Source organism: Rhodococcus sp. FW305-130, from assembly GCF_058788335.1.
On record NZ_JBYTAP010000007.1, the window covers coordinates 1 to 57,671 of the forward strand.

At 62.1% G+C, this 57,671-nt stretch carries 52 protein-coding genes (1 of these 52 running past the window's edge); 26 read left to right on the forward strand and 26 right to left on the reverse strand.

Going from position 1 to position 57,671, the window contains the following annotated elements:
• Positions 1–80 precede the first annotated feature (80 nt).
• Positions 81–1,331 (reverse strand): Tat pathway signal protein, encoded by a 1,251-nt coding sequence (locus AC3WQS_RS21410; protein WP_223257904.1) that lies wholly within the window; start codon positions 1,329–1,331, stop codon positions 81–83.
• Between the two features lie 2 nt (positions 1,332–1,333).
• Positions 1,334–2,662, reverse strand: a complete 1,329-nt coding sequence (locus AC3WQS_RS21415; RefSeq protein WP_021331733.1) for a lipase family protein — start codon at positions 2,660–2,662, stop codon at positions 1,334–1,336.
• Positions 2,663–2,818: 156 nt separating this feature from the next.
• On the opposite strand from AC3WQS_RS21415, the gene AC3WQS_RS21420 reads away from it, so the two are divergent.
• The 3 genes from AC3WQS_RS21420 to AC3WQS_RS21430 are packed head-to-tail and all read left to right on the forward strand — an operon-like array spanning position 2,819 to position 6,267.
• Entirely contained in the window at positions 2,819–3,568 is a 750-nt protein-coding gene (locus AC3WQS_RS21420; protein ID WP_031333845.1) for a succinate dehydrogenase cytochrome b subunit, read from the forward strand.
• Positions 3,569–5,521 (forward strand): fumarate reductase/succinate dehydrogenase flavoprotein subunit, encoded by a 1,953-nt coding sequence (locus tag AC3WQS_RS21425; RefSeq protein ID WP_492712581.1) that lies wholly within the window; start codon positions 3,569–3,571, stop codon positions 5,519–5,521. It abuts the gene before it with no gap.
• Positions 5,518–6,267, forward strand: coding sequence for a succinate dehydrogenase/fumarate reductase iron-sulfur subunit (locus AC3WQS_RS21430; protein WP_020909463.1), 750 nt, complete (start codon positions 5,518–5,520; stop codon positions 6,265–6,267). Before AC3WQS_RS21425 ends, AC3WQS_RS21430 begins: the two co-directional genes overlap by 4 nt.
• 3 nt (positions 6,268–6,270) lie before the next feature.
• Here the strand turns inward: AC3WQS_RS21430 and AC3WQS_RS21435 are convergent, their stop codons facing one another.
• Complete coding sequence (locus AC3WQS_RS21435; RefSeq protein ID WP_492712580.1) at positions 6,271–7,767, reverse strand: anion permease; 1,497 nt, start codon at positions 7,765–7,767, stop codon at positions 6,271–6,273.
• A 593-nt stretch (positions 7,768–8,360) separates the two neighbouring features.
• Here AC3WQS_RS21435 and AC3WQS_RS21440 point away from each other — a divergent pair.
• From AC3WQS_RS21440 to AC3WQS_RS21490, 11 genes are all read left to right on the forward strand, one after another.
• Positions 8,361–8,912 (forward strand): LysM peptidoglycan-binding domain-containing protein, encoded by a 552-nt coding sequence (locus AC3WQS_RS21440; RefSeq protein WP_492712579.1) that lies wholly within the window; start codon positions 8,361–8,363, stop codon positions 8,910–8,912.
• Between the two features lie 85 nt (positions 8,913–8,997).
• A complete protein-coding gene (lepB, locus tag AC3WQS_RS21445; RefSeq protein ID WP_020909466.1) occupies positions 8,998–9,732 on the forward strand; it encodes a signal peptidase I in 735 nt (244 codons plus the stop codon).
• 106 nt (positions 9,733–9,838) lie between these two features.
• Positions 9,839–10,192: a VOC family protein gene (locus AC3WQS_RS21450; RefSeq protein WP_020971115.1), complete on the forward strand. Its 354-nt coding sequence runs from the start codon at positions 9,839–9,841 to the stop codon at positions 10,190–10,192.
• Positions 10,193–10,246: 54 nt separating this feature from the next.
• Positions 10,247–11,296, forward strand: coding sequence for a saccharopine dehydrogenase family protein (locus tag AC3WQS_RS21455; RefSeq protein ID WP_492712578.1), 1,050 nt, complete (start codon positions 10,247–10,249; stop codon positions 11,294–11,296).
• Positions 11,293–11,892 (forward strand): TetR/AcrR family transcriptional regulator, encoded by a 600-nt coding sequence (locus AC3WQS_RS21460; RefSeq protein ID WP_492712577.1) that lies wholly within the window; start codon positions 11,293–11,295, stop codon positions 11,890–11,892. Before AC3WQS_RS21455 ends, AC3WQS_RS21460 begins: the two co-directional genes overlap by 4 nt.
• Positions 11,893–11,897: 5 nt before the next feature.
• On the forward strand, positions 11,898–12,524 hold the full coding sequence (locus tag AC3WQS_RS21465; RefSeq protein ID WP_492712576.1) for an SMI1/KNR4 family protein: 627 nt from the start codon (positions 11,898–11,900) through the stop codon (positions 12,522–12,524).
• The gene (gene galT, locus AC3WQS_RS21470) at positions 12,521–13,621 is read left to right on the forward strand and encodes a galactose-1-phosphate uridylyltransferase (protein WP_492712575.1); all 1,101 of its coding nucleotides are present in this window, start codon (positions 12,521–12,523) and stop codon (positions 13,619–13,621) included. Before AC3WQS_RS21465 ends, galT begins: the two co-directional genes overlap by 4 nt.
• Entirely contained in the window at positions 13,621–14,751 is a 1,131-nt protein-coding gene (gene galK, locus AC3WQS_RS21475) for a galactokinase (protein WP_492712574.1), read from the forward strand. The genes galT and galK overlap by 1 nt, the downstream gene beginning before the upstream one ends.
• A gap of 119 nt (positions 14,752–14,870) precedes the next feature.
• Positions 14,871–15,320, forward strand: a complete 450-nt coding sequence (locus tag AC3WQS_RS21480; RefSeq protein WP_003943059.1) for an RrF2 family transcriptional regulator — start codon at positions 14,871–14,873, stop codon at positions 15,318–15,320.
• A gap of 31 nt (positions 15,321–15,351) precedes the next feature.
• Positions 15,352–16,545 carry a globin domain-containing protein gene (locus AC3WQS_RS21485; protein ID WP_020971120.1) on the forward strand — a complete coding sequence of 398 codons (1,194 nt, stop codon included), beginning with the start codon at positions 15,352–15,354 and terminating at the stop codon, positions 16,543–16,545.
• A 92-nt stretch (positions 16,546–16,637) separates the two neighbouring features.
• Positions 16,638–17,261 carry a LysE family translocator gene (locus AC3WQS_RS21490; protein WP_019745753.1) on the forward strand — a complete coding sequence of 208 codons (624 nt, stop codon included), beginning with the start codon at positions 16,638–16,640 and terminating at the stop codon, positions 17,259–17,261.
• 2 nt (positions 17,262–17,263) lie between these two features.
• Here AC3WQS_RS21490 and paaK read toward each other — a convergent pair whose 3' ends face one another.
• From paaK to AC3WQS_RS21535, 9 genes are all read right to left on the reverse strand, one after another.
• Positions 17,264–18,565, reverse strand: a complete 1,302-nt coding sequence (paaK, locus tag AC3WQS_RS21495) for a phenylacetate--CoA ligase PaaK (RefSeq protein ID WP_070385022.1) — start codon at positions 18,563–18,565, stop codon at positions 17,264–17,266.
• Positions 18,566–18,606: 41 nt separating this feature from the next.
• A complete protein-coding gene (gene paaE / locus AC3WQS_RS21500; protein WP_019745755.1) occupies positions 18,607–19,686 on the reverse strand; it encodes a 1,2-phenylacetyl-CoA epoxidase subunit PaaE in 1,080 nt (359 codons plus the stop codon).
• Positions 19,687–19,690: 4 nt separating this feature from the next.
• The gene (paaD, locus tag AC3WQS_RS21505) at positions 19,691–20,149 is read right to left on the reverse strand and encodes a 1,2-phenylacetyl-CoA epoxidase subunit PaaD (protein ID WP_046380078.1); all 459 of its coding nucleotides are present in this window, start codon (positions 20,147–20,149) and stop codon (positions 19,691–19,693) included.
• Between the two features lie 50 nt (positions 20,150–20,199).
• Positions 20,200–21,117, reverse strand: coding sequence for a 1,2-phenylacetyl-CoA epoxidase subunit PaaC (gene paaC / locus AC3WQS_RS21510; protein WP_007730623.1), 918 nt, complete (start codon positions 21,115–21,117; stop codon positions 20,200–20,202).
• Between the two features lie 28 nt (positions 21,118–21,145).
• Positions 21,146–21,463 (reverse strand): 1,2-phenylacetyl-CoA epoxidase subunit PaaB, encoded by a 318-nt coding sequence (gene paaB / locus AC3WQS_RS21515; protein WP_020909477.1) that lies wholly within the window; start codon positions 21,461–21,463, stop codon positions 21,146–21,148.
• A complete protein-coding gene (gene paaA, locus AC3WQS_RS21520) occupies positions 21,460–22,428 on the reverse strand; it encodes a 1,2-phenylacetyl-CoA epoxidase subunit PaaA (RefSeq protein WP_007730621.1) in 969 nt (322 codons plus the stop codon). Before paaA ends, paaB begins: the two co-directional genes overlap by 4 nt.
• A 92-nt stretch (positions 22,429–22,520) precedes the next feature.
• Positions 22,521–23,306 (reverse strand): enoyl-CoA hydratase/isomerase family protein, encoded by a 786-nt coding sequence (locus AC3WQS_RS21525; RefSeq protein WP_172932703.1) that lies wholly within the window; start codon positions 23,304–23,306, stop codon positions 22,521–22,523.
• A 27-nt stretch (positions 23,307–23,333) separates the two neighbouring features.
• Positions 23,334–24,191, reverse strand: coding sequence for a 3-hydroxyacyl-CoA dehydrogenase family protein (locus AC3WQS_RS21530; protein ID WP_492711733.1), 858 nt, complete (start codon positions 24,189–24,191; stop codon positions 23,334–23,336).
• On the reverse strand, positions 24,188–24,916 hold the full coding sequence (locus AC3WQS_RS21535) for an enoyl-CoA hydratase/isomerase family protein (protein ID WP_031330720.1): 729 nt from the start codon (positions 24,914–24,916) through the stop codon (positions 24,188–24,190). Before AC3WQS_RS21535 ends, AC3WQS_RS21530 begins: the two co-directional genes overlap by 4 nt.
• A 107-nt stretch (positions 24,917–25,023) precedes the next feature.
• On the opposite strand from AC3WQS_RS21535, the gene AC3WQS_RS21540 reads away from it, so the two are divergent.
• The 4 genes from AC3WQS_RS21540 to paaI all read left to right on the forward strand — a co-directional run bounded on the left by AC3WQS_RS21540 (position 25,024) and on the right by paaI (position 28,519).
• Positions 25,024–25,635: a TetR/AcrR family transcriptional regulator gene (locus AC3WQS_RS21540; RefSeq protein ID WP_019745762.1), complete on the forward strand. Its 612-nt coding sequence runs from the start codon at positions 25,024–25,026 to the stop codon at positions 25,633–25,635.
• A gap of 88 nt (positions 25,636–25,723) precedes the next feature.
• On the forward strand, positions 25,724–27,766 hold the full coding sequence (gene paaZ, locus AC3WQS_RS21545; RefSeq protein WP_492711734.1) for a phenylacetic acid degradation bifunctional protein PaaZ: 2,043 nt from the start codon (positions 25,724–25,726) through the stop codon (positions 27,764–27,766).
• Between the two features lie 6 nt (positions 27,767–27,772).
• Positions 27,773–28,084, forward strand: a complete 312-nt coding sequence (locus tag AC3WQS_RS21550; protein WP_003943191.1) for an EthD family reductase — start codon at positions 27,773–27,775, stop codon at positions 28,082–28,084.
• A 66-nt stretch (positions 28,085–28,150) separates the two neighbouring features.
• Positions 28,151–28,519: a hydroxyphenylacetyl-CoA thioesterase PaaI gene (gene paaI, locus AC3WQS_RS21555; protein WP_044480147.1), complete on the forward strand. Its 369-nt coding sequence runs from the start codon at positions 28,151–28,153 to the stop codon at positions 28,517–28,519.
• An 18-nt stretch (positions 28,520–28,537) separates the two neighbouring features.
• On the opposite strand, the gene AC3WQS_RS21560 is transcribed toward paaI, so the two are convergent.
• Positions 28,538–30,313, reverse strand: coding sequence for a CocE/NonD family hydrolase (locus AC3WQS_RS21560; protein ID WP_492711735.1), 1,776 nt, complete (start codon positions 30,311–30,313; stop codon positions 28,538–28,540).
• A 96-nt stretch (positions 30,314–30,409) separates the two neighbouring features.
• The gene (locus AC3WQS_RS21565) at positions 30,410–30,856 is read right to left on the reverse strand and encodes a cupredoxin domain-containing protein (protein WP_029256507.1); all 447 of its coding nucleotides are present in this window, start codon (positions 30,854–30,856) and stop codon (positions 30,410–30,412) included.
• A 272-nt stretch (positions 30,857–31,128) separates the two neighbouring features.
• On the opposite strand from AC3WQS_RS21565, the gene AC3WQS_RS21570 reads away from it, so the two are divergent.
• Both AC3WQS_RS21570 and AC3WQS_RS21575 read left to right on the forward strand, forming a co-directional pair.
• A complete protein-coding gene (locus AC3WQS_RS21570; protein ID WP_029537164.1) occupies positions 31,129–31,491 on the forward strand; it encodes a hypothetical protein in 363 nt (120 codons plus the stop codon).
• Between the two features lie 7 nt (positions 31,492–31,498).
• A complete protein-coding gene (locus AC3WQS_RS21575) occupies positions 31,499–32,638 on the forward strand; it encodes a cation:proton antiporter (protein WP_492711736.1) in 1,140 nt (379 codons plus the stop codon).
• On the opposite strand, the gene AC3WQS_RS21580 is transcribed toward AC3WQS_RS21575, so the two are convergent.
• Positions 32,622–33,383 carry a DUF2127 domain-containing protein gene (locus AC3WQS_RS21580; RefSeq protein WP_492711738.1) on the reverse strand — a complete coding sequence of 254 codons (762 nt, stop codon included), beginning with the start codon at positions 33,381–33,383 and terminating at the stop codon, positions 32,622–32,624. The two genes, AC3WQS_RS21575 and AC3WQS_RS21580, sit on opposite strands and share 17 nt — an antisense overlap.
• A 75-nt stretch (positions 33,384–33,458) precedes the next feature.
• On the opposite strand from AC3WQS_RS21580, the gene AC3WQS_RS21585 reads away from it, so the two are divergent.
• The 3 genes from AC3WQS_RS21585 (at position 33,459) to AC3WQS_RS21595 (ending at position 37,181) form a co-directional block, all read left to right on the forward strand.
• Positions 33,459–34,265 (forward strand): alpha/beta fold hydrolase, encoded by an 807-nt coding sequence (locus AC3WQS_RS21585; protein WP_438472559.1) that lies wholly within the window; start codon positions 33,459–33,461, stop codon positions 34,263–34,265.
• Between the two features lie 106 nt (positions 34,266–34,371).
• Positions 34,372–35,745: a 4-aminobutyrate--2-oxoglutarate transaminase gene (gene gabT, locus AC3WQS_RS21590; RefSeq protein ID WP_020971131.1), complete on the forward strand. Its 1,374-nt coding sequence runs from the start codon at positions 34,372–34,374 to the stop codon at positions 35,743–35,745.
• Positions 35,742–37,181, forward strand: coding sequence for an aldehyde dehydrogenase family protein (locus AC3WQS_RS21595; protein ID WP_492711739.1), 1,440 nt, complete (start codon positions 35,742–35,744; stop codon positions 37,179–37,181). Before gabT ends, AC3WQS_RS21595 begins: the two co-directional genes overlap by 4 nt.
• Here AC3WQS_RS21595 and AC3WQS_RS21600 read toward each other — a convergent pair.
• Positions 37,157–38,689, reverse strand: coding sequence for a PucR family transcriptional regulator (locus tag AC3WQS_RS21600; RefSeq protein ID WP_223258042.1), 1,533 nt, complete (start codon positions 38,687–38,689; stop codon positions 37,157–37,159). The genes AC3WQS_RS21595 and AC3WQS_RS21600 overlap by 25 nt on opposite strands.
• A 148-nt stretch (positions 38,690–38,837) precedes the next feature.
• Between AC3WQS_RS21600 and AC3WQS_RS21605 the strand changes: the two genes are divergently transcribed.
• Together AC3WQS_RS21605 and AC3WQS_RS21610 are read left to right on the forward strand one after the other, a co-directional pair.
• On the forward strand, positions 38,838–40,277 hold the full coding sequence (locus tag AC3WQS_RS21605; RefSeq protein WP_019745774.1) for an amino acid permease: 1,440 nt from the start codon (positions 38,838–38,840) through the stop codon (positions 40,275–40,277).
• Positions 40,278–40,398: 121 nt separating this feature from the next.
• Positions 40,399–41,523, forward strand: a complete 1,125-nt coding sequence (locus AC3WQS_RS21610; protein WP_249347384.1) for a GGDEF domain-containing protein — start codon at positions 40,399–40,401, stop codon at positions 41,521–41,523.
• 1 nt (position 41,524) lies between these two features.
• On the opposite strand, the gene AC3WQS_RS21615 is transcribed toward AC3WQS_RS21610, so the two are convergent.
• The 7 genes from AC3WQS_RS21615 to AC3WQS_RS21645 form a co-directional block, all read right to left on the reverse strand.
• Positions 41,525–43,861, reverse strand: coding sequence for a putative bifunctional diguanylate cyclase/phosphodiesterase (locus tag AC3WQS_RS21615; RefSeq protein ID WP_492711741.1), 2,337 nt, complete (start codon positions 43,859–43,861; stop codon positions 41,525–41,527).
• Positions 43,862–44,098: 237 nt separating this feature from the next.
• Positions 44,099–45,721 (reverse strand): MFS transporter, encoded by a 1,623-nt coding sequence (locus tag AC3WQS_RS21620; RefSeq protein ID WP_020971136.1) that lies wholly within the window; start codon positions 45,719–45,721, stop codon positions 44,099–44,101.
• Between the two features lie 92 nt (positions 45,722–45,813).
• Positions 45,814–46,977, reverse strand: coding sequence for a VWA domain-containing protein (locus AC3WQS_RS21625; RefSeq protein WP_046379481.1), 1,164 nt, complete (start codon positions 46,975–46,977; stop codon positions 45,814–45,816).
• Positions 46,974–49,160 (reverse strand): DUF5682 family protein, encoded by a 2,187-nt coding sequence (locus tag AC3WQS_RS21630; RefSeq protein WP_046379482.1) that lies wholly within the window; start codon positions 49,158–49,160, stop codon positions 46,974–46,976. The genes AC3WQS_RS21625 and AC3WQS_RS21630 overlap by 4 nt, the downstream gene beginning before the upstream one ends.
• Positions 49,157–50,272 carry an ATP-binding protein gene (locus tag AC3WQS_RS21635; RefSeq protein WP_046379483.1) on the reverse strand — a complete coding sequence of 372 codons (1,116 nt, stop codon included), beginning with the start codon at positions 50,270–50,272 and terminating at the stop codon, positions 49,157–49,159. The genes AC3WQS_RS21630 and AC3WQS_RS21635 overlap by 4 nt, the downstream gene beginning before the upstream one ends.
• Positions 50,269–51,753: a DUF5691 domain-containing protein gene (locus tag AC3WQS_RS21640; RefSeq protein WP_046379484.1), complete on the reverse strand. Its 1,485-nt coding sequence runs from the start codon at positions 51,751–51,753 to the stop codon at positions 50,269–50,271. Before AC3WQS_RS21640 ends, AC3WQS_RS21635 begins: the two co-directional genes overlap by 4 nt.
• Positions 51,750–53,048: an SWIM zinc finger family protein gene (locus AC3WQS_RS21645; RefSeq protein WP_046379485.1), complete on the reverse strand. Its 1,299-nt coding sequence runs from the start codon at positions 53,046–53,048 to the stop codon at positions 51,750–51,752. The genes AC3WQS_RS21640 and AC3WQS_RS21645 overlap by 4 nt, the downstream gene beginning before the upstream one ends.
• Positions 53,049–53,164: 116 nt before the next feature.
• Between AC3WQS_RS21645 and AC3WQS_RS21650 the strand changes: the two genes are divergently transcribed.
• Positions 53,165–54,481, forward strand: a complete 1,317-nt coding sequence (locus AC3WQS_RS21650) for an HNH endonuclease signature motif containing protein (protein WP_492711748.1) — start codon at positions 53,165–53,167, stop codon at positions 54,479–54,481.
• A gap of 91 nt (positions 54,482–54,572) precedes the next feature.
• On the opposite strand, the gene AC3WQS_RS21655 is transcribed toward AC3WQS_RS21650, so the two are convergent.
• The 3 genes in view from AC3WQS_RS21655 to AC3WQS_RS21665 are tightly spaced (at most 35 nt apart) and all read right to left on the reverse strand, a layout consistent with a single transcriptional unit that may run on beyond the window.
• Positions 54,573–55,862 carry a PucR family transcriptional regulator gene (locus AC3WQS_RS21655; protein WP_019745783.1) on the reverse strand — a complete coding sequence of 430 codons (1,290 nt, stop codon included), beginning with the start codon at positions 55,860–55,862 and terminating at the stop codon, positions 54,573–54,575.
• A gap of 35 nt (positions 55,863–55,897) precedes the next feature.
• Positions 55,898–57,331, reverse strand: a complete 1,434-nt coding sequence (locus AC3WQS_RS21660; RefSeq protein WP_283307936.1) for a phytoene desaturase family protein — start codon at positions 57,329–57,331, stop codon at positions 55,898–55,900.
• On the reverse strand, positions 57,328–57,671 hold the 3' portion of the coding sequence (locus AC3WQS_RS21665; RefSeq protein ID WP_317830306.1) for a DUF3556 domain-containing protein. It continues 1,504 nt past the right edge of the window; the window shows 344 of its 1,848 coding nt (coding positions 1,505–1,848); its start codon lies off the right edge, out of view; it ends in the stop codon at positions 57,328–57,330. The genes AC3WQS_RS21660 and AC3WQS_RS21665 overlap by 4 nt, the downstream gene beginning before the upstream one ends.

The window sequence follows — 57,671 nt, forward strand, 5'->3', positions numbered from 1 at the left end:
CCCCCCCCCCCCCCCCCCCCCCCCCCCCCCCCCCCCCCCCCCCCCCCCCCCCCCCCCCCCCCCCCCCCCCACCGCCGAGTTCAGTTGACCGTGATCGCCAGAGTTGCGAGCATGGACCGCAACATGTCCGGCAAGCGAGCGATCATTCTCTGCTCGGTTATCCGAACGGAGACGGGCGCTGCCAGCGTCGCTCGCCACAGTTCCGGTTGATTGTTCATCAGGTTGTTGTAGACCGGGAGCAGCTGACCGTTGATGTAGGTCCAACGACCGTCCCGGTCCGCCCAGTTGAAGTCCGGAAGCGGTGTTTGCACAACGGCATTGCCCACCGCGAACGAGAGCGGGTTCGACTCACGCGGCGGTACGACGCCAGGCATGGACGGTGATGCGGCGAAGGTGGTCAGGTAGGTCAACGAGCGACCGACGCTGCCGCGGTAGGCCTTCGCCTCGTCCCACTGATCACCCACCGACTGGTACTGCTCACGGCGCAGCAGACGCACATTGCCGTCGAAGACCGACTCCGGTGTCCCCGAAGCAATGTTGTCCCACGCGATACGGGCGTTCTCGTCGAGCAGCCCTGCCCGATCGAGCTCGGCGATGCCGTCGACACCGTCGTGAACCCACGCCATGTGCATGGGAATCAGATCCGAGAAGATGTGTTTGCTCATCGCAATCACTTTCCCCTGGAACCACATCACGTCCTCGGGGCGGATGTCGTGGCCGACCTGGAGCAGCGCCGCAACGTCCTCGGGTGCTCCCATCGACGTTGCGACCGGCGACCCGATGCGGTCGATCTCTCGCCACACCAGTGCCATCGCTTCGCTGATCGCTTGGACTTCCAGCACAACCCGCCCGTAGTCCAAGTCGAGGAGTCCACCGGCAAAAGCGGGCCCGACCATTCCGCCCATGCCTGCCCACTGCAGTTCATGATGCTCGAGCTGCAGTCGCTCGTAGAACTGGAAGGTGTTGGTGAGGTTTCCGAGATTCGCGTGCACACCGTCGAACGGAGTCCACGAAGCGAGATCGATACCTGCCGACTCCGTCCCGACTGCGAGCCAGTACTGCTTGAGCAGTGTCTGATAGCGGTGCGGAGCCACTCCCGATGCTCGGGCGGTATCGACCAAACTCCGCAGCGTCGCGGAATCCGACGGCAGTGAAGGATTCAGACCCCCCGCGGCTTCGGCGTTTGCGTTCACCGCTTCCAGGTCGAGGTACCTGTCGAGTTCACCAGTACCCGCGGACGCCCGGCCTCCCAGTACGACCGCACCGCCGATGCCTGCCGAAGCGACGAGAACTGTGCGCGCGAAATCCCTGCGTGTCAAAGACTTCCGCATACTCATTTCCCTTCGGCTTCGTCGAACGTCTTCGCCAGCCAGGCGATGTCCTGCATACCCAGCTGATCGGTCACCGTCTTGTACAGGTTGGTCACGTAATCGAGCGGCCCGCACTGCGACGGGAGCAGGTCCACGTCGCCGCCGTCTGCTCGATATGTCTGCGCCAATTGCTCTGCCTCACTGAAGGGAACGAGGAAGTCGTCCTCACAGGAAGAAATCAGAAGCTTCGAGGCCGGCGCCTGCTTTCCCAACGTGTTGTCCGCGTACGCCGCGGCCAGTGCCGGGATCGTTCGGGGCGCCGGGTTGGTGAGCAGGACGTCGAAGGGAACGAACGGGAGTCCGAGGTAGAGCGCCTGGCAGGACGCGCGGAATGCTGCGGCGACGTTGTGACCGATCGGAGTGAGATGATCGTCGAGCCGAACGTCGGGGTAGCCCGCGTCGAATCCGAGAATGCTCGAGAAGACGAAGCCGGAACCGATCCCACCGGCCGCCGTCTCCTCGAATGTTGCCGGGTCGATCATCATCGCCTGGATGGCGCTGGCCTGTACGTTCAGTTCCGGCGCGTAGTCATGCGCCTGTTCTGCGGCAAAGCCCGCTGCGACACCGCCGCCGGCGACACCGTAGATGCCGACAGGGGTGTCTGATTCGAGACCGGCCTCCGGAAGCGCGAGTGCTGCCCGAACGCCGTCGAGCGTTGCCTTGCCCGAGAACTGTCCGATCGAGAACGGATGGGGAGCAGTGTCGCCGTCGTTGCCGACGTCGCTCATCATCACTGCCCAGCCGTGACCGAACATCTGGGCCACCGGGCCGAGAGCCGAGAACATCGCCGGGTCGCTCTGATTGCCGCCGGTCCACTGGTGACTTGGTGCGCAGTTCGCCCCCAGGCTGTCGTTCGCTTCGGCATATCCGATGATCTTGCGATCGCCTGGCGCAGTTCCGTCCTCGGGGATCATCAGAATTCCGGTACTGATCACCTGGCGACCGAAGTGATCAGTGGTTGTGTACATGAGTTGGTGAGCCGAGACCACGTCCGGGCGGACCTGGTAGACCTGAACACTGACCTGACGCGCTTTGAGAAGAGTTCCGGGGGCGGTGCCGGGCTCGATTTCGGGCTCGTCGAACCACGGATCGTCGGACGAGAGTCCGAGTGGCGTCAATTCGGTAGAGATATCAGCGCCTTGAAGTGCCTTCACGACCAACGGGTTGAACACGTCGGCCAGGTCGACGGTCTCCTGCGCACCAGCCGGCGACCCCACCGCAAACAAGGCCACTGCCAGGGCCGATGCCGTTCCGGCGCGCCATGACCACCGTCGCCACGTCGAGTCAAACATCGTTCACAGGTTCCTTACTTTCGGGTAATGAGCACCCCTACACTCCCATTCACCTGCATTAACAGACAAGTCGGGCACCGATCCGTTGGCCGAAAACCTCGATCGGGCTTAGGCTGACGGCACCTGTCCGGCAAGTCTGGCGTGGGAGGTTTGTCTGTGAGTGCTCCGACCCGTGTATCGCGAGCTACCGGCGATTCACCTCGCGCTCGACCGCGGCCGTCCAATATCACGTGCAAAATTCTGATGGCCGTGACGGGACTGATCTTCGCCGCTTTCGTGCTCGTCCACATGATCGGAAACCTGAAGGTCTACACCGGGGCCGATCACTTCGACGACTACGCACACTGGCTTCGCACAGTCTTCGAACCGTTCCTGCCATACGAGGGACTTCTGTGGATTCTTCGCATCGTCTTGCTCGCGTCATTGGTCGCACACGTCTGGTGCGCCTGGTTGCTCACCGTCCGTGGCCGCCGAGCTCGAGGGAAGTTTCGACGTAAAAGCTTGGGAATCAAGTCCTTTACCGCGCGCACAATGCCCGTCACCGGAGCAGTGCTGCTGCTGTTCGTCATCTTCCACATACTCGACCTCACGACCGGAACCCGACCCATCGGCAGCGCCGAGTACGAAGCAGCCACGCGCACGCAGAGTTACGCATACGACAACCTGATCGCCAGCTTCGAGCGTCCACTGGTGGCGTCGTTCTACATCGTCGCGATGGCTCTGCTGGCAATGCATCTCGCGCACGGACTCTGGAGTGCGGTCAACGATCTCGGCGTGACCGGCCAACGGCTGCGCCAGATTGCCGTTGCACTCTCCGGAATCTTTGCGCTCGTCGTGATGGTCGGAAACATGTCGATCCCCATCGCGGTGATGACCGGCGTCATCTCGAAGACAGGAGCGTCATAAGTGAACAGCTTCGAACTCGACAATCTGCGCAGCATCGGGACGCCGGTGGACGGTAAGGTCCCAGCCGGCGATCCGGAGACAGCCTGGCCCACTCGCAAACTCGACTACAAGCTCGTCAGCCCGCTCAACCGGCGCAAGTTCACGGTCATCGTCGTCGGTACCGGACTCGCCGGCGCGGCCTGCGCCGCCTCACTTGGTGAACTGGGCTACCACGTCGAATCCTTCACCTTCCACGATGCACCGCGCCGTGCACACAGCGTCGCCGCGCAGGGCGGCATCAACGCCGCTCGTGCCCGAAAGGTGGACAACGACAGTCTCGCCCGCTTCGTGAAGGACACCGTCAAGGGCGGCGATTTCCGCGGCCGCGAGGCCGACTGCTTCCGACTCGCAGAGGAATCCGTACGCGTCATCGATCACATGAATGCCATCGGAGCACCGTTCGCCCGTGAGTACGGCGGCACTCTCGCCACCCGATCCTTCGGCGGCGTACAGGTGTCGCGCACGTACTACACGCGCGGGCAGACAGGCCAGCAGCTGCAGATAGCGTCGTCGCAGGCACTGCAACGTCAGATCGCAGCCGGAACGGTCAACCTCCACACCCGAACCGAGATGCTCGATCTCATCGTTTCGGACGGCCGAGCACAAGGGATAGTCACACGCGATCTCGTGACCGGTGAGATCGGCGCCACCACAGGCCATGCCGTCGTACTGGCCTCCGGTGGGTACGGCACCGTGTTCCACAAGTCCACACTTGCGAAGAACTCCAACGCCACCGCCGCATGGCGAGCGCACCGACGCGGCGCGCTGATTGCCTCACCCTCGTTCATCCAATTCCATCCGACGGCACTTCCCGTCAACTCCGAGTGGCAGTCGAAAACCATTCTGATGAGCGAATCACTACGCAACGACGGCCGGATCTGGGTACCGGCCAAGCCCGGAGACGATCGCGAACCCGGCGACATTCCCGAAAATGAGCGCGACTACTACCTCGAGCGCAAATATCCGGCGTTCGGGAACCTCTCTCCCCGCGACGTCTCTTCACGGGCCGCCCGCGAGCAAATCGACTCCGGTCACGGCGTCGGCCCTCTGAAAAACAGTGTGTACCTGGATTTCCGCGACGCATTGGCACGGCTCGGCCGCAAGACCATCGAGGAGCGGTACGGAAATCTGTTCTCGATGTATCGCGATGCCACCAGCGAAGACCCCTATACGGTGCCGATGCGCATCGCCCCCGGAGCCCACTTCACCATGGGAGGACTGTGGAACGACTACGACCAGATGACTTCCATCCCCGGCTTGTTCGTCGGCGGTGAGGCAGGGTGGGGATATCACGGGGCCAACCGCCTCGGCGCCAATTCGTTGCTCTCGGCATGCGTTGACGGCTGGTTCACCCTCCCGTACGCGATTCCGAATTATCTTGCGCCGCTACTCGGATCAGCACCTCTTGAGCTTTCCGATCCCGCAGTGACGTCGACGCTCAGTGACGTGAGCGGTCGGGTGGACCTGCTGCTCTCGGTCGGCGGAACACATGGCCCCGACAGGTTTCATCGACAACTGGGCGAGATCCTCTATGCGGGTTGCGGTGTCACCCGAACGGCCGAAGGCTTGACCAAGGCCATCTCCGAAATCCGAGCATTACGAGGCGATTTCTGGTCGAACCTACGAGTCGCCGGCAGCGGAAACCAGTTCAACCAGGAGCTGGAAAGGGCCGGCAGGGTAGCCGATTTCCTCGAACTCGCCGAACTGATGTGCGTCGATGCTCTCGATCGTGACGAGTCCTGTGGAGCGCACTTTCGGGCCGAACATCAAACTCCCGACGGCGAAGCACAGCGAAACGATAAGGACTGGTGCTTCGTCTCCGCGTGGGAAACCGCCAAGGACGGCAGACACATTCGACACGACGAGCCGTTGTCCTTCACCGCTGTTCCACTGCAGACGAGGAACTACGTATGAAAATCACCGTGGACGTGTGGCGCCAATCCGGACCGGACTCGTCCGGTGCATTCGACACCTACCAAGTAAACGACGCGACAGTGGAGATGTCACTGCTGGAACTTCTCGACCGACTCAACGACCAACTCGTGGAGAGCGGTAACGAACCCATCGCCTTCGATTCCGACTGCCGAGAAGGGATCTGTGGGTCCTGCGGCATCACGGTCGACGACGTTCCCCATGGGCCGGTTGCGAACACTCCCACGTGCCGTCAGCACCTGCGCAGCTTCTCCGACGGTGACCGAATCAAACTGGAACCGTTCCGCTCCGCCGCTTTTCCGGTGGTCCGCGACCTCGTGGTCGATCGTTCGGCTCTCGACCGGGTCCTCGAAGCCGGTGGCTATGTATCGGTCAATGCGGGAACTGCACCGGACGCAGACAGCCAGCCGCTCTCGCATCAAAGTGCCGAAGCTGCACTGGACTTCGCCGCGTGCATAGGCTGCGGCGCTTGCGTGGCAGCCTGCCCCAACGGTGCCGCGCACCTCTTCACCGGTTCCAAACTGACCCACCTGTCCCTCGTCACGCAGGGCCGCAACGAACGTGGCAAGCGGGCCCGAGCGATGTCGCACCAGATGGAGGCCGATTTCGGGCCGTGCTCGACCTACGGTGAATGTGCAGAGGTGTGTCCCGCGGAGATACCGCTGACCGCGATTGCCGCTGTCAACAAGGAATCGATGCGATTCGGATTGCGGCGCAAGGACAACTGATCGTCACCAGGCGCCGATCAGCTTCATCCACGCGCCGCCGATGATCGTCCAGATCAGGATGATCACGACGCTCATCACGAAACCGATTCGGAACCATTCCGAGGTCTTGATGTATCCGGAACCGTAAATCACTCCGGCCGGACCGGACGCGTAGTGCGAGATACCGCCGAACAGGCTGCCGATGAAGCCGAATACCAGGGCTGAGAACAGCGGCGGTGCACCGGTTGCCACCGCCGCGCCGAGAAACACCGCGTACATCGCGACGATCTGCGCGGTGTTCGACGCAAACAGATAGTGCGCGTAGAAGTACACCAAGGTCAGGATCGCAAAAGCCCAGATCCACGGCAAACCGTCGACACTCGAGGAGACCTGGGTTCCGATCCACGAGATCACGCCGAGTTCTTCGAGATGGCTTGCCATGCCGACCAGAACGGCAAAGAACACGAGCGTCTGCCACGCCCCGGTGTCGTGCACCAGGTTGTTCCACGTCAGCACCTTGGTCACCAACAGGATGCCGATTCCGACAAATGCTGTTGTAGTGGCATTGACGTTGAGCTGCGAGCCCAGGCACCAGAGCACCAGCAGCAGAACGAAGGTGGCGGCCATGATCTTCTCGTTGCGGCTGATCGGGCCTGCCTTGCGCAGTTCCTCCCTGGCTTGCTCGGGCGCTTTCGGAGTCTTCAACATCGTGGGCGGGAAGATCTTCGACATCACCCACGGGATCGCGATGAGACTCGCAATTCCCGGAACCGATGCTGCCAGCGCCCATTTGCCCCACGAGATGTCGATGCCGATCTTGGCAGCCGCATCGACGGCGACGGGGTTACCCGCCATGGCGGTGATGAACATCGCGGAGGTCACGACGTTGACTTGCAGCGACGTGAGCAGCAGATATGCTCCGAGCTTCTTGCGAGAGTCCTCGGGCTCGGGATTGGAGTCCTCCAACTTGCTCAGTGAGACGATGATCGGATAGACGACGCCACCGGCGCGGGCCGTGTTCGACGGTGTCGCCGGAGCAAGTATCAAGTCCGTCAACGCCATTCCGTACGACAATCCGAGGCTCGACTTGCCGAGTTTGGTCACGAACATGAGTGCAACCCGTTTGCCGAGCCCAGTGACCAGAAAGCCCTCGGCGATGAAGAACGACGCGACGATCAGCCAGATCGTGGTGTTACTGAAGCCGGACAACGCTTCTGTCGGCGTCTCCGTCTGGGTGATCATGGCGATCGACAGGCCCACCAGCGCCACCGAACCCGTCGGCAGTGGTTGCAAAATCAACGCCACGATGGTGCCGACGAAGATTCCGAGCATGTGCATGCCCTTGGGGTCCACACCGTCCGGAACCGGCATGAAATAGATGATCAAGCCGAGGATGACGGGCACCGCAGCCGGGTAGTACCGCCGCAGCACGGATTGTTTCGGTGACTCCGTCGGCGGCGTCTTTGCCGGCGGTGTCGTTCCAGCGCGAGACTCGGTGCTTTCGGATTTGGCCTCGGACATGTACATCTCCTCGACTTCTCGCCCCAGGTGATCGCCCCAGATCATTGTCCCCCAAACGTCCGGTTTTCGTGCGGTCAATCGAAGGTCGAGAGAATGCCCTCCTGCGGTATCCGATTCTCTGGATTCCGCAGGAGGGCTCATCCCGGGGCGCAGACAGCGGCCCGGGGCGCGACACATCTCCCTCATAAGGGTGCGCCAATCGATCAACAGGAGGCGCCGGCGTGCCGCAAGCTTGAATCTCGAAGAGATCCTGTTTCGGTGTTGTTTCAGCATGCCAATCGGTGCTCGTCTGCACATGGGTCGAATGGCCTGTTCAACTACCTGTTTCCGCTCAGCACCGAGTACACCGACGTTTTGTATCGGTCCGCAAAACAGGTATGTAACCGGGTAATTGAGCCGTTGTCGGCAAGCGTGTGAGACCGCGAATCTAGTCACGCCTCCGAACTGCAATCTGGAGACGAGACCTTCACAGTCCGTCCACCTCAATCACATTTCAGCACTGACGATTTCGTCTACCGCGATATGCAGCAGAACACTCGAGCCGCACGCCGAGCCGAGATCGCTGTCCCGCCAGACCGATCAAGGAAAATATCATGGGAAACCACCGGAAAAACAAACGTTCTCACACCAAACGATTCGTCACGATAGCCGCAGGAGCAGGCGTTCTGACAATTGGCGGCGCAATCGTCAACACCGGCGTAGCCAGTGCGCACGACTGGTCGCAGGTGGCCATGTGCGAGAGTTCCGGCGACTGGAACATCAACACCGGCAACGGCTTCTACGGCGGACTTCAATTCACGCAGTCGACGTGGGATGCATACAAACCGGCAGGTGCACCGACTCGCGCCGACTTGGCGTCGACAGCCGATCAAGTCGCGGCCGCGGAAGCAACCCTCTCAGCTCAAGGCATCGGCGCGTGGCCGGTATGCGGCGCTTACCTAGGTTGGGGCGGCACCACCCCTGATTCGACAACCTCGGCTCGATCGTCGGTAGGTTCAGCGGGCGACACGGTGACAGTCTCCGAGGGCGATGCGTTGTTCAACCTTGCTGCTGCGAAAGGTATTCGTTGGCAGGATGTTTGGGTCATGAATGCGTGGATCGCCGATCCCGACCAGATCCGTGTGGGTGATGTGATCCGATTCTGAAGCAAATCGGCCGACAAAGTAGACCCTCGAATCGAGAACGTCGGTATCGGGCCGCCGACTGGTTGCGCCATCTATCGTCGGGAATGTGACGGAATCCGACGCCCACGAGGACTCGACTGAATCGACGACGGCTGATCACCCGAGAAAACGTCCACTGTGGCGTGAGATTCTCATCCTCGTTGTCGTCGCACTTGTCCTGAGTGTTGTCATCCAGAACTTCGTCGGACGCATATTTCTGATCCCGTCCGAGTCCATGGAACCGACGCTTCACGGATGCACCGGCTGCACGGGAGACAAGATTTTCGTCGACAGAATCAGCTATAGATTCGGGGATCCACAGCCTGGGGATGTGGTCGTGTTCAAGGGACCCGAATCCTGGAACGACGAGTATCAATCCATTCGGTCGGACAACTCCGTGGTCCGGGCACTTCAAGGACTCGGATCCATCGTCGGTTTGGTCCCGCCGGACGAGAACGATCTCGTGAAGCGGGTAATCGCGGTCGGTGGGCAAACCGTGCAGTGCCTGTCCGAGGAAGAGGGGCTTCGAGTGAACGACAAGCCGCTGACCGAGCCGTACATCGACAATCGCATTCCGGGCAACGGTACCTCTTGTCAAGGAAGGTATTTCGGGCCGGTCACGGTTCCCGACGGGAACCTGTGGGTGATGGGCGACAACCGCGCCCATTCGAAGGATTCACGTTTCCATCTCGATGACGAACGCAGCGGAACGGTGCCGATCGACAATGTCATCGGCAAGGTTCAATTGATCGTCCTTCCCTTCTCCCGGTGGGGCACCGTGGGCTCGTTCGATCCGCAGTGACAGATCGAATCAGCTAGTTAGCCCGCATCTTCGGACGGCACAGTCGACATGACTCCGCTTTCGGACGATCATCGAGCACATCTGTTGCCGAGGGTAGGAGAACCACATGCGTGCACGACGCATCACCGCCAATCTCAAAGTCGCCGATGTCGGAGCCGCCAAGAGTTTCTACTCCGACTATCTCGGCCTGAGCACCGAAGAGTTCAACATGGGGTGGGTCGCTCGCTACACCTCTCCCGACACCGGCGCGAACGTACAACTCGTCACGCACGACGCCACTGCAGCCGAGGACTCGGTCATCTCCGTCCACACGGACGACGTCGACGGCGCCTACGAAGAGGCCCGAAGGCTCGGCTACGAAATCGTGCACCCCATTACGACCGAAGAGTGGGGTGTTCGCCGATTCCTCGTCCGGGCACCCGACGGCAACGTCGTCAACATCGTGCGACACCGGGACTGAGCACTGGAAAGACTCCATTCGACGTTTTAGGTCATTTGACCTAGAGTTGAGTGCATGACCGATTCATTGCAGTATTCAGCCGACGGCCCGATCCTCGTGGCAGGCGGATACGGAACCGTAGGCAGCGCCCTGACCGCCTTGCTCGCCCCCGACTTCCCACTACTCCTCACCGGACGCACCCCCGAGCGCGGCAACGAACTGGCCAGCCGTCACGGCGCTTCCGTCCGCCGCTGGGACCTCCTCGACCCGACGCCCTTCGACGCGTCCGTACGCGCGGTCGTGTCGACGGTCAACGATCCCCACGATCGTGTTCTGTCCGCCGCCGTCGAGGCCGGAATTCCCTACGTGGACATCACCCGCTGGACAACCCGCGTCGCTCGCGCCGCCACTCTGGCGGGTCAGAAGTCGCCGAGCGCACCGGTGTACCTGTCGTCTGGATGGATGGGCGGAGTCACCAATATCGTCGCCGCAGCGCTGGCCGAGGAACTGGGTGGCGCGAGCACGATCGACGTCTCGATTCGCTACGACGTCAACGACATTGCCGGGCTCGACTCCGTCGACTTCATTGATCGCCTCGGCCAGGATTTCGAGGTGATGCAGCAAGGAAACCCGATCACCGTCAGCCCGTTGACGGATACACGCTGGGTCGACTTCCCCGGATCGCGCACCAAGGTCGGAAGAATCGACACTCCGGAACAATTCACGTTCCCCATGACCCTGGGCGCCGAAACTGCCAGCACTCGAATAGGTTTCAGTTCGCATGCATCCACAACTGCGCTGCTCGCCGCCAAGAAGGTGGGTCTGTTCCGTTGGGGTCGCGGCGACCGCTTCACACCGCTACGACGCGGACTCCTGTACTCGCCTGGCAAGGGCGGGAGTGCGCAAGTACGCATCGACGTCACCGGCCCAGGCGGCACGACAAGCGCAACAATCGTCGACCCGCAGGGCCAAGCTCACCTCACCGCGGTGGGCGGCGCACTTGCCGTCAGACAAGCCTTGGCCGACGATGCCCAGCCTGGAGTCGCTTTCCCCGAGTCGCTTCCGAACCCGCGCCGCACCGTCTCCGAGTTGGAGAGCTTCGGGGTGGCAGTATTGCGGGCATGACCCCCTCCAAGGGCGCCGCCCGCGCGGAAGCACTTCTCGACGCAGCAGAACAGGTCCTCGCCACACAGGGCAATGCCAACTCGGCGATGCGCGATTTCGCAGCCGCAGCCGGAGTGCGGGTGGGGCACCTGCAGCACTACTACCCCACCCGTGCAGATCTCATCCGCGCAGTCATGTCACGGGCATTGACCCGCTCACTGGATCGCCTTGCCGTCGTCACGGATACTGATCAGAGTCTTTCCCGTGAGGAATCCGAACACTTCATCGGCGTCCTGCTCGGAGAACAGGACGACCAGGCCACGGTGCGTCTGTACGTCGAAGTATGGGCCATTGCGGCGGCGGACCAAGAAGTGGCGGTCGTGGTTCGAGACTTCTACGCGCAGTACATCGCACACGTAGAGCGCGCTGTTGCGTGTGCACAACCGGATCTGGATGCGGCGGACCTGGGCGCGGCAGCGCAGACCATCGTGAGCCTGCTCGAGGGTTCCGCAATTCTCCGATCGGGAATCACCGGCCGAAAGTCCGAGGCTTCGGACCGAAAGCTCGTGAACACACTGCAGTACCTGATTCACGGGTCCTACTCGGACGTATCGTAAAGCCCATGAGCGTTGCAAACGAATGGATCCGAATCGAAGCGTGGTGCCGTACACACGCACCGGTGACGGCTGCAGCGTTTCAGCCAGGGCTCGGTGACGCCGTTATCGAGGAATTCGAAGCGTCGACCGGCGTCACGTGGCCCCAGGAACTTCGCGAGCTGTATCGGGTGCACAACGGCAGCCTGACCCACGACGACCGGACCGGGCTCTTTCTCGGCAGCGTGCTTCCCGACAAGTTCTTCTACCCCATCGACGTCGCAACCGAAGTTCGACTCACTCTGCTCGAAACGTGGGACGAGACGATCTACGAGAATCCGGACCTCTACGCCGAGGACGAGATGGATCGACACGATCAACGCGACGCAGGCACTGCCGCAACCATGTTCATCCCCTCGTTCCTTCCCTTTGCCGGACTGGACGAGTACCACTACTTCGTGGACACACGAAACGGCGCACTCCATCATTGTGTGACCGAGTATGCGTCGGACGCCACTGACAACGGCGGTCCGATCTGGGCGTCCATCTCGGTCATGTTGGGCGCCCATGCCGCAGCGTTGGAAACAGGATCCACGATCGGAGTGTGGAAACCCGTTGTCAGCAAGGGTGTTCTGGAATGGGAAGTCGACGCATGACACCCAAGCAGGATCCGACCCGTCGTACCCTCGCCGACGGGCGTCAGATCTTCTACTTCGACGATGCCGGCCGTACCCGCGCCCACTCTGCGCGAGATTCCCGCGAATTGCCGGCTCTCGACCACTCGTCTCGGATGAGGTTCGACGTTCTCACCGGGGAGTGGATCACCATGGCTTCGCATCGCATGACACGGACACATCTCCCCTCCGCCGCCGAATGCCCGTTGTGCCCGACCAACGAAACACGCACGCCCACAGAGATACCCGACGGAGACTACGACGTCGCGGTGTTCGAGAATCGGTTTCCGAGCTTTGCAGCGGCACCCGAGGAAGCCATTGACAGTCCGGGAGACGGTGTGGGCGATCGCCCAGCTGTCGGCCACTGCGAAGTGATGTGTTTCTCGAGCGATCACACGGCGTCCGTCGCCGAGCTTCCACTCGAACGCATGCGTACGATTGTGGGTGCATGGATTTCTCGGACCGAAGAGTTGTCGGCGGATCCGGTTGTGGAACAGGTGTTCTGCTTCGAGAACCGCGGCGAAGAAATCGGGGTGACACTCACCCATCCACACGGACAGATCTACGCATACCCGTATGTCACGTCACGCACCCGATCGATGTTGACGCAGGCGGACAAACACTTCGAGCGCACCGGTCGCTCACTGCTCGCCGATGTTCTGGCGTTCGAGCGCGAGGACGGGACCCGGTTGATCTACGACGGCGATCACTGGAGCGCCTACGTCCCGACCGCCGCACGATGGCCCATCGAGATTCACCTGGCACCGCACCGAGACGTCCCGGACCTTCCCTCGTTGAACGACCAAGAGCGCGAAGAGCTTGCGGTCGCTTACCAAGATCTCCTGCGCCGTATCGATCGCTTCTATCCGGGCGTCGATCGGGTACCGTACATCGCGGCCTGGCACCAAGCTCCCGTCCGCATCGACCGACCTCTGGGTCGACTGCATCTTCAGCTGTTCTCGATCTTGCGCGCACCAGGCAAGCTCAAATACCTCGCCGGGTCCGAGTCCGCCATGGGCGCCTGGGTGAACGACACCATTCCCGAGGCAGTCGCGGCCCGCCTACGGGAGTTGAAATAGTGGATACCGTCTCGAAACCATCTGTGCTCCAACAGTTTCACGACAACCATGGCTATCCGGCAACCGGAGCCTGGGCGGCACCCGGTCGAGTCAACCTGATCGGTGAACACACGGACTACAACGGTGGATTGTGCCTACCGGTCGCTCTCGAGCAGCGAACGCTGGTTGCCGTCGCACTGCGCAGCGACGGGGTCGTCCGCGTGCACAGTCGGCAATCCGACGAGACATACACCGGGCCCCTCGGCGACATCGCAGCAGGATGGGCCGCCTACCCCACAGCCGTTCTGTGGTCTCTTGCGCGCCGAGGCCTCCCGCTCGGAGGAATCGATCTGGCAGTCGACTCGTCGGTACCGGTCGGGGCCGGGCTGTCGAGTTCCGCTGCCCTCACCTGTTCGGTTGCGTTGGCCGTCAATGAACTTCACGATTCACCATTCACCCGCGATGAGCTGGTACAGATATGCATCCGGGCGGAGAACGACGGCGTCGGCGCACCGACCGGCGGGATGGATCAATCCATTGCCCTCTTTGCCCGACCCTCGACTGCGCTCCTGTTGGACTGCCTGGACGGATCCACCGAACCCATCCCTTTCGAACTCCACGGTGCGGGGTACGAACTGATCGTCATCGACACTCGGGTCAAACACTCGCTCGCAGACGGACAGTACGGGTTGCGACGCTCTCAATGCGTCGATGCAGCAGCAGCTATCGGCGTCGGCAGCTTGCGAGAGGCTACTGCAGACCAAGCCGAGACAGTGCGAGACCCGATCCTCCGGGCGCGGGCACGGCACGTCGTGACCGAGATCGAACGGACACGGAAGACCGCAGAGCTTCTGCGCAGCAACAGATTCAGCGACGTCGGCGAGCTGTTCGACAACTCCCACGCGTCGTTGCGCGACGACTTCGAGGTCTCGTGTGAAGAACTCGACGTCGCCGTTGCCGCAGCACGACGCGGCGGCGCGATCGGTGCGCGGATGACCGGCGGCGGATTCGGAGGTTCGGCCATCGCATTGGTTCCGGAAGGAAGTCATGCGGAGGTCATCGCGTCGGTGAGCCGCGACTTTGCGGCGCGGGGTTGGCGAGCACCCCACTTTCTCGACGTCGTTGCCGGGGGTTCGGCCGCCCGCCTCTGAGCGAACGGCACGTTCAGCGCACTGGAGGCGCCGAACGTACCGTTCGCCCTGGTTGGGACCCCTCGAGATCCCCCTCACATAAATAGTCATCTCAGATGCGAATTATGTAGGTTCAGATCATGCAACTGACGCAGTTCACCGATCTGGGATTGCGCGTCGTCATGCGGTTGGCCGTACTCGACGCGGATGCCTCCCCCAGTACCCGGGATGTTGCGCAGCAGCTCAACGTGTCGTACTCCCATGCCACCAAGGTGGTTACACGGCTCGGTGAGCTTGGCATCGTCACAACCAGGCGTGGTCGCGGCGGTGGGCTTTCCATCACCGAACTCGGCCGCACCGCCACCATCGGCTGGCTGGCCAGACGCCTCGAAGGCCCGGGTGAAGTCGTCGACTGCGAAGGCGACAAACCGTGCCCACTTCGCGGCGGCTGCCTCCTTCGGAGCGCTTTGCGCGAAGCACAGGAAGCGTTTTTCGTTTCACTCGACGCGGTCACGATCGAAGACGTCATCCGGCAGCCGTCCAAAACTGTCCTGCTACGCCTCACCACCCGGAGCGACGAAGCAGGCTGATCAATCGAATTTCGACCGAACGGAGCAGCTCATGCTTTCCCCACAGTCAACCGAGGTCATTCGCGCCACCCTTCCCGTGGTCGGCGCCGCCATCGGCGATATCACAACCCTGTTCTACCGCAAGATGTTCGACGCACATCCTGAACTCGAACGTGATTTGTTCAATCGCGGCAATCAGAAACAGGGCGAACAGCAGAAGGCTCTCGCCGGCGCCATCGCGGCATTCGCGACGCTTCAGCTCGAGCCGGACAGCGCCAAGGTCGATCTCATACTCTCACGTATCGCGCACAAGCATGCGTCGCTGGGAATCACGCCCGACCAGTACGCAATCGTGCACGAACACCTCTTTGCCGCGATCGTCGAAATACTAGGCGATGCAGTCACTCCCGACGTCGCAGCAGCCTGGGACGAGGTCTACTGGCTGATGGCGGAAACCCTCATCACGATGGAGCGTGGCCTCTACCAACTCGCCGGCGTCGACGCCGGTGACGTCTGGCGCACGGTCAGGATCAGCGAACGAGTTCTTCAGTCCGCCGATACCGTCTCACTGACGCTCACTTCGCTAGACGGCAGTGCACTCCCCACCTTCGCGCCCGGACAGTATCTTTCGGTCGGGGTTACGCTGCCCGACGGCGCTCGCCAGATCCGCCAATACAGCCTGTGTTCGATACCGAGCAGCGCAGACTGGCGGATCAGCGTCAAGCGAATCTCCGGCACTCCTGATGGCGAAGTGTCGAACTTCCTCTACAACAACGTATTCGAAGGTCAGGAACTCTCCGTCACCACGCCTTTCGGTGATCTCACCATGCCGGATGACAACTCACCTCTCCTACTCGCGTCGGCCGGAATCGGTTGCACACCGATGATCGGGATGCTCAATCATCTCGTGGACACCGGCGCCGAGCGTTCGGTCTCTGTCATTCATGCTGATCGATCCATCGCGGATCATGCGCACCGAGCGGAACTCAGCACACTCGTCGACAAGATTCCCGCCGCAACTTTGCATCGTTGGTACGAGGATCTCGGCACGCACGTGGCGTTCGGATCGGTTCACGAAGGACGGGCGGATTTGCAGGACATTGCAGTGGAGCCCGATACCCAAGCCTTCCTCTGCGGGCCGATGCCGTTCATGTTGGCGATGCGCGCATCGTTGCTCGAAAGGGATGTTCCGGCACAGAATATCCACTACGAGGTCTTCGGGCCCGACAGCTGGGCCAATACCTGAGCGGACCACTGCCTGCGAACTGGACCTTGGCGCGCCACGGTAATCCCTTGTGTACTCGACGAAACATACGTACCGAGTAGTGGGAGACCGACATGATCACGTCAGCGTCGATGACGGGAGTCGCGCTGATAGCCCTGGCGATGGTTCTGACACCGGGCCCCAACATGATCTACCTGGTGTCACGCAGCATCAGCCAGGGCCGTCGGGCAGGCTTGATCTCGCTCGGCGGAGTCGCAACCGGTTTCCTGGTCTACCTCGCCGCCACGTGCGCTGGACTGACAGCGGTTCTCTTCGCCGTACCCACGGTGTTCACCGCGGTGAAAATCGGCGGCGCCCTGTATCTGGCCTATCTCGCCTGGTCGACCCTTCGACCAGGTGGGAAGTCCGCCTTCGAGGTGGGCGAAGTCGACCGCCACGGTAGCGGCCGTCTGTTCGGGATGGGGTTGACCACCAATCTGCTCAATCCCAAGATTGCGCTGATGTACGCGGCCCTGATCCCCCAGTTCGTCGATCCCACTGCGGGCCCGGTCTGGCAACAGGCACTCGTACTCGGCGGCGTGCAGATCCTGGTCGCAGTCACTGTCAACGCGTTGATCGTGTGCTGTGCGGCGGCCGTGTCGACCTTCCTCGTGGCACGTCCGGTATGGATGCGGGCTCAGAAGTGGCTTGCTGGTGGCATTCTCGGAATCTTCGCCACCCGCATGGCCCTGGAGTAGTTTCAGTCCTTCGGACGTTGGTCGATCAGACGACGCGCTTTGCCGATCGAGCGTTCGAGTCCGCCGGGTTCGAGAACGTTTACCTCGACCGTGACACCGATCTTGTTCTTCACCAGCTTCTGCAATACAGACGACGCTGCCGCATGGTCCGAAATTGCCGCGTCGGGGCGAGCCTCGACGCGCACTGTCAGGGTGTCCATACGACCCGGACGCTCCAGCACACACTGGAATTGAGGCGCGAGGGCGGGGACGGTCAGGATCAGTTCTTCGATCTGTGTGGGGAACAGATTGACTCCACGCAGGATGATCATGTCGTCGGTCCGGCCGGTGACCTTCTGCATCCGTCGCATCGAGCGCGCCGTCCCGGGCAACAGACGGGTCAGGTCCCTGGTCCGGTAGCGAATGATAGGCAGCGCTTCCTTGGTGAGCGAGGTGAAAACGAGCTCACCTTCCTCTCCGTCCGGCAGCACCTCACCCGTGACCGGGTCGATGATCTCCGGGTAGAAGTGGTCTTCCCAGATATGGAGTCCGTCTTTGGTTTCCACACATTCCATTGCCACGCCCGGGCCCATGATCTCGGAGAGCCCGTAGATGTCGACGGCGTGCATGTCGAGTTGTTGTTCCAGCTCGGTACGCATCTGTTCGGTCCACGGCTCCGCTCCGAAAACTCCAACCCGCAGCGAGGTTTTCGAAGGATCAATACCCTTCTTGATCATCGCATCCACGATGGTCAACATGTACGACGGCGTCACCATGATCGCGTCGGGTTCGAAGTCCTCGATCAGTTGGATCTGCCGCTCGGTCATGCCACCGGACATGGGAATGACCGTGCAGCCCAAACGCTCCGCACCGTAGTGTGCTCCCAACCCGCCGGTGAACAGACCGTACCCGTAAGCCACGTGCACCTTGTCCGAAGACCGCACCCCGCCGGCCGAGAGACTGCGCGCGATGAGATCGGCCCAGTTGTTCAGGTCGTTGCTCGTGTACCCCACCACCGTCGGGCGACCGGTGGTCCCCGAAGACGCGTGAATTCGCGAGACCTTGTCCTGGGGCACCGCAAACATCTTGAACGGATAGTTCTCACGCAGATCCGCTTTGGTGGTGAAGGGGAACTTCGCGAGATCGCTCAGATCCTTCAAGTCGCTCGGGTGGACGCCGGCGTCGTCGAAAGCTTTGCGGTAGTGCGGAACATTGGTGTACGCGTGCATCAGTGACCATTGCATCCGCTCGAGTTGGAGCGTCGAAATGCGGTCCCGGCTGGCGAATTCGATTTCTTGCGAAGTAGCAGTGGCGAGTTCGGTCATGATTGTCTCCGGTGGGCTCAGTGAGGGCGCTGTGCGGGCGGTCAGGCGTCGAAATCGACTGTTATCTGTTCACCGACAGGAAAGGTCTGGCAGGTCAGCACGAAACCCGCGTCGACTTCGTAGTCTTCGAGTGCGTAGTTCCTGCGCATCTCGACATCACCGCAGGTGACCTTGGCGCGGCAGGTTCCGCACACTCCGCCCTTGCACGCGAAGGGCAGATCCGAGCGGTACTGTTCAGCCGCATCGAGAATCGACTGGTCGCGTGGCAACGTCGCGGTGGTCGATCGACCGTCGAGAGTAATCGTCACCTCGCTGCTCGGTCCGACAATTCCGCGCTCACGATGCACTGCAACCGGCGGAGCGACGTCGTCGACGTAGAACAGCTCGTGATGGATGCGATCCTTGGCAATTCCCAAGCCGGCCAGCACTTCCTGGGCGTCGTTGACCATCCCGAAGGGGCCACACAACCAGAATCCGTCGACTTGGTCGCACGGCACGAGAGAGGTGAAGATCTCACGCAACCGGTCGGCGTCGAGACGGCCCGAGAACAACTCGACCTCCCGCGGCTCGCGAGAGAGAACGTGAATGACGTCCAGGCGTGCACCGTACCGGTCCTTCAGGTCGGCGATTTCTTCGGCGAACATCACCGAACGAGTACGCCTGTTCCCGTACAGCAGGGTGACATCGGCCTCGGGGTTCGCCAAAAGTGTTGCAGCGATGGACAGCATGGGCGTGATGCCAGAGCCCGCCGCGATCAGAACGTGCCGTCCACCCAGTGCCGGATCGGCGACAAAATTGCCCGAAGGACCCTGGACGTCGATTTGATCCCCGGCCTTGACGTCGCGCACCAACCAGGTGGAGAAGAGTCCGTCTGCTACTTCGCGAACCCCCACACGTGGAGACGCCCCGACCGGTGCACAGATCGAGTAGGAACGACGGTGTTCGACGCCGTCGATCATCCGCCGCAGTGTCAGTGACTGCCCGGCGCCGAAATCGAATTGATCGGCGATATCGGCAGGCACGTCGAAGGTGACGGCAACTGCGTCGTCGCACAGTGATTCGACACCGGCAACCGTCAACGGGTGAAAGGGTTTGTTCCGGTTCGTCGTTGCGGTACTCATCTGTTCAGATCTCCTTCACGTGATCGAACGGCTCGAGGCAGTCGAGGCAGCGATACAGCGCTTTGCACAGGGTCGCACCGAATTCCGAACTCAGTCTGGTGTTTGCCGAACCGCACTGGGGGCAGAGGATGTCGCGGGGCTTGGCCGTCAAGGTCAATGCGATCGGCCCCGAGGTGCGGCGCGGCGCTGCCCCCGGCACCGAGTACCCAGCCGTTCGAAGTTTCGCGAGCCCCTCCTCGCTGATCCAATCCGAACTCCAAGGCGGCGACAGTTGAGTCTTGATCCGGACGCTGCCGTATCCCGCATCGTTCAGCTTGTGCTCGATGTCGTCTCGCATCGTCGCCATCGCGGGACACCCGGAATAGGTGGGAGTGATTGTCACACAGACGAAGTTCGCTTCGACGTCGACCGATCGGATGACGCCGAGGTCGGCCAGAGTAAGCAGTGGCATCTCCGGATCCATCACCGAGGCGACGATCTCCTGCGCGGAAGAGACGGTGGTGGCAGCCACGGTCACCACACCCCTTCCGGGTGCTCCCGAGCGACGCTCTGCATTTCGGCAAGAAGTAGTCCCAGCGCCCCGGTGTGCAGTCCGGCACGTCCACCGCGGCCGCCGACGAAACCGGAGAAACGTGAAGGGGGCTCTTCCATTTCGGCCGCATGGAGGACCTGGGCAAGAACAGCGTCGAACTCCGGCCGAACAGTACGCGGATCCACTCCGACGCCAACTTCTGCCAAAACGAGTTCGTCCTGGGTGGGAACAAAGAGTTCGTCCACGAACGGGAAGATCTCGAGCAGGGCGTCGGCCGTCCGACGCTTGGATTCTGCCGTGCCGGCGCCCAAGGTGACGACCCATCTTGCCGCGTAGTCGCGGTGATAGGTCAGTTCCTTGACACCTTTGTTCGCCACAGCTGCGAGAACCGGATCGCGCGACATGCGCAGCCGATCGAACAGCGCCAGCCGCCAGGTCGAGAACACGAGTAGCCGAACGACCGTGTGCGCGAAGTCGCCGTTGGCGAGTTCCACCAGTCTCACGTTGCGGAACCCGAACTGATCACGAAAGAAGGCGAGCGCATCTTCGGCCGGCACCGGCGACGTATCCGAAATGAACGGAACCACAGTGGAATCGGCTGCTGCCGCGCGAGCCAGCAGCAGCCTGGCCTGCCCGATCAAGTCCAGGCCGACGTTGGCGAGAGCTACCTCTTCTTCGAGTTCCGGTGCTCGCGTGGACCATTCGGCGAGTCGTTGCGAACTGACGAGCGCGTCGTCGCCAAGCATGAGGCAGTAGCGCGCCAGCGCACCGAGATCGACATCGCCGGGCACCGTGGTGTCGACTCCGGCGAGGGGGTCGTCGAAGCTTGTTCCGAACGCCCACTGACCGTGGCCGTCACCGTCGACCAGGCCGTCGTAGGCACTGTCGTGATCGTTCATCTGTTGGTCCTCGAAGTCGAAGTGATTCTCACATGTGCGGAACGGAGTCCGGAATGTCGTAGAAGGTCGGGTGCCGGTAGACCTTGTCGCCGCTCGGCGCGAAGAACGGATCCTTTTCTGCCGGACTCGAAGCCACGATTTTCGCGGATGGCACGACCCAGATACTCACGCCTTCGTTACGTCTGGTGTAGACGTCGCGCGCGTGGCGTAGCGCCATCTGGTCGTCTGCCGCGCGCAGGGATCCGACATGCACGTGGTTCAGTCCGCGCTTTCCCCTCAGAAATACCTCGTACAAAGGCCATTCGCCCCGCACCTGATCGCCCTGTACCTGATCGTTCTCGCTCATGATGTTTCCCCAGTCGTGCGATCGTGCGCGAGTCTCTCGCGCTGTGCAAAGGCGTAGGCGGCGTCGCGAACCCAGGCCCCGTTGTCGTGTGCGGCTTTCCGATTGGTGATCCGCTCGACGCTCGCCGCTCCGTTGCCGCGGACCACATCCATGAATTCGCTCCAGTCCGGCTCGCCGAAATCGTGTGCGCCACGCTCAGGGTTCCAGCGCAGGTCGGGATCAGGGAAGGTCACACCGAGTATCTCGGCCTGCGGTATCGACATGTCCACGAATCGCTGCCGCAGTTCGTCGTTCGTGTGCCGCTTGATGCGCCACTTCATCGACTGCTCGGTGTTCGGCGATTCGTCGTCCGGCGGTCCGAACATCATCAGAGCGGGCCACCACCATCGGTCGACGGCTTCCTGCACCATCGCACGTTGAGCTTCCGTGCCGCGCATCATCGTCGCCAACAACTCGAAGCCTTGCCGCTGATGGAACGATTCCTCCTTGCACACACGGATCATCGCGCGCGCATACGGCCCGAAGGAGCTGCGGCACAGCGGAACCTGATTGCAGATAGCGGCTCCATCCACCAGCCAGCCGATCACACCCACGTCGGCGTAGGTCAGCGTCGGATAGTTGAAGATCGAGGAGTACTTCTGCTTTCCCTCGATCAGTTTGGTGGTCAGATCGCCACGATCGGCACCGAGCGTCTCGGCCGCGGAGTAGAGATACAGACCGTGCCCGGCCTCGTCCTGGACCTTCGCCATCAAGATCGCCTTGCGTCGCAACGAAGGCGCACGGGTGAGCCAGTTTCCCTCGGGCTGCATTCCGATGATCTCGGAGTGGGCATGCTGGGCAACCTGACGAATCAGAGTCTTGCGGTAGCCGTCCGGCATCCAGTCGCGAGGCTCGATGCGCTGGTCTGCCGCGATCGTCTCGTCGAACAGGTTCTGCAGGTCTTGTGGAGCTTCCACGTTGGTCATCGTACCTACCTTTTATTACCGAATGATCGGTTGGTAACTAGTATGCACCGAGGTGTCCCAGCGCACAAGAGAATCTTTCGACGCACCAGAAATCAGCGGCCCTCGAAAACCGGCTTCTGCTTCGACAGGAAAGCCGTGACTGCGCCTTGATGATCTGCCGTCGAACCCAGCTCCACCTGTGCGTTCGCCTCGGCCTCCAGCGCCTGGGAAAGCCCAGGAGCAACGGCACGGATCAGCGATTTCACGTGGGCGAAGGCCGCGGTGGGTCCGTCGGCAAGCCGACGCGCGAGTACCCGAGCCTCAGCTGCGACGTCCTCGTCGGCCACCACGCGATGAACCAAGCCCCACTCCAGTGCGCTCTGCGCGTCGAACTTGTCGCCGAGCAACATCAGGCCACTGGCACGGCTGGGTCCGAGCGCGTGCACGAGCGCATGACTGAGCCCGGAGTCACTGGCCAGACCGATGCCGGTGAATGCCGTCGCAAAGCTCGCGCGAGCCCCCACGACCCGGATGTCTCCGGCCAACGCGATCCCCAACCCGGCCCCGACGCAGGCCCCACCGATACCCACCACTACCGGGACAGAGAGCGTCGACAGCGCCGTGACGATGGGGTTGTAGTGCGCGGCGACGGTATCCATCGCGTGCGCCGGATCAGCATTCAACGCTGCCGCGTGCTCGCCCAGATCCTGACCGACGCAGAAGTTCTTGCCTTCGGCGAGAATCAACACCGCTCGAACGCCTGCGTCCGCGCGGACCTGCAGCAACGCTTCGAGCAGCTGAGACTTCATTTCGCCGTTGACGGCATTGGCTGCCTCAGGCCGGTCGAGAGTGATTGTCGCCAAACCTCGCTCGATCTCCAAGCGGATCACGTCAGTCATCGATGTTCCTTTCGCAGGCAGTTCGGTTCAGCTCCATGTGTGAAAACCCTGTCCCGTCTTGCGCCCCAACTCGCCGCGAGCCACCTTCTCTCGCAGCAATGCTGGAGGAGTAAATCGATCACCGAGAGTGCTCGCGAGGTGTTCGGCGATCGCCAGGCGCACATCCAACCCGACCAGATCTGTCGAACGAAGCGGCCCCATCGGATGCCGGTACCCCAATTCCATGGCCCGGTCGATCGATTCCGCGTCCGCCACACCTTCTTCGAGCATGCGGATGGCTTCGAGCCCGAGACCGACGCCAAGCCGGCTGGTTGCAAAACCAGGTGAGTCGTTGATGAGCACCTCGGCCTTGCCGAGCATCGACACCCATGCCCGTACCGAGTCGACAACCTCGGGGCGGGTCTGAGGTGCCCGGACGATCTCGACCAACAACGACGCCGGGACTGGATTGAAGAAGTGCATACCGATGAACCGGCTCGGATCCGTCAGCGCTGCGCCGAGTTCGGCGATCGACATGGAACTGGTGTTGCTGGCGATCACGGTGCGTTCTCCGGCAACGGTTTCCGCAGCGGCGAGCACCTCGACCTTGAGGGCCGCAATTTCCGGGACCGCCTCGACGATCAGGTCGAGCGACGGGGGTAAGGAGCTCACTGCGCCTACGACGCTCACGCGCGCGAGGACCGTCGCGGGATCCTGGTCGCCGAGTTTCCCTCGCTCGTGGGCGCGGTCGAGGCCGGTGGAAACACGCTGTAACGCTGCCTCGGCGTCGCCACTCTCCGCGATGGTGACCGCCCCGCCGAGACCGGCGAACACCTGGGCGATACCTGCACCCATACGTCCACCGCCGATGACTCCGACGGTCTTCGGTGCAACTGCTTCAGTCATGATTTCTTCTCCAGGAAGGCCGTCATGCGATCACGCTTGTCCGAACTCTCGAACAGGACAGCTTGGGCGATGTCGTCGGCAAACGGATGCGATCCCGGCGCGTCGACAATGATCTTCGTCAATCGCAGTGCCAGCGGGGACAGTCGGGAAATACGGTCGAGCAGCCGATGCGCTGCATCGACATGGCAGTTCGGTTCGGTCACCTCGACAACCAGGCCCGCTCGTAGCGCCTGCTCGGCGTCGAGGTTCCTGGCACCGAGGAGCACTTGCTTCGCGATCGAGACTCCGACGAGCTTCGGCAGCCGATAGCTGGCGCCGGCGGCTGCCATTATGCCGAGATTGGGCTCGGGATTACCGAAGACCGCCGTCGTTGTCGCGACGCGAATGTCACAGGCGTAGGTCAACTCTGCCCCGCCGCCGAGCGCATAGCCGCTCACGGCGGCCACGGTGGGCAGCGGGAGCTTTCCGATACGGTCGAACAGGGTCCGGTTGATACCCGCAAACGCTTCCTCTCGTCCGCGCGCTCGGAGCTCCGCGATGTCAGCGCCGCCCGCGAAGTGGTCTCCGCGCCCGGCAAGCAGGAGCAGCTTCGGATCCCGTTCGAGGCGTCCACAAACCTGATGCAGTTCGTCGATCATTTCCGCGTTGATCGCGTTGCGTTGCGCGGGCCTGTCGAGGGTGACCACGACGCGATCCTCGCGCTCGTCCACGTGCAGGGTGTTCACATTCGCTCCTTCTCGCTCTCTTACATTAATAACCGAACATTCGGTCGTTTGGCAAGAGTGAAAACGAGGTTGGTGCACAGCTTTGCCCGAACTGAGAAGATGGGGGCATGACTACGGCACGCCCCACTCGACGCACCGGCCTCCCCGGACGTCCCGGCTACGACCTCGATTCGCTCTTAGCCGTGGCTGTAAAGGTGTTCAACGACAAGGGCTACGACGGCGCCAGCATGGAGGTGCTCGCCAAGAAGCTCGGCATCACGAAGTCCTCGATCTACCACCACGTGTCCGGCAAGTCGGAACTTCTCGAACTCGCACTTTCGCGTGCCCTCAACGCCCTGTTTGCGGTCACGACCGAAGAAGGCGCCACCACCGGTCCGTACATCGACCGGCTCGAATACCTGGTCCGGCGCAGCGTAGAGGTGCTGGTCGCAGAGCTTCCGTACGTCACCCTGCTCCTGCGCGTCCGCGGCAACACGACGGTCGAGCGGGCCGCACTCGCCCGTCGACGCGAATTCGACAACTTCGTCGGAGGCCTCGTCTCGTCCGCCGCAGCGGAGGGAGACCTGCGCCCGGACATCGAACCGGCCCTCGCCAGCAAGCTGATGTTCGGCACCGTCAACTCACTGATCGAGTGGTACAAACCCCGAGCGGGCGAGTCCGTCTCCGACATTGCCGACGCGGTCGTCGCCGTCACTTTCGACGGACTTCGCAAGGCCTGATTCCAGGCAGTTCTGCCGAATCCTTGACAACGCGGCGTTACCGGGCGATCGTAATTACCGACCGAACGTACGGTGAGATGGAGTTGTCGTGAGCAGACTGTTGGAAAGCTATGTAGCCGGTCGCTGGTACGCCGCACCGGACGCAGGTACCCCGTTGCCGAGCGCAGTGGACGGATCGGAGGTGGCCCGGATCTCCGCAACCGGCGTCGACCTCGCCGAGATGGTTACGTACGCACGCGAGGTCGGCGGGCCTGCACTGTCTGCGATGACCTTCCATGAACGTGCCGGCGCGCTCAAGGCTCTCGCCCTCACGTTGATGGCAGGAAAAGCCGAGTTCTACGCACTCTCCACTGCCACCGGCGCGACGACGCGAGATTCCGGCGTGGACATCGACGGTGGATTCGGAACCCTGCTGAGCTACGCGAGCAAGGCTCGGCACGAATTGCCCGACAGCACAGTCTTTCTGGATGGAAACGTCGAAGCTCTGGGCAAGGGCGGAACTTTCCTCGGGCAACACATCTATACGTCACGCCGCGGCGTCGCCGTACAGATCAACGCCTTCAATTTCCCGGTGTGGGGGTTCCTGGAGAAGCTGGCACCGGCATTCATCGCGGGTGTGCCGTCCATCGTCAAACCTGCCAGTTCCACGGCATATCTCACCGAACTCGTCTTCCGGCGCATCATCGAATCAGGCTTGCTCCCGGAGGGTTCCGTCCAACTGCTCTCCGGTAGTGCACGCGGCCTCCTCGATCACCTCGGCGGGCAGGACTCAGTGGCATTCACCGGATCCGCCGACACCGCCGCAACGCTGCGTGCTCACCCGAACGTCGTCGGCAAGGGCGTCCATTTCAATGCCGAGGCCGATTCACTCAACGCGTCGATCCTTGGCGAGGACGCCGTACCAGGAACGCCCGAATTCGATTTGTACGTCAAACAACTCGTCACCGAAATGACAGTCAAGGCGGGTCAGAAGTGCACGGCGATCCGGCGCGCCCTGGTGCCGGTCTCGCTGGTCGACGCCGTTGTCGATGCCGCATCCGAGCGACTGAACAAAGTGATCGTGGGACACCCCGATGCCGACGGCGTCACGATGGGAGCTCTCGCCAGCATCGAGCAGCGCGATGAAGTCTTGAAATCCATTCGCGGTCTGACGAAGTCGGCAACTATCGTATTCGGAGACCCGGACAACGTCGACGTGATCGGTGCCGACGGCCAGTCAGGGGCCTTCCTTTCCCCTGTCCTTCTCCGGGCGGAAGAGAATGCGCACGAGGTACACGAGCTGGAGGCCTTCGGACCCGTCAGCACCGTCATCGGATACGACGGCATCGATCATGCGATCGAACTCGCGGCCCGTGGCGAGGGAAGCCTCGTCGCCTCGGTGGTCACTGCCGACACCGACATCGCACGTCGACTGGTGCTGGGCCTCGCAGCTTTTCACGGCAGAGTGCTCGTCCTGAACCGCGACGACGCCAAGGAATCCACCGGCCACGGCTCTCCCCTTCCAGTCCTCGTACACGGCGGTCCGGGCCGTGCCGGCGGCGGTGAGGAGCTGGGTGGCATCCGCGGAGTTCTACACCACATGCAGCGGACGGCCGTGCAGGGCACACCCGACGTGCTCACCGCGGTCGGCGAGCGCTGGTTCACCGGGTCAGCGCGCACGACCGGATCCGAACATCCATTCCGAAAGAGTCTCGCCGAGTTGAAGATCGGCGACACCGTTGTCGGCGGTCCGCGCCAGGTCACACTCGCAGACATCGATCATTTTGCAGAGTTCACCGGTGACACCTTCTACGCACACACCGATCCGGTGGCCGCAGCGGCGAACCCGCTGTTCGGCGGCATCGTCGCACACGGCTATCTGGTTGTCTCACTCGCTGCCGGTCTGTTCGTCGACCCGGCTCCCGGCCCGGTTCTCGCGAACTTCGGCGTGGACAGCCTCAGGTTCCTGACCCCGGTGAAAGCCGAAGACAGCCTGACGGTCACCCTCACAGCCAAGACCATCACACCTCGCAGCAGCGCCGACTACGGTGAGGTTCGTTGGGATGCCGTGGTGACGAACCAGGACAACGATCCGGTCGCGACATACGACGTCCTGACTCTGGTAGCCAAGACTCGCCCCGAAGGGAATTGAAAGCACATGACCTATCGAGTAGCAGTATGTTACGGACGCCCCACCGATCCGGAGGCTTTCGACAAGTACTACAACGAGATCCACGTCCCGCTCGCCAGCGCAGTGCCAGGACTCTCGGACTTCACGTTCAGCAAGTGCTCGACGCTTGACGGCTCCGATCCAGTCTTCTACGCCGTCGCCAACCTGGTGTTTCCCGATCTCGAGACGATGCAGAGCGGCCTGAAGTCCCCGGAGATGGGCGCCGCTGGAAAAGATGTCGCAAACTTTGCCACCGGCACAGTCGACATGTACGTCCAGGAAGTTGTCTCGGTCCTCTAGACCCCTGCAATTCTCCGATCCCACAGGAGTTGTCTCGTGAGTACAGGAAGCATCACCGCCAGAGAGATGTTCGACGCGGACCAGGCGTCGCAGGCACTCGGTATCGAGATTTCCGAGCTGGCGCCCGGTAGCGCAACCGTGACCGTCACCGTGGGCGAAACCATGGTGAACGGTCACGGAATCACACACGGTGGTTATGTTTTCCTGCTCGCGGATACCGCGTTTGCGCTCGCCTGCAACGGCTACGAGGATTCAGCCGTTGCAGCGCGCGCGGACATCCGATTTCTACGTCCGACCCGTCTGGGCGACACCTTGACCGCGATCGCCACCGAGAAGGCACGAGGCGGTCGAAGTGGGATCTACGACGTGACCGTTCGCAACGGCGACACCGTCGTGGCCGAGTTCCGCGGCGACAGTCGAACCATTTCTCGCTGAAATTCAGCCCACGGTGTTTCAGCTCACGACGGGGAGTTCGAGGGGGCCGGAACCGTCGGCAAAGATCGTCACCGGCATACCTTGCAGTCCCCCACGGAAACTGATGTCGCCACCGGTGATCGCGAGACGCACGGAATGCCCTGGCTCGAATCGATGCACTATCGCCGGCATCGTCACCGGGACCGGCTGGGACGGATCACTGATGCGTATGGGCGCAATCAGTCCGTTGATCAGCGAGGAAGTTCCGTCCGGGGCCACGTCGTAGAGTTTCGCGAACACCACCGGCTGTCCGGGCGCCGCAACACGCAGCGTCACAGTGGGGGCTCCCACCACGTCCATCGCCTCGTTCATCGGCGCAGTGGTCCAGAGCGCCTCGGTTCCCGGAATCTGTGCATTCGGAATGTTTCCGGCCGGATTGATATTGAGCGGCTCGACGCCTGTCGGCAGCCCACCCGGTGCCGTGACGATCGTCTTCGGACCAGGTATCACCGGCGTGCCGTCCGGCAGCAGTCCCCCGTCAGCGGACAGATGGAAGGCGCGGGCGGTCCCGACATCGACGGTGTCGGACGTCGCGTATGCCGGCGCCGCGTTTCCCTCGTAGTCGATCCAGTTACGGAAATACGCGAATTCCGGTCCTGTCTCCGTGTTCTCGTCCTTGAGGTAGTGATCGAACCAGTCCATGAAGCGACCGGTTTCGTATTGCGCGTCTTCGTCAGGAGCGGAGAAGCTGAATTCGCCGGGCGCAGCGGCCAAATGGCTGTGCCCCCACGAATGCCAGATCATCTTGGCATCGACGCCACGATCCTTCAGCGCGTCGTAAGTCGCGGTTGCCTCGTTCAGATCGAACAGGGTGTCCTGTTGTCCCTGAGCAAGCAGTACTGGAATGTTGATCCGGTCGACGAACGACGAGACCGACGACGCTCGGAGCTCACTCACTACCTGCGGTCCGATGTCGCCGGTCACCACCGCCTCGGCGATCGCGTTGCACATGTAAGGGACGTAGTTCGGGCAGCCGGGTAGCCGTGCGGGATCTGCGATGTAGCCGTCCACACCGGGATTCGCGATGCCCGCGCCGAAGAGCAGCGATGCAAAGAGCACCTTCGCAGCTCCCGGCTCCGCTGTCGACACACCGGAGATGATGCCCGTGCTGTTGGGCGCCAGAGAATACGAGAGATCGTTCCAGGTGATCATGGGGATGATCGTGTCGATACGGGGATCGACACTCGCGGCGGCGAATTGAATCCCGCCGCCGTAGGAGCCACCCGTCATTCCGACCCGCGGGTCGTTCGTCGACGGTGCACCGGTGTGATCGACGGAGTCCTGAACCACCGCGGTGAGCGCCGGATAGGGCTGCGTCAGAGCCTGATCCGTGAAGGCAATCCCTTCTTGGCCGCCGAGGAAGCTGACCAACTGGGAGGCAGCGACGCCGTCGTACGCGGGAGAATCGAGTGTGATCTTGCAACCCGAGCCGCCGAAACCCAATCCCGAATACGTCAGTCCGACATACCCGTTCTCGGCGAAGTTCTGCAGCGCGGGAATCTGGTCCTTGTACGAACCACCGAACCCGTTGGTGGTCAGGATCGCGGGCGCTGGGTTGTCCGCATCGACGCCGTCGGGAACAAAAAGTTCACCGACGACGGTGCACGGCGTCGAGAGTTCAGGCCCGACATCGACCGAGAAGTACAGCAGCTGTGACGAATACGAGCCGTTCGGTGGATCCGCGAGCGCCGGCGGCGAAAAGCCGAGGGCACAAACCACGAGCGTGACGACACTGATCGCAATTCTCCGGCGCATCTGAAAACCGTACACCCGGATCTGTTCTCCACCAGCCTGATCGGGTGCGCGCCGCCGAAGTTTCCGGAGCAAAAGCTACGCCGGACGGGCCGACCTCTACTTGACCGTCAAGGTGCCGCGCATACTCGGGTGGTAGGTGCAGTGGAACGTGTACGTTCCAGGCTCGTTCGGCACCGTGATGGTTTCCGTCTCACCCGCTTCGATGTCCTCGTTGAACAACCCTGCGGTATCGGACGTGACCGAGTGCTCGACGGTGTCGTTGTTCTGAATGGTCAGTACCTGTCCGGGCATCACCGACTCCGGCGTCGAATATTCGAAACCGCTGATCACGATTCCCATCGACGACGCTCCCGGCGTCGACATACCCAGAGGCATGCTCGGCATCGACATACTGGTCGGCATGCTCGTCATCGGCATACTGGTCATCGCCATGCCGTCGTGATCGGCCGAATCGTTGTCCGACGAATCGTTGTTGTCACTGCACGCGGTCAGTGCGAACACCGCCAGGATCAGCGCTGCGAGCACTGCGAGAATCCGCTTCATTGCTTCGCCTCCTGCTCGTTCCCCCGCAGTCTGCTGATTACCCGCCGCCTAGGGGGCCAAACAGCTCCGATGTGGTGCCTGCGGCGCTGATAGTGCACGATTTCTGCACCAGCTCCACTCGCGGACCGACACTGAAGGAAACAGCACAGATGGCCAAGAGCAAAACGTCGAAGGCAGCCCAGCCAAAGGCGCCGAAGCCAGCCCAGCCGAAGGCTCCCAAGACAGCAGAGCCGAAGGTAGCCGAGAAGGCTCCTGCCGTTCTCTGGAAGGACCTGCCGGACGAGCACGACTACCCGGCGGCCCGCGATTACCTCCAGTTGGGCGCGACACCGGTTCAGGTCCAAGCTCTCGTGTACGCCCTCAAGACGGCGACGCTGGTCTCGAAGAAGGCCAAGGACATCCTGCGGGCCGCCGGGCTACCCCTGCTCCCGGTCGACAACCCGCACGTTGCTGCCGACCTGTTGAAGATCCGCAAGGGGATCGCGCTGTCTCCGATCCTGCTGGTGCAGGGAGACTTCCGCGCCGGAGTACCGGCGCAGATCGCCGACGGCTACCACCGTGTCTGTGCGAGCTACCACGTGGACGAGAACACCGGCATCCCTGCAAAGATCGCTCCCTCGACAGTGACGTCGTAGGTCGTCGATGACCTTCGGCATCCTTGCCCTCGTCGCGCTGGCCGGCATCCTCGGTCCGCTGCTCGGCGCTCGCGTCAGTTGGCATGTCCCCGTGGTGGTCGGCGAACTTGCCGCGGGCGTCGTCTTCGGTGTCACCGGTTTCGGGCTGCTCGACTCTTCGGACCAGACTTTCACGTTCCTGGCCGATATCGGGTTCGCGCTCACGATGATGGTGGCCGGCTCACACGTCCCGGTCCGCGATCCGGCAGTTCGTGCGGCAATCGGCAAGGGTGCCGTTCGCTCGGTTGTCGTCGGACTCCTGTCGGTGGTTGCCGGCTACGGTGCGGCGACGGCATTCGGCACCGGTCACGCCGCGCTGTACGCGGTCCTGATCGCGTCGTCGTCCGCGGCGTTGATTCTCCCCATCGTCGATTCGCTGGGGCTCGGTGGAACCTCGGTTCTGCAGATGACTGCCCAGGTCGCGATCGCGGACACCGTCTGCATTGTCGCGCTGCCTCTGGTGATCGATCCGGACAATGCCCCTCGTGCCGGTGTCGGCGCACTGGCGGTGGCGGCGTGTGCGGTTGCCTTGTTCTTCGTACTGCGAGCCTTCCACCGGTCCGGCCATTGGCGAAAGCTCCACAAATTCTCGGAGAAACGAAAGTTTGCACTCGAACTCCGGATCAATCTGGTGATCCTCTTTTCTCTGGCAGCGCTGGCCTCCAGCACTCACGTGTCGATCATGCTCGCGGGCTTCGCCTTCGGACTGGTCCTGGCCGCGATCGGTGAACCCCGCCGCCTCGCCAAACAACTCTTCGCGATCACCGACGGCTTCTTCGCGCCCCTCTTCTTCGTCTGGTTGGGAGCGGCGATCAATCTGCGCGACCTCGTCACTCATCCGTCCGCCATCTGGCTCGGATTGGTCTTGGGCGGAGCAACTCTCGTGGTTCACGCCGCGATACGCGCCCTCGGTCTCCCGCTCCCTCTCGGCGTGCTGTCCGCCGCACAACTGGGAGTACCGGTTGCCGCAGTGACGGTGGGCACTCAATTGGGGGTGATGGGCGACGGTGAACCCGCAGCCATCCTCCTCGCCGCCATGATCACGATCGGGGCAGCAACACTGGCTGGTGCTGCCGCGTCGAAAGCCGTTCTCACGAAGCCTGTTTGACCGCGGCCCGCTCCACCGTCAGCAGGCTCTCCTCCGAATGTTCGGCGTGATACGCCGCGCCGCCGCCGCGGACACCGAATAGCCGCTTGCTCCAGATCAGCCACACGACGGCGGCGACGTTCACCAGCAGCAGCCCGGCCCTCAACCACGTGATCTTCTCGGTCAATTCGTAGATTTCGAGGGGCAGGAACAAGCTGGTCGCCACCACTGCGAAGTACTGGCCCCAGCGTTTGACCATCCACAGCCCGACGGCCTCGATCACTTGCAGGCCGGCGTAGACCAACAGACCGACCGCGATCCAGGTGAGCGTCGTCGCCGACAACGAAAACGCCTGCTCGATGTGATGGACCAGTTTGGAATCGTCGATGTTCCAACCCAGCTGGCGGGCCAATGGTCTGATCAACGGCAATTCGTTCTCGAAGGCGTCCTCGACGCGCCCCTTCGACGATCTGAGTTTGAACACCCCGATCGCCAGAAGAACCAACCCCAGAGCGCGGAACATTCTCTCGGTGGCAAGAAGTCGCATGATCAACCGGTCGCGAAGCAGCCGTCCCCGCGGAACCTCGGGAGCGGCGTCCGCCGGCCCGGACGCTCGCGGTGCTCCCGGGACGAAGTTGCCGCAACGTAGACACCGCCAAGCCTGTCCTACCGCTGTCTCCACATGAAGTCGATCCCGCAGCTCAGGTTCGTCCGGAGCGTAGGTCTCGTGACCGTGCCAACTGCACGAGCGCAATGCGAAGTCCACGGGTGAACTCTATGCCGCATATGCCCGGTAGCGTGGATACCCGCTGACCGTGCACTTCGAACGATGAGGATTCCGATGACAACCACCAAGATCGAAACCCGGCATGGCGTCATGGCAGTCGACGACAGTGCCACCGAAGGTTTCCCGGTTGTCTTCATCCACGGAAACTCGGCCAGCCGCTCCATCTTCCGTCATCAGGTCGACGCCGGATGGGCGGGCGACTACCGCATGATCACTCTGGATCTGCTCGGCCACGGCGACTCCGAGGACGCGGGCGAACCCGAAGCCGCGTACACACAGAACGGTTACGCCGACGCCATCGTCGATGTTCTGACCGAACTCGGCGTCGAACGAGCGGTTGTCGTCGGGTGGTCGCTCGGCGGACACATCGCTCTCGAGTTGATCGCGAAATTCCCCGGGCTCACCGGAATCGTCATCACCGGTACGCCACCGGCAAATCCCGAGACGCTCGGCGACGCATTCAATGCCGGCGACGGATTGTCCATCGGCGGCACCGAGGTCATCACCGCGCAGGAAGCCGAACTCTACGCACGGATGACCGCCGTTCCCTTCGAGCAGTCAGCCCTCGACGCCGCGATACGCACGGACGGGCGCGCTCGCAAGATCATGTTCGACGCATTCGGCGCGGGCCGCGAATCGGATCAGAAGTCCCTGGTTGCAACGGCGTCTGTGCCTCTCGCGGTGATCGACGGCGCCGAGGACCCGTTCGTCAACACGTCCTATGTCGCGTCGTTGACCTTCGCGAATCTCTGGGAGGGCACGTATCACGTGATCCCGGGAGTCGGGCATGCAGCGTTCTGGGAAGCACCCGAGATCTACAACCCTCTGTTGCAGCGGTTCCTCGCCAGTTTCGCGAAGTAACTAGCTGGACGCGGCGTCCTATGAGATAGAAGCCACTCGACAATCCGGCCATGTCCGGTCTGTTAATCGCCGTCCTACAGTTCGGAAAACAACTGGAGGCACTGCGATGACCATTCTCGAGCACGGCACGGAAACGTGCACCGGTGGACCGACCCTTCCCCAGGTACGACGCCTCGTCACCGAAGTGCCTGGCCCCAACTCGCGTACTTTGGCGAAGCGCCGGAGCGCCGCGCTGCCGGCCGGACTGACCAGCGGATCCAGCATTTACGTAGCTGCAGCGGGCGGAGGAGTTGTCGTCGACGTCGACGGCAACTCGTTCATCGACTTCGGCAGCGGCATCGCCGTGACCACCGTCGGAAACAGCGCGCCGCGCGTGGTCGAACGCACCACACGCCAGCTCAGCCAGTTCACCCATACGTGTTTCCTCGCAAACCCCTACGAGGGGTACGTCGAGGTCTGCGAAGCGCTCAACCGCCTGACCCCGGGAGATCACGAGAAACGTACAGCGCTGTTCAACACCGGCAGCGAGGCGCTCGAGAACGCCGTGAAATACGCACGTGCCGCGACCGGTCGCCCGGCAGTTGTCGTCTTCGACCACGCATTCCACGGTCGCACGTTGATGACCATGACGATGACGGCCAAGAACCAGCCGTACAAGGCCACATTCGGCCCGTTCGCACCAGAGGTCTACCGGGTTCCGATGGCCTACCCCTACCGTTGGCCGAGCGGCCCCGAAAACGCCGCCGACGAAGCATTCGCCCAATTCCGTCTTGCGATCGACACTCAGATCGGTGCCGAATCGGTAGCCGCTGTGGTCGTGGAACCGATTCAGGGTGAGGGAGGTTTCATCGTTCCCGCTCCGGGATTCCTGAAGCGCATCGCCGAATTCTGCCGTGAGCGCGGCATTCTCGTCGTCGCGGACGAGGTCCAGACCGGTATCGCACGAACTGGAGCCTGGTTCGCCAGCGAGAGTGAGGACTTCGTCCCCGACATCATCACAACTGCAAAAGGTCTCGCCGGCGGAATGCCACTCGCCGCCGTGACCGGCCGTGCCGACGTCATGGACGCCGCGCATCCCGGTGGTATCGGCGGTACGTACAGCGGCAATCCCGTGGCCTGCGAGGCCGCCCTGGCAGTTTTCGAGACGATCGAGGTGGAAGGCCTCCTCGACCGCGCAAAGGACATCGGCGAAATCCTGACCACAGGGCTGTCCGAAATCGCTTCGGACACAAATATAATCGGCGACATTCGTGGACGAGGCGCCATGATTGCAATCGAGCTGATCCACGACGAAGACAAGGCTCCCAATCGCGAGGCCGTCGCCCAGATCGTCAGCTACGCCCACGCGCACGGCCTACTTCTCCTCGCTGCCGGCACCTACGGAAACGTCGTTCGATTCCTCCCGCCGCTGAGCATCTCCGACGAATTGCTGGCCGAAGGACTCGGCATCCTTCGCGACGCTGTGACAGCAGTCCGATGAGCGTCGTTGTTCACAGCTTGATCGGCGGAGCTTGGGTCACGGGTAGCGAAGGCACACTGACGGACACCAACCCGGCTCGCCCCGACGAAGTTGTCGCCACCGGAGGCCGCGCCGGCGCATCTGAAATGGCGACCGGTGTTCGCGTCGCCCGCATCGCTGCGAACGACTGGGCGCGCCTACCGATGTCCGCACGCGGCGCATACCTCACTCGCGCAGCGGAAATCATCGAAACCAACGCCGATGCCTGGGGCGAAGAACTCACCCGCGAAGAGGGGAAAACGCTGGCCGAGGGTATCGGAGAAGTGCGCCGGGCTGCGCAGATTCTGCGTTACTACGGCAACGCCGCAGACCGCGAGTCCGGGACGGTGTATTCCTCCCCACGTAGCGGCGAGCAAATTCTTGTCACTCGCAAACCTCTCGGCGTGGTAGGCGTCGTCACGCCGTTCAACTTCCCGATCGCGATCCCGGCGTGGAAGATTGCGCCCGCCTTGGTATACGGAAACACTGTTGTCTGGAAACCGGCTGCCGCGGTGCCCCTTCTGGCCTTCCGTCTCGCGCAGGCATTGACCGAAGCGGGCCTACCCGACGGCGTCCTGAACATGATCCTTGCCGACAGCGCGGCAGGTGAAGCGCTGGTCGACCACCCGGACCTCGACGCCGTCACCTTTACCGGTTCCACCGGCGTCGGCCGAAGAATCGCGGGATCTGCTGCAGCGCGCGGAGTTCCGGCCCAGGCGGAAATGGGTGGAAAGAACGCAGCCATCGTACTTGCCGACGCAAATCTCGGGCTTGCAGTCGAGCAGGTCATGTTGGGAGCATTCCGGTCAACCGGCCAGAAATGCACGGCCACTTCGCGTCTGGTGCTCCACGAATCCATCGCCGAGGAATTCTTGGCGAGGCTGACCGTCGAGGTCGAAGAATTGAGAGTCGGAGATCCACTCGATCCCGACGTCACTACAGGCCCTGTGGTCAGCGCATACGCACAGCAAACGATCATCGAGGGAATCGATCGAGCCGTCGGCGGCGGCGGCGCCAGAGTTGTGGCCAGCGCCGAAGCGCCGGAATCGGGCCACTACGTCCGGCCGACGGTGCTGGAACTGTCGGCGAGCACCGAACTATGGTTCGAGGAACTTTTCGGCCCGGTGCTTGCGGTGCAGCGGGCAGCAACAACTGCAGACGCATTCCGCTTGGCGAATGAGGGCGAATTCGGTTTGTCCGCAGCGCTGTTCACTCAGGACCTGACCAGCGCACTTGCCGGTATCGATGACCTGGACGTGGGGATCCTGCACGTCAACTCGGAATCGGCAGGCGCTGATCCTCACGTACCTTTCGGCGGTGCGAAGAAGAGTGGATACGGGCCCAAGGAACAAGGCGACGCGGCGCGGGAGTTCTTCACTCACACCACCACCGTCTATCTCAGGGGCGGCCGAGCGTGATCTGAATTCGATTCCGCCTGCAGCAGTTCACGAGCTTTGAGTGCGATCCACAACTCGGACCGTGTGTGGGCGGAATCGAGATCTCGGCCGATCAACTCGGCGGCCTTGTCCATGCGGTTACGCAGCGTGTGCCGGTGAACACCCAACTGCGTTGCAGCGGACTCCCATTGTCCATTGTGGTGCAGGAACGCTTCGATCGAGTCCACCAGACGGGAACCGTTCTCGGCATCGTAGCCTTCCAGCACACCGAGGCCGCCGGCCGCGATCGACTGCAGAACATCGTTCGACTGCACACTCAACAAGAGACTGAAAGTCCCGAGTTCCGAGAACGGAACGAGCGTGTGTCCATCGACCTGCCCCACTTTGGCAGCAGAGACGGCCTCGCGCAGACTCGCTGCTACACCGCTCATCGGCCGGACGCTACCGATTCCGCCGTTGATACTCCGGCGTGAATTCTCCCGCACTCTCGCATACACACTGCGCGCGACCTTCTCCGCAACTTCACTTTTCACGACGAACCACACGCCGGTGCCGTCATTCAGTGGAGCCAACAGGTACGGCACCGCCACTTCTTCGAGGGCCGCTGAAGTGATATCGGTTGCCGCCAGCAAAGGCCCGACATCGGTCAAGGCAGTTGCAACCACCGGGGATCCGGATTCGAATCCGAAGTACCGCAACAGACTTTCGTCTACTTCGCCGCCAGCCTGGCGCACCATCGTCGCGACCGCCAACCTCAGCCGTTGTTCGGCATCGACAACCCGCAACGGCTTGGCGAGCTCGATGGTCAACAGCGACACCGCGTGGCCGACCAGCAGTCGTTCGGACTGATCCAAGGCAGCATCGGACGCCACCGCCAGCGTGCCGCTCACGGCAAGCTTGTGAATGGCCAGATGGCCGTCGTCGTCCACCACGACCCGGCTGCGCTCCTTGCCTGATCGCTCCCTGATGCGTTCGGGCAGAGACGAACTCGCACTTTCCGTCAGAGCGAGCACCGCTCCGTCCCGATCGAGAACGCACACTGCTGCGTGAACCGCTCGACCCAGTGCAGCGATCAGGGCCGGCACTCCGTCGAGCAGGGCACGCGCCAACTTCTCCTGGGCATCGACCACCGCCTGCACCGTTCGTATCTGGTCGGCGGTCAGCTCGTCGATCACGGCCCGCGAGATGGCGATGAACGGCGTCTCCTTGGCGACGGAAAGCACGGCAAAACCCAGTTCGTCGCCGGCCCTGATGATCGCGTTCGGCACCTTCTCGTGCACGGTGCCGGTGTCGAATGCCAGTGCCACGGCGCCGGTCCGCGCAATGCGCTCGACGTACTCGTACTGCTTTGTCGCCGATCGCGAAAGGTGCAGCCCCGTCGTCATGACAAGCTCTCCACCGGCGAGCCATCGACTCGGATCCTGCAACTCGATTGCGTGCGCCCAACTGATCGGCAGATCGACGTGGCCATGACCTGCAACAACCGAGAGACCGAGAGAGTTGGTAGCCGCCAAGCGCCGGACAGTCATCGGCATTACCGGAACCTCCGAAGGCAGTGGACAGAACTGACAGTCTTCAGCTCCGATTTGTACATCAGGTCCATGTTCTGGATCACACGACGAGCTTAGCGTCTCTCCGAAAGAACTGATCGCGTCATGCAATAGGAGCTGAGCCCAGATGCCCGACAGCAGCACCGAAACAGCCGAAGCCGCCAGCGTTCATTCGACGCTCAAGACAGGATTGAAGAAGCGCCACCTGACCATGCTTTCCATGGGTGGTGTCATCGGCGCCGGTTTCTTCGTCGGACTGAGCGGAATCATCAACCAGGCCGGCCCCGGCGCAGTCATCACTTGCGCGATCTGCGGCATCATCGTGTTCCTGGTGATGCGCATGCTCGGTGAAATGGCCGTCGCCAAGCCGTGTACGGGATCATTCACCGAGTACGCGCGAATGGCGTTGGGCGACTGGGCGGGTTTCACCACGGGCTGGCTCTACTGGTATTTCTGGGTGATCGTCGTCGGCATCGAATCCGTCGTCGGAGCTACCCTGCTCTCCCGGTGGATCCATGGTGTACCGCTCTGGCTCATGTCAGCAGCACTCCTGTTGGTGATGACCGGGGTCAACCTTCTCTCCGTCAGCAACTTCGGTGAGGCCGAATACTGGTTTGCAGGTATCAAGGTCGCCGTCATCATCGGCTTCATCGTGCTCGGCAGTCTGTTCGTCTTCGGCATCTGGCCCGGCAGTGAAGTCGATTTCAGTAATCTGACCGGCCACGGAGGATTTCTGCCGAACGGCTTCACCCCCGTGCTGGTGGGCGTTGTCGCCGTGATCTTCTCCATGACCGGAGCCGAGCTGGTCACAATCGCCGCAGCGGAATCCGCCGAACCGGCCGGAGCGATCAGACGAGCCACGAACACCGTCGTCTTCCGCATTCTCGCGTTCTTCGTTGTCGCCACTTTCCTCCTCGTGACGATGCTGCCGTGGGATTCGTTCGTCGTCGGCGATTCTCCGTTCATCTCCGCACTCGACCTGCTCGGAATTCCCGGCGCCGCCGACATTCTCAATCTCGTGGTTCTGGTCGCTGTGCTGTCCTGCCTCAACTCCGGCCTGTACACGGCGTCACGGATGCTCTTCGCGCTCTCCGTCTACAACGACGCGCCGGCATGGATGACACGGACCAACAGTCGCGGCGTGCCCGTGAAGGGCGTACTCGCCTGCACCGTGGCCGGGTATTTCTGTATCGCGGCCGGTTACATCTGGCCAGACACGATCTTCCTGTTCCTCGTGAATTCGTCCGGCGCAATCTGTTTGTTCGTTTACATCCTGATCTGTGTATCCGAACTACGCCTCCGACGCCGATGGGAACGCGAAAGTCCCGAGATTCTGAAATTCCGTGTCTGGTTGTATCCCGGCCTACCGATAGTGGTCACCGGCCTGATTCTCGTGATCCTGGTGGGAATGGGTCTCAACGAACCGACGCGCGCGGAGTTCGTCCAAAGCCTGGTCGCGCTGGGAGTCATCCTCGTCGCTTACAGCGTGAGAAGGTCTCGTACGCGAAAAGTCGTATCGTTCGCGACCGCCTCGAACAACGCACACAGCAGTTCGAAGAAGGCTTGAAACAAGCATCGAGTAAGCGCTCGACTCGATAAGAGAACCTCTTCCCCGAAAAAAATCGAACCGGTGGAACCGGTCGAACACAGATTTTCTCTTTACCTAATTTCAAGGCAAAATAGACAGCATGCCGAGCCCTGTCATCGCCTCCGAAGGGCACAGTTCTTGGCAAACACTTCACGAATGGTTCAACGAACCACACGACTACGAGTGGATAAAGCACCAGAGATCCGGCCGAGCAATCATTCCGATCTTCCGAACCTTGCTCGGAATGATGACGATCATCTTCGGACTCTCCGCGTTCTACAAATTGATCGGCCCGGATACGCCGCCGACCACACCCGGCAAAGCACTTTCGATTTTCATGATCTGCACGTGTGTGGGAATCGCCGCATGCTGGTTCACACAACCATTTCCCGGACGCCGGGGGTTGCTTGCATTCGGGATATTCGCAGATCTCGGGATCGCGGCCGCAGTCCTTCTGGTGCCGGATCGCTCGTCCGCGACGTTCGGTTGCACCGTCTTCGCCGTCACCGGAACCTTTGCGACTCTTTTTGTCAGCGCAAGGTGGCTTGTCGCTCATGTCGTTTGGTCGACGACCATCACGACTACCGTTTTTGTTCTTGCCTATCTAGAAGGCGACGTCGATATCACGACGCTTCTGGCCCGTGGCACCGTTCTTTTCGGAGCTGTCACACTCGTTCCCATTTTTGCGCACCTGACCTGGCGCACTCTCTACCGCGATGCCCAGTATTCGGACCGGGATCCCCTCACTGGCCTGTTCAACCGTCGGGGACTGGAGGGGGCAGTCGGCGATCTCTTCGAGAGCACCCGAGACGATTCTTCGTCTCTCGCTTTCGTCGTCGTCGATATCGACAAATTCAAGACGGTGAATGATCTTCACGGTCATGCCGAAGGCGATCATGTCATCAGAAGAACCGCGAACCGATTGAGCACACATCTCGGCGAACACGGAATCATCGCTCGTACGGGCGGAGAAGAATATCTGGCTGTCATTGCCGGTGATCCCGAATCGACAATCCTGTTGATCGAAGGGATAAACGCGGCACTGTCGGATTGTTCCGACGCGATCCCCACAACGGTGAGCGTCGGAGCTGTGATGATGACCGCCGAATCGAAGGCGTGGAGCGGCGGTGCTTCCGCAATCCTGGCGGCGACAAATGTCGCGGATTCGATGATGTATCAAGCGAAAGCGGCAGGCGGTAATACGATCCGCTCGGCTCAGATCTGATTCACAGCCACGTAAGTGGGTGGACGCTGCGCCCGGTTTCCGTGTCCGTGGCGGCAAGATACACATCGACGCGCTCAGCGGTCAGAGCCTTGCTGATGTGATAGCCCTGGACCAGGTCACACCCGACCCACTGAACGCGGCGGAACTGCTCGATGGTCTCGACGCCCTCGGCCAACGATTTCATACCGAGAGCCGCGGCCAATTCGACAATGGACTTCACCACGGACATCTTCGGATCGTCCGAGTCGGTGACCAGCATGCGATCGATCTTGAGAACGTCGATTGGAAGTCTCTGGAGCGTGGCGAAGGAAGAATAGCCGGTGCCGAAATCGTCGAGCGCGACGGTAACCCCGAGCTCACGCAGCTTGTAGAGATCCCGGATCGCGCGATCGTCCACAACACCTGTCTCGGTGATTTCGAGCTGCAGCAGATGCGGAGCCAAGCCCGAATCCGTCAGAGCTTTCTTCACCATCGCACCGAACTCTCGCGACACCAACTGCACTGGCGAAACGTTGACCGAGACGCCGATTCCGGTCGGCCACCCCGCAGCAGCTGCGGTCGCCATCGCCATCGCCTGCGCGCCGAGGGGAATGATCATTCCGGTTTCCTCCGCCACCGAGATGAACTGGCTGGGCCCGATGAGGCCGCGACTGGGATGGTTCCACCGTAGAAGAGCCTCGAAGGCCACCACTTCACCGGTCTGAGTGTCGACCTGAGGCTGATAGTGGAGATCGAACTGCCCTTCCTCGATCCCTCTGTCCAGCTCGTGGAGCGCAGTCGCCCGCGCCGATGCCCTCGCCCGCAGCAGCGGTGAGAACTTGCCTACTCGATTGCGCCCCGTCGACTTCGCTTCGTACAGAGCCAGATCCGCCAGCATCACCAATCCGTCTGCGTCTGTTGAATCCTCGGGCGCGCTGGAGTAACCGATCGTGGCCCGCACTTCTATTCGATTGCCTTCGACGAAGAATGGTTCGTGCAGCACTTCCAGGTACCGATCGAAGATCACTCCGGGATCGTCGCGCGACGACGTGCAGACGATCAGCCCGAATTCGTCGCCGCCCATCCGCGAGCACATGTCCGAACCTACGACCTTGCGCAGGCGTTTCGTGACTTCGAGAAGTAATTGGTCCCCGATCGGATGTCCAAGGGTGTCGTTGACCGATTTGAAATTGTCGAGGTCGAGTATCCCGACGAGAACCTGCTTCTCCGGCGCCCGAGAATTGATCGCTTGCTCGAGCGCCACACCGAACGCACGACGGTTCGGCAACCCGGTCAACGAGTCGGTGGCCGCAAGCCGAAGGATCTCCTGCTCGTGGACATACCTCTCCGTGATGTCGGAACCGACACCGCGCCAACCCAGAATCACGCCGGATTCGAGGACCCGTGGATTACCGGAAAGAGACCACCAGCGCCGCCTACCGTCGACATGCACCGGCACGACGGTGTCCCGGAAGGGGGCACTCGATTCGAGTTTGTCGATCATCTGGGCCGCGGCCGCACGTCCCTCCGGACTCGACGCGATCTGGAGTCTGGTGAGGAGTTGCCCGAAGGTGAGTTGCTGCAACTCGTCCACCGTCATACCTGCGACCTCGGCGAGACGTGCCGAGGTGTGGGAGAACCGGCCGTTGGTGTCGCACTCCCACAGCCAGTCGCGGGAACCGCCTTCGAAACCGTCGAGCAACAACGCCACCGTCTGACGCTCGGATTCCGCCTGAAACTCTGCGAGACAACGTCTCTGGAACGAGGCTGACAGATAGACCGCCCCTACGGTGAGCGCAAACATGTAGATGCACAACTGAATCGCAAGTACGCGAAAGTGGGGTTCGGCGTGGACGATGAGAACAGTGAAGACGCCGAGGCCGTGAATGTAGATCCAGGTCAGGCTCACCGATCTCAAACTGGAGAACGTCACGGTCCCGGCGCCCATGATTCCTGCCATCGTCGCGATCAGAACCAAGTCGCGGAAGACGTCCATGTCGTGAAAGAGCAGGGCAAAGAGTGCGACGTCGAGGGTCGCGACAACGATCACTTCGACGAGCAGACCCACGTAGTCGTAGCGCGGTGTGTGCTTCGACGGTCGCCAGCGAAGCGGTATCCATACTCGAATCGAATTCGCGAGGACAAGAAAGATGAGGGCGCCGCCCAACCACCTGAGCGTCTGACGTCCAGGCGGGACGGTGTAGGTCAGAATCACGACCAAACTCGCCATGTACGCAAGATTGGCGAACGGCGCGACGGCCGCAGCCTCGTCGATCTGACGGCGAAACAGGCTGTTGCAGTCGGTCTCCGAAGCAGGATCTTGCCGACTCAATCGACTCAATCGACTCAGACGGTTCATCAGTGAGGCATCCCGACACCAGCGCAGGCGCCATCAGCGGGCGTCGAATCCGCTCGCCTGGCCATCCGAACCTCCCCTGGCTCCCCACCGAACCCTTATCCGGTGAAACGTCAGTGTTTCAGACTCGCTGCTTGTTTCCTTCACAACGGTAGCCATCTGACGAATCGATTGTGCGCAGATCACTATATCCAGAGGTCGTTCCGTCGATCGTCCAGGTCGATCCGCGATTGCTGATTCTTAGCTCGAACCACGTTTGTCGCCGACCGCGACGCGGGGGATTCGAGCGGTCGGGAACAACGCGGCGATTGCGAGCAGCGCTGCCACGGCAAAGGCGACACGCAACGCGTCCAGCCTGGCTTCTTCGTTCACGTCCACGATCGCATCCGCCGTGGACTCGGCGACGCCGGCGTCACTGAGAGCGGATCGGAGTTGCGTCGTCGACAGGAACGGCACGCCCGAGGCCATGTCGGTGCTCGCTTGCTGCTGCACCGATGTCGGAACCGCCGGATTGTCTTCGATTCCGGCGATCGCCGACGTCGTGAGTGTGGCAATGAGAACCGATCCGATCAGGGCAGTTCCCAAGGATGCGCCGAGGTTGGTGGCGGTGTTCTGCAACCCGCCGACCTCGGTGCTGCGTTCGTCCGGGACCGAGGACACCGTGACGGCTCCGAGCTGCGAAGACAGGCACCCCAAGCCGAAACCCATGAACAGCATGGGAATCATCACGATCGCCGCATTGGCGCCGGGGTCCATGCCTGCCACGAGCATCAGAATGCCGACGACCATGACCAACAATCCGACTCGGACCACGCGTCGCGGGTTCGCGGTAGGCCGTAGCTTCGGAATACCGATCGCCGCCACGACGAGCGCCGCCGACAACGGCAGGATGCGAATTCCGGTCTCGAGAGCGCTGAGCTCCAGAACTACGGACAAGAACAAAGGAACCGCGAAGAACACGCCCGCCTGCACCAGAAACTGCGCGAAGAACATCGACAGCCCGCCACTGAGTTCGCGGTTTCTCAGCATCGCCGGATCGAGCAGAGGCTCCTTCCCCGCAGCGGCCAGGCGCCCCTCCCATCGCAGGAATCCGTAAACGACAAGGAGCCCGACGATCAGCAGCCACACCACCGGAGACAACCCCACCAGCTGCGGCCCGCCAGGTTTGGCCTGTACCCAACCCCACTCGCTCGAACGCAGCACACCGAAGACGATCATTCCCAGTCCCACCACGGACAGGATCGAACCGAAGTAGTCGAGGCGGGACTTCGACGGTGGGACGTCGACCACCTTGCTGAGCACCAGCAAGATCAGGACAACGATCACGACTTCGCCGACGAACACGTAACGCCACGACGCAAATGTCGTCGCCGCGCCGCCGATCAGCGGCCCCACTGCCACGGCTATCGCGCCTGCTGCAGCGACGAGGCCGTAGGCCGCCGGACGCTTCTCCGCCGGGAAGTTGGTGGCGACGAGCGCAACGATCGCGGGCATGATGAGCGCCGCGCCGACGCCTTCGAGGAACGACCACCCGATCAACAGGACCACGAGATTCGGAGCGAGCGCAGTCGTCAGAGAACCAGCGCCGTAGATGACCAAGCCGAGTGCGAAGGCTCGGCGACGGCCCATCATCGAACCGACTTTGCTACCCGTGATCATCAGAGTCGCCATGACCAGGGTGTACAGCGTGATCGCGGTTTGAATGCCGGTGATACTCGTGCCGACGTCCTCGGCGACGGTCGCCATCGAAACATTCATGACCGAGCTGTCCAGGGTCATCAGGAACTGGCTGCTCGCCAACACCGTGAGAACCAGCCCCGAACCCGCCTGCGTAGTCGAACCAGCAACCTGTCCGTCACCCATCGTGCGGGTGTACCCGGTGCTCAGGTCTTCGAAGCAGACCGGTCAGTGCTGTTTGAGGCTGTTCGAGGCTGTTTGAGTCAGTGCCGTTCGAGTCAGCGCTGTTCGAGTGCAAGTTGATCGGCCCAGGCCGACACGTCGCCGCGTTCCAGAGCGACCGCGAGCAGTTCCGGAAACTTGTCCGGCGTGCACGCAAACGCGGGAATCCCGAGGGCACTCAGCGCCGCTGCATTGTCGTGATCGAACGATGGAGCGCCGTCGTCCGAGAGCGCCAGCAGAACCACAACCTGAACACCGGCATTCTTCATGGCCGCCATGCGCCGCAGCATCTCGTTCCGAATACCGCCCTCGTAGAGGTCCGAGATCAGAACAAACATCGACTCGGCAGGACGCGAGATCAGCGACTGGCTGTACGCGATTGCGCGGTTGATGTCCGTGCCCCCACCGAGTTGGGTCCCGAAAAGAACGTCTACGGGGTCGGACAGTTTGTCCGTCAGATCGACGACGGCGGTGTCGAAAACCACAAGCGAAGTCTTCAGCGCTTGCATCGACGCCAACACCGCGCCGAACACGGACGCGTAGACGACGCTGGACGCCATCGAACCCGATTGGTCGATCGCCAGGACCACGTCGCGCTGCACAGATTTCGACTTGCGGCCGTATCCGACGAGCCGCTCGGGGACGACGGTTCGATACTCCGGCAGGTAGTGCGACAGATTTGCTCGGATGGTTCGGTCCCAGTCGATGTCACGCAACTTCGGATTCGACGTTCTGGCCGAACGATTGAGTGCCCCGGTCACCGCGGCCTTCGTTTTCTGCGCGATTCGCTCTTCGACTTCCCGAACCACCTTGCCGACGACCATTCGAGCAGTGGCCTTGCTGGCCTCCGGCATGACCTGGTTGAGGCTCAGCAGCGTCCCGACCAGATGTACATCTGGCTCGACGGCATCGAGCAGTTCCGGTTCGAGCAGCAACTGCGCCAAACCCAGTCGGTCGATTGCGTCCTTCTGCATCACCTGCACCACCGTGCTGGGAAAGTACGTTCGGATATCGCCGAGCCATCTGGCGACGGACGGCGCCGACGCCCCCAATCCGGCTGAGCGGCGGCGCCCCTTGGTCGGGCCGGACGAGTCGTAGAGCGCTGCGAGAGCTGCATCCATTCGACTGTCGCCCGGTTGGCCCAGCCCTCCCGTCGATTCTTCGGCGGATTCCCCGAGCATCAATCTCCAGCGCCGAAGGCGCTGATCGTCGTCGCTCATACGCGCGCTCCCAGTATCTCGGCAACGACCGCCATTGCCGCTCGGCCGCGTCGAGTATCGGTCTCCACTGTCGTCTCGACGCGTCGTCCACCTCTGACCGCCTGACCGATCGCTCGACGCTCCCCTGCCTCGAAGGCTCCGAACGTGCGTCGAAGCAACGGAAGCGTGTCGATGAAGTCCTGCTCACGAAGTTGGCGGACCCACGTGTCGATCAGCGTGAGCAACGCTCGATCGTGAACGAGCACAAGCCCTCCGCCGCCGAGAAACCCGTCGACCCACCCGGCTTTGGCGGTCGGCGCGCTGCCCACGGACAGGGCCCGAGACAAGCGCTGGGCTGCAGCGGTTTCCGTGATCGAACCGCTGTCGCGCAGTAGCCGCACCATCCGTCCGACGAGTAAACCGTTGACGTCGTCACGGTCGATCACGCCGGCCATCGCCTGCAGCCACCGTGCGCTCGCATCGCGATCGTCACGGACCATGACTGCCGAGTGAACCTTGTCGAGGTGATCGCGAAACTCCTCGGCGCTGGGATCGTCCAGTCCGGTGACGGCGACTGCGAGGCCGGTGCAGATCCGGATCAACAAGCTGTCGGCGACGTCGATCAACGCCGTCACATCGGTTCCGCGCACATCGCCGTATCGCAGCGTTCGGGTCAGCGTCGGTAGCGCCGCCATCAGATGTGACACGTCATGGTCTAGTGCCGCAACTGTTTTCACACTCTCCAAAACCGCAGACAAAGCTGCCGGGAGGTTTGCGAGCAGTGAGTTCTCCAGTAGTCCGATCAGTGACGCGAGAGTGATGTCCGGCTCGTTGATCTTCGAGACGACACGTGATGCCGCCGCTGCGGCCACCGTCGTACCCCACAGCGACGCCTCGATCACCGAGACCGAGAATTCGGGCTTCCATTGCAGCGCCCAAGTCTCTCGGAAAGTTCCGGTGGAACGGACCTCACTGTCGGCCGGGGTTCCCCAATCGATCTCGAGGATCCCCAGTCGGTGCAGGAACTGGGAACGCTCGACGTCGATATCGCGTCGCAGGTCCAGATCGAGATTCTTGGCTCCCGCTTGTTGTTTGAGCCGCAAAGTCTTCGAACGTGCTCGCAGGTCTGCTTCGAGCGGAACCGTCGGAGTTTCTTCGGGCACCGTGCCCAGGGCTTCGCCCACAACGAGTCTTCGTGTGATCAGATCCAGAAGAACGTCGTTTCCGTCGCACATCACCGACCTCGTAGCCTCGGTAACTTCCGACAATCCGGCCAGCGGGCGAGAACGCAGTGCAGCCAACGTATCTGCCAATCGGACAGCTTCGATGACGTGAGCACTCGAGATGGGAAGGTCCTCGTCCCTGAGCACCCTCGCAACTTTGGTGAGCCACCGCGTGATCGTCTTGTCGTTCGCGGTGAACAGATGGTGATACCAGCCCGGCGAGGTGATTCCGGCTCCGTAACCCGATGCCGACGCCAGGCGTGAATGTGTCCAGGGAACCCAGGTCAGCGAGGTCTTGACCTTGGACATCCCCTTGAGAATGCGGGCGTCGGGAGCCGCAGGCCCCAGGGCTCCGACCAACGCCGGCGCGTGCCAGGCTCCGCAGACGACCGCTACCCGCTCGGCGCCATCCTTCAACGTCTTTCGCAGCACCTGCCGCATATACGCTTCGCGATGCGCTGTCTCCTCGTCGATCGGCACTGTCTCACGCAGCGCCTCCATCGCCTCGGTGATCGCATCGAAAGAATCTGCGCCCGAGCTTGATTCGATCACCGAATCCCACCAGCGTTCGGTGTCGTCGAAACCCGCGGCCGCGGCCAGTTCAGACAGAGGATCGCCCTCGCGGACAGTACGAATCCCCTGATCCGCCAACACGTTGAACGCGGGCAGATCGCAGAACCTTGCCTGCACACCGTTCTTCGCAGCCCACTGCAGCGCTTGCCATTCGGGTGAGAACACCGCAAACGGCCAGAAGGCCGCCTTCGACGGTTCGCCAGTGGCGTACGCGAGCAACGCAATCGGCGGTTCCATCGACTCCGATGCCGCCAGCATCACCAACGGGTCTGCATCCGAAGGACCTTCGATCAGGACCACGTCGGGGGAAAACTCGTCCAGGCCCTGCCGAACCGAACGAGCAGATCCCGGGCCGTGGTGACGGATACCGAAGACCCGGACACGCAGGTCCGGAATCACGATGGTCACCCGGTGACCTCGCGGCACGCCCGGTAGAAGTCGGACCACTCGCCGCGTTCACGCACTACTGCCTCGAGGTACTCGTTCCACACAACCTTGTCTGCGACCGGATCCTTGATCACCGAACCCAGGATTCCGGCAGCGACGTCGGATGCCCGCAGTACGCCGTCCCCGAAATGCGCAGACAACGCCAAACCGTTGGTGACCACCGAGATCGCCTCCGCCGTCGACAGAGTTCCGGACGGGGACTTCAACTTGGTGCGGCCGTCGGTGGTCGTGCCTGATCGCAGTTCCCGGAACACGGTGACGACCCGGCGAATTTCCTCGGCTGCTGCGGGGGTTGTCGGCAATTCCAGTGCTGCGCCCAACTGTTCGACTCGGCGTGCCACGATAGCCACCTCGTCCTCCTCGCTGGCCGGCAACGGGAGAACAACTGTGTTGAACCGTCGACGTAGTGCGGACGACAGATCGTTGACACCGCGATCGCGATCGTTGGCGGTAGCGATCAGATTGAAGCCCTTGGCTGCCTGCACCTCGATGCCCAGTTCCGGCACCGGCAACGTCTTCTCGGAGAGAATGGTGATGAGGGCGTCCTGCACGTCGGCCGGAATACGCGTCAACTCTTCGACGCGGGCGATCTTCCCGGTTTCCATCGCGGTCATCACAGGTGACGGCACCAGCGCACCGGCGGTCGGCCCCTCCGAGAGAAGGCGTGCGTAGTTCCAGCCGTAGCGGATAGCTTCCTCGGGTGTACCCGACGTGCCTTGAACCAGGAGCGTCGACGCACCCGAAATTGCAGCCGAAAGGTGTTCGGAAACCCAGGTCTTGGCTGTACCCGGCACGCCCAACAGCAGTAGTGCCCGGTCGGTGGCAAGAGTTGCGACGGCCACTTCCATCAACCGCCGTGGACCGACGTACTTCGGTGAAATGACTGTTCCGTCGTCGAGAGGTCCACCCAACAGATACGTCACCACGGCCCAGGGCGACAAGTTCCACGACGGTGGACGCGGACGGGTGTCCTGCGCGGCCAGTGCTTCGAGTTCGAGTGCGTACTCCTGCTCTGCGTGGGGCCGCATCAGCTTTGCCGGTTCTGTGGTGGGCACGGTTACGCTGTCAGTCATGTGAGCTCCTCGAGCAGGGTCTTGCGGTGGGTGATGGCGCTGGCAGTTCTGGCGAAGGTCTGCCGCCAGTCCGGGTCACGTGCACGCTCCGCAGCCCGATCGAGCAAAGTTACTGCGCTGTAGGGAAATCGACTCTCGGCTAGGCGTAGCGATGCGCTGTATTTGTAGCGCGAGAATTCGCCGGCCTTGGCGCCCCCATCGGCACGTCTGGCCGCAACTCGTTCCCACTGGGCCACGACTGCCCGGGTGATGTCGTCTGGCCATGGACCTCGCAGAGCGTCGTAGATCGCTGCCCGGCCCGGGTGCAGAACGTTGGCGTCGCCGTTTCCAGACCTCAACAGGTCAGCCAACGCCTTGGCCGACACCAACGGGAGTAGGCGTCGATCGGTGGCCGTGCCGCGCGTGCGAAAGAGTTCCAGCGCCCATTCCGCATTGTTCTGCGCGACTGCAGCGGTGGACCAAGCGTCGTGAAGGATCGGCTCCCAGCCTTCGTCAACGCTCATCCCCAAGACCTTGCCGGGTTCACCGATCATGTTGTTCCACAAAGACAACGGTGCAGAACTGATCGCCTGACGCACGTACTCGGCACGATAGTCGGTGTGTGGATTCGGCCGATCTTCGATGCCGTCTCGCCTCGACGCCGCATCGACTTCCTCAGGCGGCAGGATGACCAACGTGGATCGAAGCAGTTTCCGCTCCACCCGCGCCCATTTCTGAACCCGCGCAGCCATTCGCTCCCCGAACTCCGATTCGGGAATACGTCCGAGCACCTCCGCTGCTGCGCGTCGCACGTCCTTGCGACGGTCGTCGAGGGCTTCCTCCAACAATGGTTGATCGTCGGCGCTCGATCCGATTGCCAGAGTCGAGACAAATGCAGCCTTCTGTTCGCCCCGCTCGGTGCCCCACGATTTTCTGAGTTCGGCCAGTGCCAGCGCGGGATCTGTTCGGCGAGTGTCTATCAGCCACTGCGTGCGCTGGGACGAACTTCCGTGACGCCAGACATCCGGATTTGCATCCCTGGTTCGGACGAGCTTGCTCCACTCAGGGTTTTGCGCGGCTAGCCATCGGCCACGCTCGCCGACGATCTGCAGGATGCTCTCCCGGTGAGCTTCGCTCGCACGTGCAAAGGAAAGCAACTCGGCGACCAGATGATCAGGCGCACGGTAGTTGCGCTCCAACGCGACTGCGAACCACTCGTCGAGCAAGGTCGCTTTGGCCGCGAGCATCGACAGCAGGTGCGCCGATGAGGATTCCGGCAGCGTGAATCGCACATCGTCTGGAGCAGGTGTCGGCACCGCCGCCGTGGTGGAGCCCGCACCGCCACGGCGGTACGCCCTCTCCAACGCTGCTGCTGCCAGAAGCATCTCGGCAGGATCGCCGTCGAGTTCGCGGGCATGGCCTCGCACTTCGGCCGGCAGCTCCTCGAATGTTGTCGAGGTTCTGGCGGTCCCGAGAAGAGCAGCCGAGATCAAAGTGCTCACAGCACGATCACCTGTCCTCCCGTGAAAACCGAGATCGGAGTAAGAGCCAGCGCATTCCACGTTCCGCAGACCGTGACCGGGTAACCGCCGGAAATACCGAGCAACTTCCACAGAAGATCCGAATCACCTTCTGCCCGAAGCGCTGTGCCCGATTCGTCGACGAGAAACCAGGAACCGTCGACGAACGACGGGACCACCGAACTGATCACTGCCGGCCACGAGCGCAACCAGGGATCTGCGGCGAGGGCATCGGTAAACTGCTGCAACGCAGCGTCGATGCTTCCGAACGGCATGGTTGTGAAGGGCTCCGGTTCACCGTGCGTTGCCCCCATCCGCGCCCGCAATGCCGCGGCACCGGGATAGAAATGAACATCGGCATTGAGCAGAAACCCGACTGGCGGCGTTTCGGTGGCAAAGTTGGGTGACCCGTGGGAGAAGTCGAGCAGCATGGCCCACCGTTTCGAATTCCTGCCGAGCATCCACACGGTTCGGGTGAACAGTCGCTTCTCCTCGGTGATCCCGGAACCGAGAATCATCCAGTTCTCTTTCACCGGAATCGATTCCATCACACTCTCGGTTGAGACGGGATAGCCGACGTGCGCTTTCACCGAATAGGCAAGATCTTCCGGCAACTCGGACAGCTTCTGATGCGCAGCGACCAGCAGGTGCAACCGAGCCAACTCGTCGAGGACCTTCTCGGGCCAGTTCTCCGTAGACGCAACGATTCCCGCCAATGCTCGAAGCGTGCCTGCAATACCGGGCGCCTGAGCATCCACCATTCGAGCGGCTACCGCGTCGAAGCCCGCCCAGGATGTGTCCATCGCTGCCAGACCACTGCGGATCTGATCGGTGATCCACAGGTCCAATTCGACGAGCCCGCCCGCAACGCGGTCGGCGCGCTTCTGCGCTGTCGCCGGGTCGGGAGATTTCTTGGGAGCCTCGTCACCGCTTTCGCCGGTGTTCTCGGCCTTCTCCTCGCGGCGCGACAACCACTCTGCCGCGAAGTCGGCCGGCTCGTCCGCCGACGGCACACGCCCTTCCGACCATTCCACCAGCAGCCCCAGAGCATGTTTGCACGGAAACTTTCGACTGGGGCACGAGCACTTGTATGCAGGGCCCCGCAGGTCAACCACTGCTTGATACGGCTTCGAGCCGCTGCCCTGACACAGCCCCCAGAGCGCGAGACCGCTACTGCCGGCATGGCTCCACGAACCAGCCAACTTGCGCGCAGCGGCCAGCGATGCGGCGTCGGGAGCTACCGACGCCACCTGCCCAGCTGTCCACGGCGAAGTCACTCGACCACAGTATGACAACCCGCTGACATCGCAGAGTCAGGCCGATTCTTTAGTGAATCAGCTCTTGACTCGAACACATATTCGAATATGATTTGAGGTGGGGATCGGGGGATTCAATGAGTATCAACACATCATCTGACGTCGTTTGTGGTTCTGCGGTGGGTTTGCGCGGACGTCTGTGGCGGTTGTCTGCTTCTGAATTGCATACCGCTGCTATCGAGGCGAGTGCGGAGATTCTGCGGCTCGAAGCTGTGCGTGTGGCGGTGGTGGACGAGTTGTCGTTGCGGCCCGATGATCAGGTGATCGCCAGCCGCGGCGTCGGGTCCTGGTTGGCGGCGAACACGATGCTGCAGGTTCGGGACGGGAAGAAGATCGCCGCCCTGGGTGCTGCACTACGACCGTTTCCGGCGGTGACTGCCCGGTTCAATGTCGGGGACTGCTCCTTCGATCATGCCGTGTTGATCGTGGCGTTCTGCGAATCACCACCGAAGGGCATGCCGGACGAAGCGCTCCCTCGCTGTATCGACTTGTTGCTGGCTGCCGCTTCCGGAGTGGAGGCCACGACCACGAAGGTCCGCAACGTCATCGCGACCTTGGAGCGAGTGTTCGAATCCGATGAGATTCCGCCCGCCGAAGACATCGACCTCAACGAGCTCCGGATCGCGTCGACGTTGAACGGTCGGGTGGTGGTGCGCGGAGATTTCGACGCCCTCACCGGTGAAATGCTGCTCTCCGCCCTGTCGAATCTGACGATGCCCACCCCGGCACCCGATGGAACCCCGGACGCCCGGTCGGCAGCGAAACGCACGGCGGACGGGTTCACCGAACTGATCCGCCGTTACCTCGACTGCGCCAAAACCGGTGTCGATGGTGGCCAGCGTCCGCATGTGAACGTGCACATCAACGCCCGCGATCTTGCGGAGCACCGCGATTGCGCCGCCGCACCCTCGCCCGATGGTGGTGGTGGTGGTGGAGCGACTGTATCGGATCTCGACGTCGGGCACATGCCCTGGCTCGGACCACTCTCGGTCTCGCAGACCAGACTCCTCGGCTGCGACTGCTTCCTGTCCACCGTACTGCTCGACGACCACGGGGCGCCGCTCGATGCGAAACCCGGAAAGCGATTAGTGTCCGCCGAACAGCGAGTGGCGTTGATCGCCCGAGACAAAGGCTGCGCATTCCCCGGCTGCACATGCGTGCCCGCCTGGACCGATGCACACCATATTCGGCACTGGGCCAACGGCGGGCCGACCGTGATGAACAACCTTGTCCTGCTGTGCCGTTCACATCACCGGCTGATGCACCGAAAAACCGGATACGTCGGGAAATGGGAAATCCGAATAGGCACCGACAACAAACCCTGGTTCATCCCACCACCCTCGATCGACCCCGGCCAGCACCCACGGCCCGCGAACACCACCTTCAAAACCTGAGAAGAACCTCAGGCACAACAGAACACGGCCAGGTTCCGCATCGGTCAACAAACCCCGATACGGAGCCCACAGGCCGTGTCGCGTCCATGACTCACGACGTTTTGGCGGGGCGCAAGACCGATCTACCCAACAACTCACAAACCTGCAGGGCCAGAGCGAGATCCAACTTGTCTCGGCCGGCAGCGACTGGATCCCCGAGCGCCTTGTTGATGCGATACTTCACGGTATTCCGGTGCAGATTCATGTGATTGGCAGTGTGCAGATGGCTTTCTCCGTGGGCGAAGTACACACTCAACGTCGTCCGCAAGGATGCAGCAGAAGGCGTATCGTCCGCCAACGGGCCTAGCACCTCCCAGACCCATGACTTCGTAGAATCGATGTTCTCGGACAGAAGTGAAACCACAGCGACGCCGCGGTCCCCGAAGCTCACCACCGGCCGTTGCGGCGTATCCGGCACGGCAGCAACCGAATAGGCGGCGGTTGCCTGTTCGTGAGATCGCTTGAAACCTTCGACCCCTGACCCTGGCAGCCCGATTGCCACCCGCGCTCCGCCGTCCAACGGCACTGCCGCAGCGAGAACCTCCGGATCTGGCGCAGGCACCCGGCGACCGAACGGCAGCCACGCCCACACCGTGCGTCGATCGATGGCGGTGATGATCGGCGGCTTGTCCGCTCCCGCCGCTGCGCCGAGATCACGTACGAGTCGATCGAGCGTGTTGATGCCCATGACGTCCGCATCCCACGTCGACCAAACCACCAGGGCGACGTGGTTCTGACCCAGGCGGTACCCGGTCTCCGCTTCGAAAGCAGCGGTATCTGCGTTGGTGCCGGACAGGAGGGCGTGGATCGCGGCCGAATGGAGGTTTCCCTGCGCTGCCATCCATCGACTGCGTTCCCGCTCGTACGCGTCGAAGACGTAGAGCGTGATCCAGTCGATGTAGCTGTAGACCACATCCGAAGTGTGTTTCAGGACAGCCAAAGTGAGTCGCGCCGGAATATCCAGTGTGCTGATCTCGTCGTGACAGATCCGCATCAGATCGCCTTGGCCCATGTGGTAGGCCCGAACGAGAGAGTTGGACGGAACGTCCCGCTGCGCCAGACGCAGAGCGTATTCCACTGCGGCAGTGGTCGGTTGGAGATGATCGATCGGAATGTCGTTGGCCAATACGTGGATGATCGTCGTGATGTTTCCCTGCACGCTGGCCTCGAGCATTTCGAGCAATTTGGCGTCTGCATCCAATTGGTCGATTTCGTGAGCCATCATGAAGGCCATCTCACGCGCGATGTCGGCACTGCGCTCGTCGAGTCGTCGGGCCAACTCGGCAACCACCGCAAGCACTTCCGGCTCCGCGGCTGCAGGCACTCGGGCGAGGCGCCGCATCGCGCCGGCGCCTCGCTCCTTGTGCGATGGACTACTCACAGAACTTCCGCACCCTTTCGTCGCAGGTACTTCAGAGCCGATTCGGCCGCGTTGTACCCGCACATTCCATGTGCTCCGGCACCCGGCGGGGTCGAGGCCGAGCACAGGTAAGTGCCCGCGATCCCCGTGCTGTACGGATCGACTGCCACGCGCGGACGCAAGACAACCTGCAGTTCGGTGTTGGCACCTCCGATGATGTCGCCGCCTACCTGATTCGGATTGTCTTGTGCCAGGTCAGCTGTACCACTGCTCGTTGTCGCGACGATCTGATCCCGGAATCCTGGCGCAAACCTCTCGATCTGACGAATGATCGCCTCTGTAGCGTCGCCGGCATATCCGTGTGGCACGTGCGCATAGGCGTACAGCGGATGAACGTTCCCGGCGGATCGGGTGGGATCAGCCAGGTATTGCTGACCGAGGAGCACGAACGGCCGGTCCGGCATGCGGCCTGAATTCGTCTCACGCTCAGCGGCCACGATTTCGTCGAAACCACCTGCCAGATGGACAGTTCCGGCCCGAGCGCAATCCGGATTGGTCCACGGCACATGACCTTCGATCGCAAAATCGACCTTGAACGCTCCGGGAGCCTGCTTGAACTTTCGATAGGCTCTCGCCACTCGGCCCGGGAGTCGATCGCCCAGGATTTCGAGCGCACCCCCCGGATTGACATCTAGCAGAACAACATCGGCGTCCGGAATCTCGGAGGCCGTGCGAACCCGAATGCCGGTGTCGATCTTGCCGCCGTGATCGAGGAGCATCGCGGCCATGGCGTCGGTGATCGAACGCGAACCTCCCTCGGCAACCGGCCAACCGTAGCGGTGACCAGCAGCAGTGATCATCAATCCCACCGCCGAGGTGGCCGGACGGTTGAGTGGATAGAAGGCGTGCGCGGCAACCCCGCCGAACAGCGCCTTCCCTTTGTCGGTCTTCCACAACTTCGCGGTCACGGTTGCCGGAAGCAGCGCTCGCGGACCGAAAGCTGCGAGCCGCAGCGGATGCCGCGGGACATTGACGATCGGGCGCATCAGGTCGGACGCCAATGCATCGAATCCCGTCGACAAGTCACCGAACATGCGTTGCCATCGAGGTCCGTCCGCGCCGAGTCCCGCCGCCGTCTGCTCCAGCGAGCGGTACAGAACACCGGCGTCCCCGTTGTCGAGCGGATGCGCGCAGTCCACCTCTGCCCATCTCCAGATCAGCCCGTATCGCTCGAGGTCCAGCTTTGACAGGTACGGCGAGCCGATACCCATCGGGTGAAACGCCGAGCAGTGATCGTGAATCAACCCCGGCACGTCGATCGGACCGGAGCGGGTGCCTCCGCCGATCTGGTCGGCAGCCTCGAGCACCTGCACGTCCACACCGCTACGTGCGAGGTGTACCGCGGCAGCGAGCCCATTGGGCCCGCTGCCGACGACTACGGCCTTTGTCACTTACTCACCTCTTGCTCGCTACCGCTGGCCCTCGTACGCATCTTCGGCTCGGAGACAACCTGCGGATCTGTTGCCGCGCGGTCGGCCCGTACGTCCAGTGTCCACTGAACGTCGAACGGAATGGGCCCGTTCGGCAACCACGGTTGTTCGGCAACTGCGTCGGCGACCTTGAAAGTACCTCGTTCGATGACGCCGAGAGCTGCGTCGATCACCTGGTACTCCTGCGTTCCCTTGTGGATGGGCTGCGATTCGATCCAGGTCACCAGGAACTCGCCGGGCGCGAAATTGCAGCGACGCTGAATGGCGGCGATCAACTTCGCATCGTGCAGGTGCCCGTCAC

What these genes read in the sequence shown, in the direction of transcription:
- AC3WQS_RS21410 (WP_223257904.1), bottom strand. Translation starts at nt 1,331, where the DNA reads ATGCGGAAGTCTTTGACACGCAGGGATTTCGCGCGCACAGTTCTCGTC.
- AC3WQS_RS21415 (WP_021331733.1), bottom strand. Translation starts at nt 2,662, where the DNA reads ATGTTTGACTCGACGTGGCGACGGTGGTCATGGCGCGCCGGAACGGCA.
- AC3WQS_RS21430 (WP_020909463.1), top strand. Translation starts at nt 5,518, where the DNA reads ATGAAAATCACCGTGGACGTGTGGCGCCAATCCGGACCGGACTCGTCC.
- AC3WQS_RS21435 (WP_492712580.1), bottom strand. Translation starts at nt 7,767, where the DNA reads ATGTCCGAGGCCAAATCCGAAAGCACCGAGTCTCGCGCTGGAACGACA.
- AC3WQS_RS21440 (WP_492712579.1), top strand. Translation starts at nt 8,361, where the DNA reads ATGGGAAACCACCGGAAAAACAAACGTTCTCACACCAAACGATTCGTC.
- AC3WQS_RS21450 (WP_020971115.1), top strand. Translation starts at nt 9,839, where the DNA reads ATGCGTGCACGACGCATCACCGCCAATCTCAAAGTCGCCGATGTCGGA.
- AC3WQS_RS21455 (WP_492712578.1), top strand. Translation starts at nt 10,247, where the DNA reads ATGACCGATTCATTGCAGTATTCAGCCGACGGCCCGATCCTCGTGGCA.
- AC3WQS_RS21460 (WP_492712577.1), top strand. Translation starts at nt 11,293, where the DNA reads ATGACCCCCTCCAAGGGCGCCGCCCGCGCGGAAGCACTTCTCGACGCA.
- AC3WQS_RS21465 (WP_492712576.1), top strand. Translation starts at nt 11,898, where the DNA reads ATGAGCGTTGCAAACGAATGGATCCGAATCGAAGCGTGGTGCCGTACA.
- galT (WP_492712575.1), top strand. Translation starts at nt 12,521, where the DNA reads ATGACACCCAAGCAGGATCCGACCCGTCGTACCCTCGCCGACGGGCGT.
- AC3WQS_RS21480 (WP_003943059.1), top strand. Translation starts at nt 14,871, where the DNA reads ATGCAACTGACGCAGTTCACCGATCTGGGATTGCGCGTCGTCATGCGG.
- AC3WQS_RS21485 (WP_020971120.1), top strand. Translation starts at nt 15,352, where the DNA reads ATGCTTTCCCCACAGTCAACCGAGGTCATTCGCGCCACCCTTCCCGTG.
- AC3WQS_RS21490 (WP_019745753.1), top strand. Translation starts at nt 16,638, where the DNA reads ATGATCACGTCAGCGTCGATGACGGGAGTCGCGCTGATAGCCCTGGCG.
- paaK (WP_070385022.1), bottom strand. Translation starts at nt 18,565, where the DNA reads ATGACCGAACTCGCCACTGCTACTTCGCAAGAAATCGAATTCGCCAGC.
- paaE (WP_019745755.1), bottom strand. Translation starts at nt 19,686, where the DNA reads ATGAGTACCGCAACGACGAACCGGAACAAACCCTTTCACCCGTTGACG.
- paaD (WP_046380078.1), bottom strand. Translation starts at nt 20,149, where the DNA reads ATGGATCCGGAGATGCCACTGCTTACTCTGGCCGACCTCGGCGTCATC.
- paaC (WP_007730623.1), bottom strand. Translation starts at nt 21,117, where the DNA reads ATGAACGATCACGACAGTGCCTACGACGGCCTGGTCGACGGTGACGGC.
- paaB (WP_020909477.1), bottom strand. Translation starts at nt 21,463, where the DNA reads ATGAGCGAGAACGATCAGGTACAGGGCGATCAGGTGCGGGGCGAATGG.
- paaA (WP_007730621.1), bottom strand. Translation starts at nt 22,428, where the DNA reads ATGACCAACGTGGAAGCTCCACAAGACCTGCAGAACCTGTTCGACGAG.
- AC3WQS_RS21525 (WP_172932703.1), bottom strand. Translation starts at nt 23,306, where the DNA reads ATGACTGACGTGATCCGCTTGGAGATCGAGCGAGGTTTGGCGACAATC.
- AC3WQS_RS21530 (WP_492711733.1), bottom strand. Translation starts at nt 24,191, where the DNA reads ATGACTGAAGCAGTTGCACCGAAGACCGTCGGAGTCATCGGCGGTGGA.
- AC3WQS_RS21540 (WP_019745762.1), top strand. Translation starts at nt 25,024, where the DNA reads ATGACTACGGCACGCCCCACTCGACGCACCGGCCTCCCCGGACGTCCC.
- AC3WQS_RS21550 (WP_003943191.1), top strand. Translation starts at nt 27,773, where the DNA reads ATGACCTATCGAGTAGCAGTATGTTACGGACGCCCCACCGATCCGGAG.
- paaI (WP_044480147.1), top strand. Translation starts at nt 28,151, where the DNA reads ATGTTCGACGCGGACCAGGCGTCGCAGGCACTCGGTATCGAGATTTCC.
- AC3WQS_RS21560 (WP_492711735.1), bottom strand. Translation starts at nt 30,313, where the DNA reads ATGCGCCGGAGAATTGCGATCAGTGTCGTCACGCTCGTGGTTTGTGCC.
- AC3WQS_RS21565 (WP_029256507.1), bottom strand. Translation starts at nt 30,856, where the DNA reads ATGAAGCGGATTCTCGCAGTGCTCGCAGCGCTGATCCTGGCGGTGTTC.
- AC3WQS_RS21575 (WP_492711736.1), top strand. Translation starts at nt 31,499, where the DNA reads ATGACCTTCGGCATCCTTGCCCTCGTCGCGCTGGCCGGCATCCTCGGT.
- AC3WQS_RS21585 (WP_438472559.1), top strand. Translation starts at nt 33,459, where the DNA reads ATGACAACCACCAAGATCGAAACCCGGCATGGCGTCATGGCAGTCGAC.
- gabT (WP_020971131.1), top strand. Translation starts at nt 34,372, where the DNA reads ATGACCATTCTCGAGCACGGCACGGAAACGTGCACCGGTGGACCGACC.
- AC3WQS_RS21595 (WP_492711739.1), top strand. Translation starts at nt 35,742, where the DNA reads ATGAGCGTCGTTGTTCACAGCTTGATCGGCGGAGCTTGGGTCACGGGT.
- AC3WQS_RS21600 (WP_223258042.1), bottom strand. Translation starts at nt 38,689, where the DNA reads ATGACTGTCCGGCGCTTGGCGGCTACCAACTCTCTCGGTCTCTCGGTT.
- AC3WQS_RS21605 (WP_019745774.1), top strand. Translation starts at nt 38,838, where the DNA reads ATGCCCGACAGCAGCACCGAAACAGCCGAAGCCGCCAGCGTTCATTCG.
- AC3WQS_RS21610 (WP_249347384.1), top strand. Translation starts at nt 40,399, where the DNA reads ATGCCGAGCCCTGTCATCGCCTCCGAAGGGCACAGTTCTTGGCAAACA.
- AC3WQS_RS21615 (WP_492711741.1), bottom strand. Translation starts at nt 43,861, where the DNA reads ATGAACCGTCTGAGTCGATTGAGTCGATTGAGTCGGCAAGATCCTGCT.
- AC3WQS_RS21620 (WP_020971136.1), bottom strand. Translation starts at nt 45,721, where the DNA reads ATGGGTGACGGACAGGTTGCTGGTTCGACTACGCAGGCGGGTTCGGGG.
- AC3WQS_RS21625 (WP_046379481.1), bottom strand. Translation starts at nt 46,977, where the DNA reads ATGAGCGACGACGATCAGCGCCTTCGGCGCTGGAGATTGATGCTCGGG.
- AC3WQS_RS21635 (WP_046379483.1), bottom strand. Translation starts at nt 50,272, where the DNA reads ATGACTGACAGCGTAACCGTGCCCACCACAGAACCGGCAAAGCTGATG.
- AC3WQS_RS21650 (WP_492711748.1), top strand. Translation starts at nt 53,165, where the DNA reads ATGAGTATCAACACATCATCTGACGTCGTTTGTGGTTCTGCGGTGGGT.
- AC3WQS_RS21655 (WP_019745783.1), bottom strand. Translation starts at nt 55,862, where the DNA reads ATGCGGCGCCTCGCCCGAGTGCCTGCAGCCGCGGAGCCGGAAGTGCTT.